This is a genomic window from Aquificaceae bacterium (genome assembly GCA_037481935.1).
GTDB lineage: Bacteria > Aquificota > Aquificia > Aquificales > Aquificaceae > Pampinifervens.
Genome location: JBBFKQ010000005.1, coordinates 1 through 55,507, shown reverse-complemented (window position 1 = coordinate 55,507; position 55,507 = coordinate 1). Strand labels below are relative to the sequence as shown.

Genomic DNA, 55,507 nt, shown 5'->3' with positions numbered 1-55,507 from the left:
CTGAGACTTCTCACAAAGGGCTTAAGTCTGAGCTTCAGGGAAAAGAGCGTGAGATTTGAAGACCTTCTGGGAAAGAGCCCAGGTGAGGTAGTTAACGGCTTCTGCCTTCTTGCCCCTGCTCTTGAGGACATAATACTTCTTGGCTTTCAGAGAAAAACTCAGATAGTGTATCCCAAGGACAGCTTTTACATAGCCTTCAGGCTAGGACTCTCAGAGGAGAAGAGACTTCTTGAGTTTGGCGTGGGAAGTGGTGCATCTACTGCGGTCTTTTCTCAGCTTGCCGGTGAGGTATGGGCTTATGAGGTAAGGGAGGACTTTTACAGGCTTGCAAGGAAAAACTGGGAAAGGTTTGGTCTCTGTAAAAATGTGAGGATTGAAAACCTTGACTTTATGCTTGCAGAGCTTGAAGAAGAGTTTTTTGACGCAGTCTTTGTGGATGTTAAAGACCCAGTTCAGTACGTGCAGAAGGTCTGGAAGGTTCTCAAGCCAGGTGCCCCCCTTGCAGCCATTCTGCCTACAGCCAATCAGGTAGGTGCTCTCCTGAGAGTCATGCAAAGCTTATTCTGCAATCTTGAGGTCTTAGAAATACTTCACAGACCTTACAAAGCAAATCCCGAAAGGCTGAGACCTCAGGATACCATGGTTGCACACACTGGCTATCTCCTCTTTGCAAGAAAAAGGATATAGCTTTTAATATCTGGAAGCTCTATTCTGCAGTGCTCATACCCATGAGCAGGCTCCGCCCCTCTCATCACCATAATGTATTTCCTGGATAGCCTTTCCAGAAGGGGCATTATATTCTCCAGTTTACCAAAAGCCCTGCATACAACAAGGTCAAAACTTTCCTGTAGTTTCTGAGCCTCCCTGCAGAACACTCTGTATTCAAGACCAAGCCTTGTCTTCAGATACTCCAGAAAGGAGCACTTCTTTGCCACAGCCTCCACAAGGGTAAGCTCTATTCTGTCTCCATAGTATATCTTCAGTGGAACTCCTGGAAAGCCGGCACCACTGCCCACATCACACACAGAAAGGCCGTCAACCTCTATGCCTTTCTCTTCAAAGCACAGGCTCAGTGTAAGGGAATCCAAAAAGTGCCTGAGGACTATCTCTCTGTCTTCTCTTATGGCGGTAAGGTTATGAACCCTGTTCCACCTCTTTAGCTCTTTCAGGTAAATCCTGAAGCTTTCAACCTGCCCCTCGGACAGCTCAAAGCCATTTCTGGCAAAGGTTTCCCTTATGAGCTCCTCAGCAGGAATCTTATGTCCTCCGCCATCTTCTCAGGCTCCTGTTTTGCCGGTGTGTAAAGAAGCTTTATCTTCATATCAGGGGTAACGAGGTATATGGTTGCCGTATGGTCCACAAGGTATCCACCAGCAGATTCGCCCTCTACCTTTTTGTAATAGACCTTGTATTCCTTTGCAGTCTTTCTGATTTCTTCTTCAGTTCCCGTTAACCCTATGAAAGTGAGGTTAAAGTAGGGAACATAGCTTCTTAGGACCTCTGGAGTATCTCTTTCTGGGTCCACGCTTATGAAGAGAACCTGAACTCTATTTGCCTCTTCAGGTTTAAGGTTTTTCATAACCTTCGCCATGGTTTCAAGTGCCATCGGGCATACATCCGGGCAGTGGGTATATCCAAAGAAGAGTAGGACTATCTTTTTCTGCCCTGTAAAGTCCGAAAGTTTTACTCTCTTCCCGTTCTGATCCATAAGCTCAAAGTTGTAAGCAGGCTGGTCAAAGATATGGCCGTAGAACTCGTGCTGCTTTTTGCAGGAAAAGACAAAGGTGAGCAGAAGAACTATAAAAGTTGTTAATTTCCTCATAATTTAAAATTATAGCACAGGCTCACCCTTGTGCCAACCCCCTTCTTGCTCTCCACCCTCATGTCCATGCCGCTCCTCTGAGCGATGAGTTTAACTATGGAAAGCCCCAGCCCTGAACCCTCTCTGTCCGTTGCCTCTCTGTAGAAAAGCTCTCCCGCCCTTTCGGGATGTTCCATGCCCATGCCCTTGTCCTCAACAACCACGCAACCTTCGCTGAAGTAAAGCCTTATACTTCCACCTTCCTTTGTGTATCTGTATGCGTTCTCTATCAGGTTTCTGAGGGCCATCTTGAAGTATTCCTTATCCACATGAAGAACTCTGTCCTCATCAAGGTATTCTACTCTGAAGTTCCTTTCGGTCTTGATAAACTCATACTCCTCCTCAAGCTCTGCAAAGAGCTGGTTTACGCTGACCTCTTCTACCCTGAGCGGAACCTGAGACTCAAGCCTCATTATGGTGGTGAGCTGTGTTATGAGCTTTGCCATCTTTTCAGACTGGAGCTGTATATTGCGGTATACTTCTCTGAGCTCTTCCTCTTTGTATGCACCCATCTGCAACAGCTCTGCCTGTCCCTTTATGTAGGTAAGAGGTGTTTTTAGGGCATGGGCAATGTTTCTTATGAACTCCCTCTGCCAGAGAATTATGTTTTTTAGCCTCTCCACCATGCTGGCATAGGCTTCCTCAAGCAGACCAAATTCGTCCCTCCTGTTGCTTCTTTTTATCTCCAGTTCCAGCTCTCCTCTTGAGAGGCGTCTTGAGACCTCCGTAAGATAAGACAGAGGCTTCAGAAGCCTGTTTATAAAATAAACGGCAAGGAGGGAGGCAGGCAAGGAAACCATGAGAAGTAGCACTGTGGTAAAAAGGAGGATACGCTTTTCCACTTCCCTTATACTGTCCAGCTTTCCAAGAAGGATTAGGTGGTAATCCCCAACCTTCTTTACTATAAAGGCGTAGCCCTTTCCTATCCCTCTTTTTGACCCTAACATGTCCTCTATCTCTCTTCTGTCCACCTCTGGCACTTCACCTTCAAGGAAACCCTCTATGTTTACCACTCTACCCTTCTTATCCACAAGAAGGCTGGCTATCTCCCTTGAGACCACATCCTCAGAAAGAAGCTTTGCGTAGTAATCTGGGTTTTTGTAGTAGTTTCTGTAAAACTCTATAAGGGGGTTTATCTGATACTCCATGTAGTGAAGTATGTATCTGTAGAGGGTTGACCTCACCACCATAAGGCTGAAAAAGGAAAGCAGGACAACGCTTCCAAGGTAGAGGCTGAAGAAAAGTAGTAGAGCCTTAAGCCTTACTGACATCCTCTGAGGTAAGCATGTAGCCGTATCCCCTCACCGTCCTTATGAGTCTGTGTTCCCTGTCCTTTAGCTTGTTCCTTATGTTTTTTATGTAAACATCCACTACGTTTGACCCCTCTCCGTAGGAGTAGCCCCAGATTTTTGAATATATCTCCTCCCTGCTTACCGCCCTGTCTGCTCTTTCCGCAAGAAGCTTTAGAAGCCTGAACTCCCTCTGGGTGGTAGGTATTTTCTCCCCTCTGTAGTAGACCTCAAAGGATTTTAGCCTTAGCTCCAGCTCACCCACCTTTAAAAGGTCAGGCCCCTCTCTTCTATACCTTCTGAGAACTGCACCGATTCTTGCCAGAAGCTCCTTGAAGGAAAAGGGCTTTGTTATGTAGTCATCCGCACCTGCGGAAAGTCCCTCCACCTTATCCTCAAGCTGACCCTTTGCCGTCAGCATTATTATGGGAATATCTCTTATTTCCCTTATCCTTTTGCATACTCTGAGCCCATCCATCTTTGGAAGCATGATGTCAAGAAGCACCAGGTCGTAGTCCTTTTCAAGTATGCTGTTTATGGCCGAATAGCCGTCCTTTACCCAGTCCACATAAAACCCTTCGTGGCTCAAGCCCTCCACAAGCATGGTGCCAATATGCTGGTCATCCTCAACAAGCAGAACCCTCATACTTCAGGTAGCACCAAATGCTCCTCTACCTTCAGAATTTTCAATATATCCCTGTAAGGCTCAAGAGCTATTTCCAGCTCCCTTTCTAACCTTTCATTACCCAGCATGTTGTAGCTGAGGTCCAGTAGAAACTGCAGAAAACCAAAAACTTCCTCTTCGCTTCTTGGCATTCTTCTGTAGAGTATAACACCCTCATGGTATTTTAAAACATCCGAAGATGCTAACTGTGCCAGTATTAGATGGTTCAGATGTCCTGCGTGCTTTAAAATTATGCCGTATATGGCATTGAGCAGAAATTGATGGATAACATTTCTTATGTTGTCCATGGGCTGGTAAAAGGCAATATCTACCCATTCTATCCTTTCAACTGGCAGACTTTTGACCAATCTCAAGCCTTCACTGCCATCTTCCACAATACCCATAAGCAATCCATCCCTGTAAATGATATGAGTTCTGGAGCCTTCCGAATATACGGTTATCATACCCGTCCTGCCCTCCATACCCATACCTATGAGTATCTTTCCTGTTTCTATGAAACATCCGGACAGCCCGCTTACCACCTTTTCCTCAGAATGTTTCAGCATAAGCAGGTCAAGAGTGCTTCCGCTTATGCTTATCACATTCAGAAGGGAATTACTTCTCGGCGTCAGGAAAAAGTCAAAGACTTCTGAATTATAAGGATATACAGCAGATAATCTGCCCTTCTTGTAATAGAGTTCAAACTCAAAATCACCGCCCATTATCTGAACAATACCGCTGAACTTGCTGAAATGAAAGCTCTCCAGAAGTGTTATGATGTTTACTCTATCAGCATCAACGCCTTTCATGAGGTATTCTATTTTTATTTCCTCTTTCAGAAGCTCAGGGTTGTAAAACTGGTTTATATCCAGATAACCACCTGAAAAGAGAGATTTTAGCTTTCTTATTTCCTCAACCAGGTTGTTCTTTGAACTGGCAAGTATCTGATAGATGTTTTTGCCATCGTAGAAACCTGCCTCCTCAAAATTTTTTACTATCCTGACAACGGCCATGGGGGTTATTACTCTTTCCATAAGGGATTTAAGTTCACCATGAACCAGCTGAAGCTGAAGCACAAGCTCCTCCACCGATACAGGGTCTTCAAGCTGGAGGATGTTTTCTCTCTTACCCTCCCTGAAGGTGAAAAAGGCTTCAGGATTTTCCATAAATTCAGAAAGGTGATAAAGAAGCATGGACCTCTTATTCTCAGCAGTTGCCTCATCTCCATCACTTAGTTTGAAACCTTTTATTAGCCCCCTATCCGTGTATAGGGATACTACCTTTACACCGAGGAAAAGGTCAAGTGTGCCGACCCTGTTAAAGAGGCATCCGTTTAGAAGGTCTACAAGGTCCTGCCCTGACCTCAGGTATCCGGATATCATAGGAGCATCCTTTCTACCCTTGATATGAGATAATCTTCAAGAATCTTGAAGGTTTCCAACACTCCTTCTCCCTTTATGGCACTTGCACAGACAGATGGATAGTTTTCTATGTTTATCGTCTTCTCCATTTCCCTGTAGTCCATGGCTTCTGGCAGGTCAAGCTTGTTATACTGGACTACTACGGGGACACTTGAAGGGTCCTTACCCATACGGAGAAGGTCTGCCTTCAGCAGGCTGTAGAAGTTTATGTTCTCATTGAGCCTTTCCTTCTGGGAGTCCACCACGAACACCACTCCATCAACGCCCCTCAGAACTGTCAGCCTTATATCCTTGTATATATCCTGACCCGGGACTGTATAGAGGGCAAAGGAAAGGGTTAGGTCTCCAACCTTTACCTTCTTTGTGGCAAAATCAAAGACAAGTGTCTTCTCCTCCTGCGTATCTATCTTCATAAGGCTAAGTCCCTCTCTTTCTGAAAGCTTTTCAAGGTTTGTGGTCTTACCGGACTGTGCCACCCCGTAGTATACTACTTTGAGTCTTATCAGTCTCTTTTCAAGGTCCACCAGCATCCAGTTCCCTCCTGAACTTTATCTCTCCCCATTTCATACACCCGGCACACAAAGGTCTGTAAGTATTATAAGCCCTTCCGCAAGAACATACAAAGGGTCTTAAAAGTTCTTTCAGGCTATGCAGGCAATACCTGTCCTGTTCCCTGTGAGACTGAGAGCTGTAAAGGAGGGCCTTTAATGGAGCTTTGAGCCTGTCCTCCAGACTCCTTGCCTTGCTGAAGAGGTTGAGCCTAATGTAAACCATGGAGAGAATGTTGGGGTCTATGGATTCTGCCTTTGCTTCCACCACAGGTAGCAATTTTGTGAGTCCTTCTTCATCTTCAAGGAGGTTCCAGAGCACTTCTTCCTGATATCCCAGAGAAAAAACCTTTTCCCAGCTTTTTCTGGCATCCTTTAGCCTGTCCTGAGACAGAAGGTGTCTTATGTAAACCGAGTAGACAAAAGGTGAGGGGTTAAGGTCAAGGGCCTTTTCTATGAGCCTTTCCTCCCCCTTTTTAAGGTAGAGCATGGTCATAATCTCAGCCCTGACACCTTTCTGTTTTTCCCTTTCCCATCGCTCGCACAGGTCAAATACCTTTTCTTCATATTCAAGGGCCCCTTCCCAGTCCTCTTTTAAGGCATTAACATCTCTGAGCCCCTTAAGAACCCTGAGGTTTTCAGCATCCCTGGAAAGTGCCTGAAGAAACCTTTCTTCGGCTTCCTGCAGTCTTCCCTCCTTAAGCATAATCTCCCCTACGCTGGCGGAGGATGCACCATTAAAGCTTCTGAGTTCCTCAAGCCTTCCTTGCTCACCCATAATCTCTGCCACAAGCCACCTTACTGCCTCAAGGGATTTTCCGGCGGAAAGGAGCAGTCTCTCCGCCCTGCCAAGATAGCCCCTTGATAGCTCTTTCAGGCCCTCTTCCAGTCCATGAAGCCGCCTTTTTATCACCGCTTCCCTCAGAAGAAAGTAGAGGGAAGGGAACAGGAAGCCAAGGGCAAAGCTGGAAAGCAGAAGCACAAACATTGGTATGCTGTAGGTTATATAAAAAAAACGGACCTCCACATAGGCAGCGTTCTGAGCTATGAAGAGGAGGAAGATTATCAGAAGGGCTATAAGTATGAGCAGTTTTACAACACTCATAGGTTTACCCTCTCCGCACTGGAGTAGAGCCATTCAAGGTCATAGTATTCCCTCCACTCCCTTAAAAACACATGAACTATTATATCAATAAGGTCCAGAAGTATCCAGTTTGCATCTTCAGCACCTTCCACATGGTCCGGTCTGATACCCATCTTTTCAAGCTCTTCGGTAAGATGTTTTAGAAGAGCTTTTGCATGCACAGCAGAGTTTGCTGTGGCTATCACAAAGTAGTCTGCTATGTTCGTTTGTTTTGAAACATCAAGAATTACTACATCCTCAGCCTTTTTTTCCTCTAACAGATTTTTCAACCTTTTTAAGAGCTCCCTACTGTCCTGCATACTTTTTAAGTTCTCTATAGTAAAGGTTCTCTCCATATACCTGTCTGTATGTTTCCAGTTGTTTTAGCCCTTCCTGACGGCTTGTATCCGCCAGGTTTTTCCACCTTTCTATCTCCCCTGTCAGGAAATCAATTCTCTTCTGTATTGCCCTTCTGTCATCCTCGGACCTGGTGGAGCTGAGCTCCTTTTTTGCAGATTCTATCCATTTTCTGTATTTTAACTCCTGTCTTTTTGCCTGCTCTCTCGTAAGGAGAAGGGACTTTATATACCTGTAGAGAACCTCTGCTTCGGAGACCTGCTGTGGAAAGTTCACAAGAAGGTTTCTGTATCTGAGTGAGGCAGAATAGTAGTAGCCAAAGTCTTCATAGAACCTGCCTATAAGGTATTCGTGCCTTGCTATTTTTGTCTGTGCATTGTCTATGAGCTCCATGACCCTGTCTCCGTAAGGGCTGTTTGGATACTTGCTGAGAAACTCCTTCGCCTTGTCTATGGCTTTGAGGGTGTAGCTCTGGTCTCTGTATGCATCGGGTGCTACCTTCATGTAGCTCTCCACCACCATAAAGTATACCTTCTCCGCTTCCGGACTTTCTGGATAGTAGAAGAGAAAATCCTCAAGGTAAACTATGGCATTTATGTAATCCTTTCGGAGGTAATAACTCTCCCCTATGGCATACTTTGCAGACTTTATCTGCTCTGGTGTCAGGTTTTCTAAATATTTGAGGGCTTCCGAGAGCTTGCTTATGGCTTCTCTGTAATCCTTTCTTGCGTAGGCAGACATACCCTGAGAATAGCTCTCTACTGCAAGCCTTGCCCTCTTTTCCTCCGTCATCTTGGCACAGCCAACCAGCAAGAGTAGAAGAAGAACCAGAAGTTTACGCATGGCTTATGCTGTATGTGTTTATACCAGTTTCCTGGTTTTTACTCAGCCGCACGTGCATGAGTCCTTTTGCCTGCAGGGCTTTACTCACGCCTTCGTATCTGAGGGGATGCACCTGCAGCTCAATGGTTCTCTGATGGTGCGGGGGAAGCTCCTTTTGAAGCTCAAGCAGGAAAAGAGATGAACTTTTTATGTAGCCTCTGCCGGAACAGACAGGACACTGTTCTGAAAGGGTCTTTGTTACACTTCTGCCTGTTTTTCTCCTTGATAGCTCCAGAATACCCAGCTTAGTAAAGCCATATATGGTGATACCGCATGCCTCCTCTCCAAAGGCTGAAAGCATACTGTTTATGACAAGGTTCCTGTTCTCCTGTTTTTTCATGTCTATAAAGTCAACAAGAATTATACCACCTATATCTCTGAGTATTATCTGTCTTGCTATTTCCTTTACCGCTTCAAGGTTTGTCTTCAGTGCGTTCTCTTCATGGCATGAACCGGCGGGTTCTCCACTGTTCACGTCTATTATGGTAAAGGCTTCTGTTTCTTCTATCACTATGTATCCACCACCCCTGAGCCATACCACCTTGTTAAATATACCTTTAAGAGTATCGTAAAGCCTGTATTTGTGCACATAGACTGTAGGGTCCTTGAGGTAAAGGTTCTTCTTGAGCAACTCCGGTTCAAATTCTTCAAGAAAGGAGGCTATGTTGTTCCATACCACTGTGTTGTCTGAGACAATTTCTTCTATCTCCTGCCAGTAGTCCCTTATGAGCTTTATGTAGCTGGGGTATTCTTCAAGGATTATCTGGGGTTTTTTGAGGGCTTTTGCCTTCTTCTGGACCCACTGCCACTGCTCCCTGAGCTTATGTAATTCCCCCCTTATGCTTTCCGGGTCTGCCTTCAGGGCAGAGCTTCTTATTATGACGCCCTCCTCTTTAAGCTCGCTTTCCATCAGGCTGCAGAGGCCTTCCTTTTCCTCCTCCTGTAATTTGCTGGAGCACTTTATATCCCTGCCTCTGGGAAAGTAAATGAGATATTTTCCCACCAGCTTTATGTTTGTAGTGAGCTTTGCTCCCTTTTCACCTTCAACTTCCCTCACCATCTGCACTATCAGGCTGTCCCCCACCCTGTAGCTCTCGCCTCTGAGTGGTAAAAAGGCATCCTTACCCATGCCTATGTCCACAAAGACGCCGTCCATACCCCTTGCGAGCCTCTTTACCCTGCCTTTGAATATGCTCTCTAAGAGCCTCTGCCCTCCCCTTGGTTCAGCGCTTATCCTGTAAGTGGTGTCTCCATCTATTAAAAAGGAAATAAACAGCTCCTCTGAGGACAGAACTATCAGCCTCTTTGCCATTAACTCTATTATACTCTTTCCACTATGCTTTTTATTATTTCCTTTTCAAGGGGTGAGCCAACCTTTGGCAGTATTGTTTCCAGCACGAGGCTTTTTACATTCTCATACCTGTTAAGCCTTCTGGCACATCTTATAGTGTCCCTTATGGAAAACACAAAGTCAACGGGCTCTTCAGACTGCTGTGTCTGGTAGCTTCTGTAGGCACTTCTTATTGCATTGGCTATCTTCAGAAGCTCGAAGATTTTCCAGATGTGTCTTTCCAGTTCCTCCTGTCCTTCAACAGGCATGACTCTGAGCCCGTTTACAACCCAGTGCCAGAGGTATAGAAACTCTTCAAGGCTGAGCCGTGAAAGCTCAGGCACCTGGTCCTTGAGTATTATTGCCTCGTCAGGATGGAAAATACCCCTCTCATCTTCAAAAGGTGGATAGTCTATGAAGATAATGTCCGCCCTTGACTTTATATCCTGCGGGAGCTCTGAAACTCCAAGATAGTGCTGAGGGTTCATACCTCCTACGAGCACCACCTCTCTCTGTGCCTTTATGACTTCGCCGGTGGGAAGGGTGAGGTATCTTCTGTAATCAAAAAGGGGGTTGAAGAGCTTTACCATGCCTGCAGGAAGGGTGTTTATCTCGTCAAAGTATATTACCGCACCCGGAGTCTGAAGCGCCTTCACAAGGTCTGAGTATGCCCTCTTTGTCCCCCTTCTGGGGTCAAACTCGTAAACAAAGGTTATGTCTTCCTTTTCCATTTTTGAATTGCAGGGTATGATGTAGAGAGGTCTATTGGTAAGAGCAGAGAAGACCTCCACAAGGAAGTTCTTACCGACGCCGGCGTCTCCTTCAAGTATAAGAATACCTTCAGAATACATGAGCTGTTCCTTTAAAAGAGAGGCAAACCTTTCCAGGTTCCTTACAAACCATGGAGTTTCCTCATAGGAGACAAAGAGTGGAAGCCTGTAGGGCTCATAAGAAAAAAGCCCGTTAAGGTGGGACAGGTATCTTCTTGTCCACAGTGGAAGAGTCTTCAGCTCCTCCTGAGGAATAAGGTTAGGGTATCTTTTGGGTTCAACCAGCACACCATCCTCTCTTTCAAAGGCTACCCTTGCGTAAACCCTTTCCTGAAGTATAACTCTGTCCTCCACCTTTATTCTCCACCTGAGCCTCCTTTTTTCCCCGGAAAACCTGGGAAAGTCCTCAGAACCAAATATCACCCTTGAATCTTCAATCCTTATTCTGTATCTGTTTAACCTGTCCTGAAGTATCTTTTCCTGAAAAATCTTGAGGAGCTGAGATTGTCCCTGCTGGCTGAAAGCACCCGGTAGTCTATTTATAAACTCCCTTGCCTTTCTTACCTCTTCAAGGGCTTCAAAGTCCCTCACATCATCGCTATGAAGATTGCTTATTGCTTCTCTTACCCTCTGCAGGTGTTCCTGCATGGCTTTCTGGAAGTAGTTCTCAAGGCTTTCTTTGAGTGCTTTCAGCCTCTTGGCTCTTTCTTCTTCCTCCAGTTTTAGCCTTGCCTCCACCTCCCTCAGGTCTTCCGCACTCACACTGCCTTGCCTTATTCTTTCCTCCACATCCCTAACAAAGGCTTCAAAATTTGCCTCCTCCACCATTTGCTGTGCCTGAAGTATCAGCTCCCTTAACTTTCTTATGGGTGCATCCATGGAGATTAGCCTTCTGTATTCCTCAAGCTCCTTGAAGTCTACTTGCCTGTTTGATTTTCTAAGCCTGTTTTTCAGGCTTTTCAGTTCATCTTCTGCCCTCTTTACCATTTGAGACTGCCTGTCTCTATCGTAAAGATAGTCTGTAAGGTTTGTGCTTATACTTCTCAGGCTGTAAAGCCTTCTATCCTCTTCATCCCTGTATTCACAGGTGTATATGGTCCCGTCAGGAGACACTCTCACAACCGAGTAACCAAAGCCATCAAAAGTGTGGATAAACTCAAAACCTGGCATATAAACAAGCCCCATCCTGTTCTCCTCTGCATCTGCAAGGAAGATAAAGTCTCCATCTGGAGACATATCCACATGGGCTATGTTTATGGGCGTGCTCAGGCTCTGAAGGGGCCCCTCAAGCTGTGTATCATAAAGGAAAAGGCTCCTGTTCTCTGAGAGGAGAACTCTGTCCCTGAGAGGGAGAACTGCCCTGCCTGAGGCATGCTCAAGCCTTCTTAGCAACTTTCCCCCAAGGTCATAAAGGGCAACCCCTTTTGTGCCAGACAGAAGCAGTCTATTCCCGCCTATAAACCTCAGAAGCCTGAGCTCCCCTATCTGCGCATCTGAGTAAGAAAAGGCGCTCTTGAAGTCAAGACCCTCCGAACCGAAGCCTCCGGATATGTCTATAACATAGATTCTCTCGCCCACAACGCCATAGGCCAGCAGATTTCCCTGAAGGTCAAGTCCTGCGGATGCTCTCAGCCCTTCCTGGGTGGTTCTGAAGCTTTTCCATGTCTGCGGGTTCCTCGTATCCTCAAGGAGGTAAACAACCAGATAAGGTGGCGTTATGAGTGCAAGATATCTGCCTCTAAAGAGTATGTCTGTCACGACCTGAGCTGGTGGTCTTGAGGGCAGTCTGTGAATCCTGCCCCTCCAGTCATAGAGTTGCAGGAGTCCGTGCCTCCTCCCCACAAGGAGCCAGTATCCATCTTCGGAAACATCCATGGCATCCACCCAGAACTCCTCTATGCGTGCGTCCGGGTCCTTCTCAAGAAAGTCTTCAGGGTAGAGGGTCAGCTCACCCTTTGGACTTGTGACCTTTAGCAGCTTTTCTTCTTCCCTTTCCTTTCTGCGAAGAAGCTTTTGAACAAAACGCATAACTTTAAAATATTAACCGTGGAAAGGTCCAAAACCTATGATTTATCTTATGTTGAAGCCCTGAGAGGAAGGGAGAACATGGAGAAAGACTGGGAAAATCTGTTGATGGCTGAAAAAACAGGAAGCCCAGCTTTTAGACTTTACAGATGGGCTGAGCCTACCCTGAGCGTAGGGTATTCTCAGGAAGAACCCCAACTTCCAATCCCGGTGGTAAAAAGACCCACGGGTGGTGGTGCTCTACTTCATGGCTGGGATATCTCCTTTTCTTACGCAGGGCTTAGGGAGAGCTGGGGTGGCAGTTTTACAAAGATATACAAAAACTTTATGAATCTTATTCTCCAGGCACTGAGAGAAATAAATCCGGGATTTGAGATGAGCAGATACAGGGGTGCATATGAAGATTTTTTCTGCTACTTTTATCCTACCCTTGGAGAGATTACCTTCGGGGGCAGGAAGGTTCTTGCCTGTGCCATGAGAATGCTCAATAGAGCCTTTCTCGTACATGGAAGTCTTTTTGTTGACTTTGAATACAGGGAGTTTGAGAAAATTACCGGCATTGATGCCCGCCTGCTCAGGGAAAGGGTCATAACCTTCAGAGAGTTGAATGTGCCAGAAGGCTATCTGCTACACACCATGGATAGGGTAAAAAATCTGCTATAAAATAAGTGCATGCCTCTCCTTATAACCCTTTTCAGGCTTTTTCTTCTCATTCCCACCCTTTACCTGCTTGAGGAAGACAGAAGAAGCCTTGCTGGAGTTCTTGTAGTAGTTGCTGGCATATCCGACTGGCTGGATGGTGGGCTCGCAAGGAGAAACAATCAGGCGAGTAAGGTTGGGATGCTTCTTGACCCACTAGTAGACAAAATCTTCGTCCTTGGTGTGCTTTCTTACTTTCTCTATAGCCACGAGATTGGGCTTTTGCCCTTCCTTCTACTCCTTGTGAGGGAGCTCTCTGTATCCTTTCTCAGAAGCCTTTCGGTGGAAAAGGGTTATGCCATGCCTGCATCTTACATTGGAAAGGCAAAGGCCTTCTTTGAGTTTCTAACGCTAATAGCCCTCTGCTTTGGCTACGGCTATGCAAACTTCCTGCTCTGGATTTCCCTTCTGCTGGCATACCTTTCCATGTATGACTATACGGTCAGGTATATCACCTTTGAGAGAAGGGCTTAAAGGTTTGGACTTTCCTTGGCTATTATGTCTGCAACCGCTGCCAGCTCCTTACCAAGCAGGAAAAGCACATCATCCAGTGAAAAGAAGCCTGTCAGCTTCCCCTCTGAGTTTACCACTGGATACCTCCTTACGCCCTCGTCCTTCATGAACCTGAGGGCTTCAAAGAGTCCCATATCTTCATCAAGAACGGAAAGCCCCCTTGTCATAACTCTCTCAAGGGGAGTGGTTTTTACATCAAGTCCATCATAAACCACTCTTATAACCACATCTCTGTCCGTTATTATACCCACCGGCTTGTTATCCTCGTCTACTATGACCACACTTCCCACATTTTTCTCCTTCATGAGCCTGACCGCATCATAAACCATGTTATCAGGCCTGAGTGTAATCACCTCTTTTCTTGCGAAGCTTTTAAGGCTCATTTCTATACCTCCTTTCTTTTAAAAAATATGTATACTTTACAATAGATGCAAGCCCTTCACCTTCTGGGTTATAATACTCCACCATGTTAAAAGAATACAACCCCTATCTTGAATACAGAAAGGAAGGGCTTTACCTTGAGGGTGTATCTCTTAAGGCACTTGCAGAAGAGTTTGGAACACCACTTTATGTCTACAGTGGCACATACATTAGAGACAGGATAAGGGCATACAGGGATGCCTTCCCTCAGGCTCTTATCTGCTATGCGGTAAAGGCAAATTTCAATCCTCACATTATCTCCATTGCAAAGGAAGAGGGTGCAGGTGCTGACATAGTGTCGGGTGGTGAGCTTTATGCAAGCCTCAGGGCTGGAGTTGAACCTTCAAAAATTGTGTATGCAGGTGTGGGTAAGACTGTATGCGAACTGGAGGATGCCATAAAGGCTGACATACTCATGTTCAACGTGGAGTCCTTTATGGAGCTGGATGTGCTCAACGAAATTGCAGGAAGGCTGGGCAAAAAGGCACGCATCGCCATAAGGGTTAATCCAGATGTGGACCCCAAGACCCATCCTTACATATCAACGGGCATGAAAAAGAGCAAGTTCGGTGTGGACATAAAGACTGCAAAGGCAGAGTATGAATATGCAGCCAGACTGAAAAACCTTCAGGTGGTTGGTGTCCACTGCCACATAGGTTCTCAGATACTGGACACCTCTCCTTACATTGAAGCCTCTCAAAGAGTGGTAGAGCTCTACTACGACCTTCTAAAGGCAGGCTTTGAGATAGAGTATCTGGACCTTGGGGGAGGACTGGGCATAAAATACAAGCCTGAGCAGTCAAACCCTGAGCCTTCAGACCTTGCAGAGGCAATATTGCCGGTGCTGAAGGATGTAAAGGCGAGGCTCATACTGGAGCCCGGCAGGTCTGTGGTGGGCAATGCGGGCGTGCTTCTGACTCAGGTCCAATTTATAAAGGACAAGGGACACAAGCACTTTGTTATCGTGGATGCAGGCATGAACGACCTTGTGAGACCTGCCATGTATGAAGCGTATCATCACATAGTGCCAGTAGAGAAAAAAGACAGACCATACATAAAAACAGATGTGGTGGGACCCATCTGCGAGACGGGAGACTTTCTTGCCCTTGACAGGGAAATACCTTCTGTGGAGAGGGGTGAGTATCTGGCGGTGCTCTCAGCAGGTGCTTATGGCTTTGCCATGTCTTCCCATTACAACGTAAGGCCAAGGGCATGCGAGGTGCTTGTGGAAAAAGGCTCCTACAGGGTTATAAGGGAAAGAGAAGACTACTCCTACATACTCAGGCAATAAGCCCCCTCTGGTGGAAGCTCCTTCCATTAAGCAGCGTGTAGCGAAGAATCTTTGAGAGGTTTCTTATACCTCTGAGGTCTGCAGGCGTGCTTATCTTCTTTTCTCCTCTTCTCTTTATTATCTCTTTCGCAGTCGCCTTACCAATCCCGGGGACTCTTATAAGAGTTTCATAATCTGCAGTGTTTATTTCAACGGGGAAAAGGTGAGTGTTGGCTTCAGCCCATGCGGTCTTCGGGTCCTTTTCAAGGGGGAGGTTTCCATCCCTGAGAATTTTTCTCAAATCCTCCAGCCTGAAGCCGTATTCTCTTATGAGAAAGTCCACCTGATATAGCCTGTGCTCCCTGAGTGGGTTTTCTGGAGTTCTGTTTTCAAGGGGCGTTCCCCTAACAGGGAAAAAGGCACTGAAGTATACTCTGCTTAGCCTGAATCGTCTGTTAAGGTATTCAACAGCCCTTATTATCTCTTCGTCTTTTTCATTACCAACACCCACCATCATCTGGGTAATCTGGCTCTTTCCTCTGTTTTCTCTTATGAGCCTGTCCACATACTCTATCTTGGGTAACATGTCCCTGAGGATGCTCTTGCCCTTTGCTATGCTCATAAGACGCTCTTCCTTTGGAGTCTCCAGGTTTATGGAGACCCTGTCTGCCACCCTTACAGCCTCCTCTACCGTCTGCAGAGAGACTCCTGGCATCAGCTTGAGGTGTATGTATCCTCTAAAGCCATGTTTTTCTCTGAGTATTTTTGCTGTGTCTATCATTCTCTCCATGGTGAACTCTGGGTTTCCAAAGATGCCCGAAGAGAGAAACAAGCCCCTTGCCTTTCCTGCCCTGTGAAGCTCCATAAAGCCCTTTGCCACCTCTTCAGGTTTGAGTGCTATTCTGACAGTTTCCTCCCTGTCTCTTCTGAAGGCGCAGTATACGCAGTTCTTATCACACATGGTGGTCTGCATGAGCTTCAGGATTGGAACCTTCCCCCTGGGAGTGGAAGCATGAAAAATACAGCTTTCAAAGTGATAGTCCCCATCCCTCTCAAAGCTGGCAAGCCTTGACATAAGCCTTATTCTCTGCTGCAGGTCCATTACTTTATAGCATATGCATTAGCTGTTTTTTCGCCATAGCTTCAGGAGGTGTTAAAATCTTAATTCCATGAGGGCACTCATTTCTGTTTACTACAAAGAGGGGCTTGAGAATTTGCTTGAAGCTCTCCATGAGAAAGACTACGAGATAATCTCCACAGGGGGCACTGCAAGGTTTATCCAGAGCCTTGGCTACAGGGTGAAACCTGTGGAAGAGCTCACCAACTTTCCAGAAATACTGGATGGCAGGGTCAAAACCCTCCATCCTGCGGTGCATGGAGGAATACTCTACAGAGACTGGGTGGAAAAGGACATGGAAGAGATAAGGAATCTGGGCATACAGCCCATAGACCTCGTGGTGGTAAACCTATATCCCTTTGAAGAAAAGCTGAGAGAAGACCTCACGGAGCAGGAGCTTATGGAGTTTATAGATATAGGGGGACCAACCCTCATAAGGGCCTCCGCAAAAAACTTCTACAGGGTTGCTGTGGTGGTAGACCCCTCAGATTATGGGTGGGTGGCACAGAAGATAAAAGAGGGAAAGCTCACACTGGAAGATAGAAAAATGCTTGCAGTGAAGGCTTTTTCGCTTACTGCTTATTACGATGCCCTCATATCCCGGGCTCTGGCGGATATCTTTGAGATAGACTCTGTGCCTGTGTATTCAGCCCTGCCCTCGAAGCTTGTAAAGAACCTGAGATATGGAGAAAACCCCCATCAGAGGGGATGGCTCTTTGAAAACCCCCTTGAAGAGCTTGGTATAGTGCGTTCAAGAATTCTTCAGGGTAAGGAAATGTCCTTCAACAACTATCTTGATGCAGACTCAGCCCTCAGACTTGTGAGCGAGTTTTCAAAGCCTGCCTGCGTTATAGTCAAACACAACAATCCCTGCGCAGTAGCACTTGGCAAAAACCTGCATGAAGCCTACGAAAAAGCCTTTTCCTCAGACCCAGAGTCTTCCTTTGGAGGCATTGTGGCCTTCAACGACAGGGTGGAAAAGGAGCTGGCAGAAAGGCTCAGTGAAGTTTTCCTTGAGGTGGTTATAGCCCCTGAGTTCTCGGAATATGCCCTTGAGTTGCTCTCAAAGAAGAAAAATCTCAGGCTCATTCAGGCTCTTGGCTTTTCAAGGTCTTTTGATGTAAAGAAGATAAGCGGAGGCTATTTACTGCAAGAAGAAGACGGTTTTGATTATGAGAGGCTTGAGATAGTTTCAGAAAGACATCCTACAGAAGAGGAAATGGAAGACCTCCTTTTTGCCTGGAAGGTATGTAAGTATGTGAAGTCCAACGCTATGGTGATAGCAAAGGGTGGCAGAACTCTTGGTATAGGTTCGGGGAATACCTCAAGAGTGGACAGCCTAAGGTGTGCTATAGCAAAGGCTCAGAGGTTCTGTTTTGACATGGAGGGTGGTGTGCTTGCCTCTGAGGCTTTTCTGCCCTTCAGAGACAGCGTGGACATAGCCCACTCTGCGGGTATAAAAGCCATAATTCAGCCAGGTGGGTCTATAAGGGACAGGGAAGTCATTCAGGCAGTGAACGAATACAGTATGGCAATGGTCCTTACTGGCACAAGGCACTTCAGACACTAAATTTATAATCATGCAGGTGAAGGAAAAATCTTACACTTACGAAGACCTTGTAAAGGGCAGACTTCCAGAGGGGCTCTATGAAATCGTCAAGGGCGAGGTGGTGGAAATGGCACCTACGGGCTTTGAACATGGAGACTATGAGGGCAGGTTTTACTGGCTTTTTAACCTCAAGCTAAAGACAAAGGGCTACTATGCAGTGGGTGATGTGGGGCTTGTGATAAGAAAGAACCCCCTCACCATAAGGGCGGTGGATGTGCTATACATAAGCAAAGAAAGGCTCAAGGAAAAACCCAAAGGTATGCTTGAAGTGCCTCCCGATTTAGTGATAGAGATCCTATCTCCCTCCAACACCTACACGGAGATGGAAGAAAAGGTGCAGGAGCTTCTGGACTTTGGAGTGGACAGGGTTTTGCTGGTAGACCCGAGGCTCAGAAAGGCTTTCCTTCACAAAAAGGGTATTGTGGAGGTTTATTCCTTTGAGGAAGAGTTTGAGCTCCTTCCAGAGCTGAAAATAAAACTCTCCGAGGTGCTGGAAGAATGAAGACGGCAGAGAGGCTCTACACCTATCAGGACCTGGTCCAGGGAAACCTCCCGGATGGTCTTTACGAAATCGTCAAGGGTGAGGTGGTGGAAATGGCACCTACAGGTGGATGGCATGGTGAGTATGAAGCGAGCATGGTATATTATCTCAAGCAAAAAGCTAAGAGAAAAGCTCATGTAGTCTGCGGTGAAGTGGGATTAGTCCTGAAAAGAGAGCCTCTTACTTTGCGAGGTGTGGACATAGCCTACATAAGCAGGGACAGGCTAAGAGAATTGCCAGAGGGTGTTCTTGAAACTCCACCTGAGCTCGTGATAGAGATCCTATCTCCCTCCAACACCTACACGGAGATGGAGGAAAAAGTGCAGGAGCTTCTGGACTTTGGAGTGGACAGAGTTTTGCTTGTGGACCCAAGGCTCAAAAAGGCTTTTCTTCACAAAAAGGGCATTGTGGAGGTCTACTCCTTTGATGAAGAGTTTGAGCTCCTTCCAGAGCTGAAAATAAAACTCTCCGAGGTGCTGGAAGAATGAAACTTCTTTACTTTGCTATAGTGAGGGAGAGGCTCAAAAGGTCTGAGGAGGATATTGACTTCACGGGAACGGTGGCGGAGCTCAGAAAAGTGCTGATTGAGAAATACCCGGAGCTTGAACCCATCCTCCAGAGGGTAAAGTTTGCGGTCAACGAGGAATATGTGGAGGATGAATACATGCTGAGGGGAGAAGAGAGGGTAGCCATAATACCTCCGGTCAGCGGTGGATAAAAAGGCTCTTGTTGTCAGGCTTTCTTCCTTGGGCGATGTGGTGCTTGCATCCTGCGTAATAGACCCGCTTCTGGAACTTGGCTATAAACCTTACCTGCTCACCTTTAGACCATACGGGGATATCTTTGCAGAAGACCCAAGGCTTGAAGTTATTCAGGTAAGTAGAGAAGCCCTTTTCAGCAAGGAGCTGCTCCACAAACTCAGAGGCTTTGACCTGTATGTGGACCTTCACAGAAACCTGAGGACTTTCCTTCTCAGGCTCAGGCTGGGCGGAAGATGGGAGGTTTACCGCAAGGAGTCCATAAGGAGAAGGCTGGCAGTCTACTCTGGATTTTTCAGGAAACCTTACAGCGTAGTAAAGGCTTACGCGGAGGCTATCGGGGCAAAGGATGCAAAACCCAGGATTGTCCTTTCTGAAGAGAGGCTCAGAAGCTGGGAGAGTAAACTGGGTAAGGACTATGTGTGCATAGGTCCGGGTGCAAGATACGAAAAGAAAAGGTATCCTTACTTCAGGGAGCTTGCCGGTCTTTTCCTGAAGGCAGGCTACAGGGTGGTGTTAGTGGGTGATGCAAGGGACAGAAGGCTGACAGAGGGCTGGGAGGGTATAAATCTGTGCGGTGAGCTTTCTCTGCTGGATGTTTCTGCGGTAATAAAGAAGGCATCGGTCTTTATAGGCAACGACTCAGGGCTTTTACACATAGCAAGGGCCGTGGGCACACCTGCGGTGCAGGTATACGGAGGGACACACCCTACCCTTGGCTTTGCGGTCAGTGAGGGAGAGGGGACATACCTTCTGAAGGGTCTATACTGCCAGCCCTGCGACCTTCACGGAAAGGGAGGATGCAGGCTCGGGGATTATCCCTACCCCTGCCTGCGTATAGACCCACATCTTGTTTTTGAAACTGCCCTCAGGCTATTACCAGGTTAGAACTCTGCCTGCCATTCCTAGGGTTGGGAGTGCCTGAGTGGGAGTCAGCACCGGGAAGTTGTAGGCAAGGTCCTCTTCCTTCATGCCGTTGAGGTCAAGGGATTGCTTGCAGGCAACCATCTGCACTCCGTTGTCAAGTGCCAGCTTGATAAAGTAAGAGAGTGGCTGTCCACCCTCCATTGGGTAGATACTGTCCGCCATGCCCTTCTTGAGAAGCTCTGTGGCAGGACCGGTAAAGTAGACCACCACATTCATGTCCTCGGCGGCGGCTGTGGAGGCAAGGAAAAAGGCAGAGGGAAGCCTTTTTGCATTCTCCTTACCCGTGAGCAGGATTATCACAAGGTCTGGTGCCTTCTGCTCCATGACTGAACCTCCTTTTAAGCTTATTCTTATAGCATTATAAACCTTCAGAAGAGCCAAGTTTATAAGTTTTTATTATGGGGGGTTAAGGATAACACGGGAGGGTGAGAATTTATTTAAAATTCTCATCATGAAACTACTAAAAGCCAGGGAGATGCAGGACATGGACACAAAAGCCATACAGGAGCTGGGGATTCCCTCCCTTCTTCTTATGGAAAAGGCAGGACTCTCGGTTGTGGAGGTCATAAGAAGGGAATTTCCGCAGGCGAGGAGAGTGCTGGTGGTGGCAGGAAAGGGAAACAACGGAGGCGACGGGCTTGTGGTGGCAAGACATCTGCACATGCTTGGCTACAGGGTTGGCTACTTTCTGGCACTGGGTGAAGAACTCAGAGGCGATGCACAGCTTCAGCTCAAGATACTCAGAAACCTCGGGCTTGAGCCTATGAAAGGGCTGGACTTTGAGGACTTTGACCTGCTGGTGGATGCCCTCTTTGGCACGGGCTTTGAGCCACCGGTAAAGGGTCAGGCGGTGGAGGTCATAAGGGCCATAGACCAGAGCGGGCTTCCTGTAATCTCGGTAGATATTCCTTCTGGTCTATCTGCGGACAGCGGAAGGGAGTTTGAGCCTTCAGTAAAGGCTCGGGTGACAGTTACCTTCCAGTTTCCCAAGCTATGCCATCTTCTGCACCCAGCCAGCAAAAGGTGTGGGAAACTCTACGTGGCAAACATAGGTATACCCCACCGGCTTGCAGAAGGAATAAACAGGGAGGTCCTCACAGAAGCGGAGCTTCCAGAGAGAGAGCCTGACGTGCACAAGGGCAGGATGGGTCATGTGCTTTTAATGGGTGGGAGCGTGGGAAAGACGGGTGCGGTCATCATGTCCGCAAAGTCCGCCACTTCGGCGGGTGCTGGGCTCGTAAGTGTGGGAGTGCCAGAGGGTCTGAACCATATCCTTGAGATAGCTCTCACAGAGGAGATGAGCCTCCCACTCAGGGGAGAACGAAGGCTCTCAAAGGAGTGCCTTCCTCAGGTGCTGGAATTGCAGGAAAAGTGCTCTGCCGTAGGCGTGGGGATGGGAATGGACCGATACGAAGAGGGGAGACACATAATAAAGGGACTCATTGAAGGTATAGAAAAGCCATTGCTCATAGATGCGGACGGGCTCAACAACCTTGCGGACCTTGGGGTAGAGGTTCTCAGAGAACGGAAGGGCATTACTGTGCTTACACCTCATGTGGGAGAGTTTGAGAGGCTCTCAGGTCTTGAAAAGAGCTACATTGTGGAAAACCTTGTGGATGTGGCTGTGGACTTTTCGGTGCGGTATGGCTGTTATGTGGTTCTCAAGTCCTCAAGGACTGCCATAGCAACGCCGGAAGGGAAAGTATACCTCTCTGTGAGGGGCACACCCGCCATGGCAAAGGGGGGAGTGGGAGACGTGCTTGCGGGCATACTGACCGCCCTTATAGGAAGGGGCATGCCTGTGGAGTGGGCTCTAAAGCTTGGAGTTTTCCTTCACGGGCTTGCGGGGGAGCTGGCAGAGAAGAGAAAGCACAGAGAAACTTTAAAAGCCCTTGATCTCGTGGAGAGCTTACCGTCCGCTTTCAGGCTCATAGAAAGCAGAGCCTACAGTCAGGCTTTTGAGTATCTGCTGTAGCGTCAGAAATTCACAGAGTCAGGAGTTTAAATCTTAAGAATGGCAGTGGAGAGCATCTTAAGGAATAGAGGAGAGCGGACATGAAAATGAACATTCCTGAAAAGACACAGCAAACAGACATGAGGAAAAAGATTAAGAGAAATAAGCAGACAAATTTTTGGCAACAGGCAACCGCCGGTTGTTATAGCGGGGCACCTTTGCGACTTTAACTATCCAGTGGTTTGTACTGAGGGAGGCGTTGCCTGCGTATAAACTTATGCACGCCTTCAAGGGAGAGAGAAGAGGGGAGCAGGGTAGGTCTTATAATCATACCTAATGAGACTTCTTGCCCTTCTTCTACTTTTTCTCAGCGGCTGTGGTATAGTCCACATAGAGGTCAGAGACCGCACGCCTCAGAAGACAGTCAGTAAAAGGATGGAGGGTAAAAGCTCATCGCAGAAGACCACAGAGCCCATTCAGAAAGCAGAAACACAGCCAAGAGGGGACATGCCACAGAAAAGGGAAGAGCCGCCAAAGCTTGCAGAAGTCCTGAGGGTTCAGGCACCGGTGAAGGGCAGAGCGATACGCACACAGAGGGGATACTTTATAGCCACATCCTGCGGTGAGTTCTTCAGGTCTGTGGGAGATGGCAGGGTGCTGTATGCAGGGGATGATATAAAAAACTACTCCTGGGTTGTTATGGTGGATGGTGGTGATGGGCTTGTTTACGTATACGGATATGCAGAGAGCCTGCTTGTGAAAAGGGGTGAGAATGTAAAAAGGGGTCAACCTCTTGGCAGGGTAGGAAAGGCTTCTGATGATTGTGGGCTTCTTTTTGAGGTGAGAGACGCAGAAGGGAAACCAATCAACTTTGAGCTTGTGCTATAATAAGAGCCATGATAGATATAGCCTTTGCCCAGCAACCGGGACATGGTGGAAGCCCTGTGGGAGCTCTTCTCTTTCAGCTACTCTTCTTTATTGCCCTTTTTGCTCTCTTTTACTTTCTCCTCATAAGGCCACAGAGCAAGGCAAGGAAGAGGCATCAGGAGTTTCTCGCAAACCTCAAGAAGGGAGACAGGGTTGTAACCACGGGAGGAGTGTGGGGCACTGTGGTGGAGATAGGGGATGATACGGTAACGCTTAAGGTGGATGCCAACACGAGGATAACCTTTACAAAAGAGGCCATATCCCACTATCAGCCAGGCTTCAAGAAAGAAGACAGGGAAAAGGAAGAATAAATTTTTCCCTATGAAGCTGTTGCCGGAGGAGGGGGTTGTTCTCCCTGAACTACATGACCACAGAAAAACTGCCCTTGTGAAGGGTGGGCAGAGTATAAGTTACAGAGAACTTATAGAAAACATATCCAGCTTTGCAACCCTTGTGGACATACTGCCCGGTGAGAGGGTGGTCATATGCTCTGAAAATAGGCCTGAGTGGGTCTATGCCCTCTATGGAACATGGCAGAGGGGTGGAATAGCAGTTCCCGTGGACTTCATGTCCAGCCCGGAGGAGATTCTCTACATATTGAGGGAAACAGAGCCAGCAGTTGTTTTCTGTTCAGAGCAAACAGAAAAGGCTGTCAAAGAAGCTCTTGAAAAGTCTGTAGCCGGTGCAACCCTTTACAACTTTGACAGTCTTATAATTCCCAGGCCCCATGACAGGTCTATGAGTAGGGAGCTCAGGGAAACCGCCCTCATACTTTACACCTCTGGCACAACAGGACAGCCCAAGGGCGTCATGCTTAGCTTTAAGAACCTGCTTTCCAACATAAGGGCAATTGAAAAAGTAGGCGTTGCAGGAAGGGAGGATAAAACTCTTGCCCTTCTTCCTTTTCATCACTCCTACCCCCTTATGGTCACCCTCCTTGTGCCTCTCTATCTGGGTGCCACGGTGGTCTTTCTGGAAAGGCTGAGTTCTGAAGAGCTCCTGAGGGTAATGAGAGAGCATCGTATAACCATTCTTGTTGGTGTGCCAAGACTCTACCAGCTTCTGCATCAGAGAATAATGGAAGGCGTGAGAGCAAATCCCTTAGCCAGGCTACTCTTCATGCTCTCGCCCTACATGAACAAGAAACTCAGAAGATTCATCTTTGGTAGAGTTCACAATGCCTTCGGCGGAAGAATAAGATATCTGGTAAGTGGAGGTGCAAAGCTTCAACTCGATGTTGCCCTTGACCTTGACAGGCTTGGCTTTACAATTCTTGAGGGTTATGGGCTTACAGAAACCTCACCCATAGTGTCTTTTAACCCACCAGACAGACCAAAGCTGGGTTCTGTGGGACTGCCCATAGAGGAGGTCTACGTGAAAATTGACGAAGAGGGTGAGGTGCTGGTGCGTGGTGTCAATGTGATGCAGGGCTACTACAAAAAGCCAGAGGAGACACAGAAGGCTTTTAAAGATGGCTGGCTTTTGACGGGAGACCTGGGATATCTTGACGAAGAGGGCTATCTTTACATAACGGGCAGGAAGAAGGAAATCCTTGTGCTCTCAGGTGGGAAGAAGGTAAACCCTGAAGAGCTTGAAAGCCTGATACTTACGGAAGGCAGGGGCGTAAAGGAGGTGGCAGTGCTTGAGGTGGATGGAGCTGTGAAAGCCCTCCTTCTGCCAGATTTTGAAAGCCTGAAGAAACAGGGCATCGTTAACATAGAGGAGTTTGTAAGATGGCAGGTAATAGACAGGGTAAATCAGAGGCTTCCAGAATGGAAAAGGATAACAGGCTTCAGGGTCATAAAGGAAGAACTCCCGAAGACAAGGTTAGGAAAAATAAGAAGGTTTCTGCTTCCCCAGATATACCAGTCTGCAGAGGTCTACGGAGAAAAGAGAGAAGAAGAGGCTATTATGAGCACTCAGGAGGGCCAGACCATAAGAGCCTTTCTCCAGAGGCTTACACAGAGGGAAGTGAAAGGCTACCATCACCTTGAACTTGACCTGGGCCTTGATTCCCTTGGAAAGTTGGAGTTTCTGAGCTTTCTTGAGACCGCCTTTGGAGTGGCTCTTACGGAGGAGGACCTTGCAAGCAATCCCACGGTGCAGGACATGGCAAGGCTCGTGCTGGAGAGAAAGGAGAAGTTTGAAAGCACACAGCTCCAGTGGAGGGAGATACTCCTGGGGGGAGTGCCTTACTCTCCAGAAGAGCATAATCTTGCCTTCGGCGCTGGAAGGCTAATCTTGAGGCTCTTTTTCAGCCTTTACAACCGTCTGCAGGTAGAAGGTCTGGAAAACCTTCCTGAGCCACCCTTTATACTCGCCCCCAACCATGCCAGCTATTTAGATGGCTTTGTATTAGCCAGCGCCTTGCCCTCCAGAATAGCACTGAAAACCTACTTTCTGGGTGCAGAGGAATACTTCAGAAATCCCCTCACATCCCTCTTTGGCAGACTTGCCCATGTGATAACGGTAAATCTGGACAGAAAGCTAAAAGAATCTCTCCAGAAAACCGCATGGGTTCTCAGACTGGGCAGAGTGGTTGTCATATTCCCTGAGGGCGCAAGAACAAGAGACGGAAATCTTCTCCCCTTCAGAAAGGGCTTTGCCATACTCAGCAAAGAGCTCGGTGTGCCCGTTTTGCCAGTGGCTCTGATAGGAACATACGAGTCCATGTCCATATACAACCGCTTCCCCAGACCCAGAAAGATAAGGGTGGTCTTTGGAAAGCCCGTAAGCCCTGAAGGTAAGAGCTATGAGGAGATAGTTACTGAGACGAGGAACACCATTGAATATAATCTAAGGAGAGGGTTGTAGATGCACCAAGAAGTGCAAATTCCCGTAGATGGGGAATTTATAAGGGGAGATTTGAGCGTACCACCGGGTTCTGCGGCAATAGTAATCTTCGTTCACGGCAGTGGAAGCAGCAGATTCAGCCCAAGAAACAGGTTTGTGGCAGGTTATCTCAACAGAAACGGCCTCGCTACCCTTCTCTTTGACCTTCTTACAGAAAGGGAAGAAAGAGTGGACCTCAGGACTGCCCAATACAGGTTTAACATATGCCAGAAGAAAAAAAGAGGTTTACGCCGTGGTTTCAAGAGGAGGCAGGCCAGACCTTGCTTTTGAATACCTTCCTCAAGTAAGCTCTCCCGTCTTGCTAATAGTTGGGGGCCTAGACTACCCTGTTATAGAGCTAAACAGGCGTGCCTACGAACTTCTTACATGTGAGAAGAGGCTTGAGATAGTTGAGGGGGCCAGTCATCTTTTTGAAGAGGAGGGGAAGCTTGAGGAGGTTGCGAGGCTTGCCACAGAATGGTTTCTCATGTGGCTGAGCAAATGAAGGCTTTTAAAATTTACTCCCTGCTATAATTTTATTCTCATGTCTGGTCATGAAATTCGGGAGCTTTTTCTGAGTTTTTTTGAGAAAAGGGGTCATACAAGGGTAAAGTCTGCAAGTCTTGTGCCTGAAAAGGACCCGACCCTGCTCTTTGTGAATGCAGGTATGGTACCCTTCAAGGATGTGTTTCTTGGCGTTGAAAAAAGACCATACACGAGGGCGGTTTCCTGTCAGAAGTGTCTTAGAGTCTCTGGTAAGCACAACGACCTTGAGAGTGTTGGCTTTACCTCGAGGCATCACACCTTTTTTGAGATGCTTGGAAACTTCTCCTTTGGGGACTACTTCAAAAAAGAAGCCATAGAGTATGCCTGGGAGTTTGTCACCCAGCATCTTGGAATACCACAGGAGAAGATATATGTGAGCGTATTCAGGGAGGATGAAGAGGCCTTCGGCATATGGAGAGACCATATAGGGCTGTCTGAAGAACGCATATGGAGGATGGGCGAAGAAGACAACTTCTGGCAGATGGGGGACACAGGCCCCTGCGGCCCATCTTCTGAAATATACGTGGACAGAGGTCCTGATTATGAACCTGAAAGGTATCTTGAGATATGGAACCTGGTCTTTATGCAGTATTACAGAGACGAAAGAGGTAAACTCACACCACTACCAAAACCCAACATAGATACGGGTATGGGTCTTGAGAGGGTGGCTAGCATCCTTCAGGGCACAAGGACAAACTTTGAAATAGACCTTATCCGGCCTCTCATAGGCTTTGGGGAGGAGCTGTCTGGAAGGTCTTACGGCGGAGATTTTGAAACAGATGGTGCTCTCAGAGTAATAGCAGACCACCTGAGGGCTCTTACCTTTGCCATCGGGGACGGCGTTCTTCCCTCCAGTGCAGGAAGAGGCTATGTGATAAGGAGAATACTCAGGCGTGCCATGAGATACGGCTACAAGCTTGGCATCCTTGAGCCTTTTCTTTACAGGGGGGTTGACCTGGTGGTGGACATCATGAAAGAGCCCTATCCTGAGCTCCTTCAGGTAAAGTCCTTTGTAAAGTCCGTCATAAGGGCCGAGGAGGAGAGGTTTGTAAACACTCTTAGGAAGGGCATGCCCTATGCGGAGGAAATCCTCCAGAAGGCAGAGGAAGGTGTGGTGCCCGGAAACCTTCTCTTCAACCTCTATGATACTTATGGCTTCCCCATTGACCTTTTTGAAGATATGGCAAGGGAAAAGGGTCTTAGGCTTGATATGGAAAGCTTCCAGAGGGAAATGGAGGAGCAGAGAGAGAGGGCAAGGAAACACTTCAGGATAGAGGTAAAGGGGGCAGAACCTGTTTATCAACATCTGAAGGAACTGGGGAAAATCTCACGCTTTCTGGGATATGAAGAAAGGAGCCTTCAAACGGAAGTTTTAGCCATCGTAAAGGGGGGTGAGCTTGTCTCTGAGCTTAGAGAGGGTGAAAAGGGTGAGGTGTTTCTCAAGGAAACACCCTTCTATGCAGAAAGAGGCGGTCAGATAGGTGACAGGGGCGTGATAGAGTCTACAGAGGGTATGTTTTTCGTGGAGGATACACAGTCTCCTGTGGATGGAGTGATAGCCCACAGAGGCTATGTGTCAAAGGGTTCCATAAGGGTAGGGGACAGGGTCTTTGCCCACATAGAAGAGGAAAGAAGGGAGGATATAAAGAGGAACCACACTGCCACGCACCTTCTCCATGCAGCTCTGAGAGAGGTTCTGGGTGAGCATGTGCGTCAGGCGGGGTCCCTTGTGGCAGACCAGTATCTGCGTTTTGACTTTACACACTTTCAGGCTCTCACGGAAGAAGAGCTCAAAAAGGTGGAAGAGCTTGTAAACCTGCAGGTTATGAAAAACCAGCCCGTGCTGGTGGAGGAGATGGACTATCAGTCTGCCATAAGAAGCGGAGCCATCGCCATCTTTGAGGAGAAGTATGGTGAGAGGGTAAGAGTCCTTAGCGTTGGAGACTTTTCCAGAGAATTGTGCGGTGGAACGCATGTGAGCAGAACAGGGGACATAGGCTACTTCAGGATAGTATCTGAGTCTTCTGTGGGTGCAGGAATCAGGCGTATAGTGGCAAAGACAGGCAGATGGGCTGTTGAGCATGCCTTTGAAGAGAGGAGAAGGCTTATGGAGCTTTCACGCCTGCTCGGTGTCTCTGCAGAGGATACCACTGTGGCTGTCCAGAGGCTTATGGAGGAGATAAGGGAGAAGGAAAGGGAGATAAACAGGTTAAGGGAAAAGCTTCTTGCCGGTGATGGTCTTTCTGGGGTCAGGAGGGAGAACCTTGGTGAGGTGGAGCTTCATGTGGGCGTGCTTGAGGACATAGAGCCAAAGGAGATGCTTGCCCTTGCAGACAGGATAAGGAACAGCACACATAATGCGGTGGTTTTCCTGCTGAGTAAGAGGGGGGAGAAGGTCTCCTGTCTGATAGCACTTTCAAGAGAGCTGACGGACAGACTTTCAGCAAAAGAACTTATTAAAGTGGTCTCTGAGCATCTGGGCGGTGGGGGAGGAGGAAGAGATGACCTTGTTCAGGGTGGGGTAAACAGTCTTGACGGGTTGCAATCTGCTGTAGAAAGTCTAAAATCTGTTATAATAGAGCGTTTTATGGAGGTAAGAGGATGAAGAAGGGTATACATCCAGAGCTCAAACCCACGCATTTTGTCTGTGGCTGTGGAAACAGCTTTACCCTGCTCTCCACAAAGGGGGGAACGGTTTACCTTGAGACCTGCAATGCATGTCACCCCTTCTACACGGGCAAACTGAGGGTAAAACCAGCCTTCCTGGAGCTGACCGGTAAGGGATAATGCTCAGCCCTGAGCTTGAAGAGAGGCTAAAAGCTATAGAACAGAGGTATTTAGAGCTGCAGTATCAGCTCAGCAGTCCAGAGGTGGTCTCAGACAGAGAAAAGCTCACAAGGCTTGGAAAAGAGCTCAAGGACCTTGAAGAGGTCTACACTGCATACAGGAATTACAAAAAGCTACTCTCAGACCTTGAGCAGGCGAGGGAGCTATTGAAGAGCGAGGATCTGAGGGAGCTTGCAAGGGAAGAGGTTGAGAGGCTCACAGAGGAGCTGGAAAAGGTGGAAAAGAACATAAGGATACTTCTCCTTCCAAAGGACCCGAGAGATAGCAGGAACGTGATATTAGAGATAAGGGCTGGAGTTGGTGGTGAGGAGGCAGCCCTCTTTGTGGCAGACCTTCTGAACATGTATCAGAAGTATGCGGAGGAAAAGGGCTGGAAGTTCAGCATACTCTCCACCAACAGGACAGGTCTTGGTGGCTACAAGGAGGTGGTTGCCCTGATAGAGGGTGAAGGTGCCTACTCAAGGCTCAAGTTTGAAAGCGGGGTTCACAGGGTTCAGAGGGTGCCCGTCACAGAAGCGGGTGGAAGAATACACACATCCACTGCCACCGTGGCAGTCCTCCCGGAAACAGATGAAACGGAAGTTCAGATAGACCCGAAAGACTTGAGGATTGAAACCTTCAGGGCAAGTGGTGCTGGCGGTCAGTATGTGAACACCACCGAGAGTGCAGTAAGGGTTACTCACCTTCCTACCGGTATCACCGTCTCCTGCCAGGATGAGAGGTCCCAGTTTCAGAACAGGCAGAAGGCACTTAAAATCTTGTATGCAAGGCTCAGGGACTTTTACGAAAGGCAGAAGGAGGAAGAACTTGCAAAGGAAAGAAGACAGCAGGTAGGCATGGGGGAAAGGAGCGAAAAGATCAGGACTTACAACTTTCCACAGAACAGGGTTACGGACCACAGGATAAACCTTACCCTCTACAGGCTGGGGGATGTGCTCCAGGGAAAGCTTGATGAACTTATAGAGGCTCTTATGGAGCATGACATAGAGGAGAAACTCAGGGCGATTGCATGAGTCTGTAAGGCCTTAAGGTGTTTTTCTCAATCAGACCCACACCAAGAAAGCTGCTGTCCTCGTAAAGTCTGACAAAGGTTCTTTCAAGGCTTTCCCTGAGCCTTACGGCAGAACCGTGCCTTATCCTTCTTGCCAGCTCACCACTAAGGTTAACCCTGGGCATAAAAGCGAGGGCTTCCCCCACTGGGATTAACAGCCCGGCTATATCCTCTAGAAGGAGAAGCCTCTGATAGACTACTGCCATATCCACGCTGAAGCTTCCAGCTTTTAATCTTCTGAGCTCAAGCACATGAGCTCCGCAGGAAAGCTCCCTTCCTATGTCATGAACGAGGCTTCTTATGTATGTGCCGGAGGATACTTCAAAGAGGAACTCAACTAAGGGTAACTGGCATCTGAGAAGCTCAGCCTTGTATACGAGAACCTCCACAGGTTTCATCTCCACACTCACTCCCTTCCTTGCAAGCTCATAGGCTCGCTTCCCTCCAAGACGCTTTGCCGAGTAAGGTGGAGGCTTCTGGAGCAGGCTTCCAGTGAATTTTTCCAGAATTTTCTCAATATCATTACAGGATACTTCTACAGGTCTTGTCTCAATGACCTCACCCTCAGCATCGTAGGTGTTGGTAACCTCCCCGAGCTTTGCGGTGGTTATGTAGGTTTTGTCAAGTCCGATAAAAAACTGAGAGAACTTGGTAGCTTCCCCCACAAGCACCAGGAGAAGTCCTGTGGCTATCGGGTCAAGGGTGCCTGCATGTCCGGCCTTGACTTTAAAGCGCTTCTTAATTGATTCAACCACATCCATAGAGGTAATTCCTCTTGGCTTGTCTACAAGAAGAAGACCTGAGAGCATCAGCTGAGAAAATCCTTGAGATGTCTCTTCATTGCCATGTTTCTCAGCTTTCTGAGTGCCCTTGTTTCAAGCTGACGCACCCTCTCCCTTGAAATCTGCAGTATATCCCCAATCTCCCTCAGAGTCCTTGGCTCCTCACCCCTAAGACCAAAGCGTAGCTCTATGACTCTCCTTTCCTTTTCAGGGAGCCTGTCCAGAAGGTCATCTATTTCCTTCTCCAGCACCTCACTTATTATCCTCTCCTCCACATCTGCAGTGCCATGCTGGCTCAGAAAGTCTACAAAGAAGGTGTCCTCGTTCTCCCCCACTGGCGCATCCAAGGACAGGGGGACCCTGCATAGCTGAAGACATTTGTCCACATCTTCTGGGCTTATCCTGTAACCTTCTTTCTTAATTCTTTTTTCTATCTCATCCTCAGTAGGTTCACGACCAAGCTCCTTCTCAAGCTCCTTCTGAAGCACTTCCTTTGTGTATTCGTGGGCGATTTCTTCAGATGTGGGCTCTCTCTCAAGCTCTCTGTATAGCCTGCTGTATATACTGCTTATGCGATTTATCAAATGGGACTGCTTTATGGGTATTCTCACTGCACCGGTCTGCTGAGAGAGCGCCTGCATTATTGCCTGCCTTATCCACCATACGGCGTAGGATATGAACTTTACACCCCTGTCGGGGTCAAACCTCTTTGCAGCTTCAAGCAGACCATGGTTGCCCGCAGCTATGAGCTCAGAGAGTGGTAGTCCATAACCCAGATACTGCTTTGCTATGCTTATAACAAATCTGAGGTTGGATTCCACGAGCCTTCTGAAAGCCTGCTGGTCTCCCTCCTTTGCCCTCTTTGCCACCTCCTTTTCCTCCTCAGGCGTGAGAAGAGGTATTTTGGAGACCTTTTTGAGATACTGGTTTATTATCTCCTGCTCAGTATCGGGTATCATGTCCCTACCTCAGCCTCAGCACAAGAAAGAGGTTGTTGCCCCTTCTCCTTACGAGCAGAAGAGCATTTTCTCTTCCTGCCTGTCTGAGGGCCTCTATGCTCTGCTGGAATTCTCTTACGCTTGAAACTGGTCTGTTTCCTACCTGAAGGATGATATCACCCGGAACTATGCCGCTCTGCATGGCAAGGCTGTTCTGTGTAACTCTTACCACCAGAACACCTTTAACTCCAAGCCTTCTTTCCTCTTCAGGGGTAAGGTCTCTGAGAACAAGCCCCAGCTCCGCCTGACCGAGCTCCTCCTCTGCCACCCGTCTTTCTTCAGGCATCTCCTCCACCCGTATCTTCAGGCTTACTTCTTTCCCCTCCCTTATCACCTTCAAATTTATCTCCTTGCCGGGCTCTGTTCTCATTATCTTGAACTGAAGCTCCCTTACTTCGCTCACCTTCTGACCGTCTACTTCAACCACCACATCACCCACTCTCAAACCACCTTTTTCTGCTGGACTCCCGGGCATTATCTGGGCAATTATTACACCTTCCCTGACTCCAAGGCTTTCAGCCATCTCAGGGGTTATATCCTGAATGACCACGCCAAGCCAGCCTCTTATAACCTTTCCCTTTGCGATGAGCTGGTCAGACACCCATTTTGCCAGGTTTATGGGAATGGCAAAGCCAAGCCCCTGACCCTCTGCCAGTATGGCGGTGTTTATGCCTATAACCTCACCCCTTATGTTTACGAGCGGTCCACCAGAGTTTCCCGGATTTATGGCGGCATCCGTCTGTATGAAGCTCTCATACTGGGTTATACCTATCGCCCTTCTAAGGGCGGATATGACGCCCACCGTCACAGTCCTTTCAAGCCCGTAGGGGTTTCCTATGGCTATCACCAGCTGTCCAACCTTCAGCTTATCTGAATCACCGAGCTTTGCCACCCTGCCCTCAGGATTGGGTATATCCTTGTCGTCCACCTCTATCACAGCCACGTCCGTCTTTGGGTCTATGCCCACAATCTTTGCTCTTTTTTCTGTGTGCCTGTCAAACCTCACCCTTATGGCCCTTGCATTCTGCACTACGTGGCTGTTGGTGAGTATGTAGAACTTTCCCTTTCTGTAGTCTATTATCACGCCAGAGCCAAGAGACCTTCTTTCCTGAGGGGGAACCTGAAAGGGGAAGGGAAAGGGAGTTTCAATGCCTGTGACTTCCTGAGTAGCAAATATGGTCACAACTGAGGGGGAAACAGCCTCTACTATACCTGTCAGCTCCTGTTCAAACTGTGAAAGTGTGCCAGATGAGGGGATTACTCTCTCCTCTTTTGGGGTCGGGTTGGCACTCTGAACCTGCTGTGCCTTACAGCCAATAAGAAGGGAAAGGCACAGAAAAAAGGTCAGAAACATAACCATCTTTCTCCTCCTCATTCTCTGACCTCACAGGAAAAGAATAGAACTTTAAAGGCTGGTCTGTCAATCTCATAAATCATACTTTCAATCCTCTTCCTTGAGATTATACCACCTTTAAAAAGGGGATTGAAAGAGGAGCCCGTGTAGTGGAAGAACTTCACCAGGTCCCATCCGCTGAAGGGTATTTTCACCTCCTCAAGGAAAAAGCTCCTTATGTTAGCCCTGCCTTCAAGCAGGCTGAGAATGCTCTTTACTTCTGGGAAGGGGAAAAGGAGCTCAGGAAGGCTTCCTTCAACGGGAAGGGCGCAGAGAAACAGCCTCCTGCAAACCCTCAGGGCTTCAGGTATACTCCTTTTAAGGTCAGTCCAGTGAAGGGCAAAGTTGCTTATAACAAAGTCAAAACTCCTGTCCTTGAAAGGCAGGGCATGGGCATCGCCAATGACCACTCTGCCAAACCTTTCTCTGTATACCTTGGCCATACCAATGGCTATGTCTACGCCTACAACATCCTCAAGACCTTCGCTGAGAAGCCCTGTTCCGCAGCCGAGGTCAAGAACAGGTCCTCTTAAGTTTTCAAGTCTTTTGAGCCTCTGTGCAGAGTATCTCTGAGGAATCGCCCATTCCTCATAGCTACTGCAAGCCCTTGAGAACCTCAAAGATAAGATTTTCATACTCCGGGAAATGACCTCCTGGGAAGGTTATTAATTTAGACCTTTTCAGCATGTTGTAAAGGGTAAGTGCAGAGGAGAGGGGAACTATGGTGTCTTTCTCGCCGTGAAGGATTAAAACCCTCTGTCTTATGTATGGAAGGATATGTCTCAGGTCAGTATACATGTATTCCCTGAGAATTCTCTTTGCTCCTTCAATATCCACAGTGTCTTCAAAGCCTTTTGGGTAGGCAAGAGACCTGAACTCTCTTAAAAACCCTTCCCTCTCCCTCTCAAGTCTCAGCAGAAAGGCCCTCAAGTTTTTCTCTGACCATGCACAACCAAAGCATGGGGATGCACCTATCAGCAGAAGTCCCCTGAACTTTTCGGGAAAAAGGTAAGCCATCATGAGCGCAAGGCTTGCACCCATAGACCATCCAATCAGAACAGAACCACTTTCTGCCTTCAGAGCCAGAGACCTTGCCAGGGACCAGAGGTCTGAGTAAGAAAGCTGGCTTTTTCCATGATAGGGCAGGTCTACAGAGGGAATTCCACTGAGAACCTTTGAACTGAAACCCCATCCGTGAAGAAAAAAAAGCGGGCCCGGAGGGACTCGAACCCCCGACCTAGGGATTAGAAATCCCTTGCTCTGTCCAGCTGAGCTACGGGCCCTCGGGGTGGCAGGACTTGAACCTGCGGCCTTTGGCTCCCAAAGCCAACGCTCTGCCACCTGAGCTACACCCCGTAAATATAAAATTATAGCTCAGGTTTTAAGGCTTGGCTCCCTCTCAGCCACAAAAATGGTCAGGTCTCTGAGCCTGCAAGAATAGCCCCATTCGTTATCATACCACGCACCCACGTGCACCATGTCTTCTATAACCTGAGTTAGCCCTGCATCAAATATGGCAGAGTGTGGATTACCCACTATGTCCTGAGATACCACTGGGTCTTCTGTGTATTGCAGTATGCCCTTGAGGTGGTTTTCGGAGGCTTCTCTGAAAGCTCTGTTTACTTCCTCTACAGAAGCTGGAGCTTTCTCCACTATGACCGTAAGGTCTATTAGAGAACCATCCGCTACGGGAACTCTCCTTGCAGTGCCATCAAGCCTTCCTTTAAGCTCCGGTATGACCTCACCTATCGCCTTCGCAGCCCCTGTGGTGGTGGGTATGATGTTCACTGCTGCAGCCCTTGCGCGCCTCAGGTCTTTGTGGGGAAGGTCCAGAACCCTCTGGTCGTTGGTGTAGGCGTGGACTGTGACCATGTAGCCTTTCTTTACTCCAAACTTTTCATGTAAAACCTTCAGTGTCGGGGCAAGGCAGTTGGTGGTGCATGAGGCGTTGGAGATAATCCTGTGCCTTTCAGGGTCATACATGTGCTCGTTTACACCCAGCACAAGGGTTATGTCCGGGTTTTTGGCAGGTGCAGAGATTATGACCCTCTTTACCGTATCTCTGAGATGAAGTTCTGCCTTGTCTCTGCTTGTGAAGGCTCCTGTGGACTCAATGACCACATCCACCCCAAGGTCTCCCCATGGAATTTCAGCAGGGTCCTTTACTGAAAAGACCCTTATTCCCCTTCCATCCACTATAAGGCTTGAATCCTTTGCCTCCACATGGGCCTTAAACCTTCCATGAACAGAGTCGTATTTCAGAAGATGTGCCAGGGTCCTTGTATCGGTCAGGTCGTTTACCGCTACTATCTCAACCTCTTCATGTCCCTGACACGCCCTGAAAAAGGACCTTCCTATCCTGCCGAATCCGTTTATACCTACTCTTATACCCATAGTATTTTATTATTATAAGACCTAAATGACTGTGATGGTATATGACAGAGGCAGGAAGGTTTAAAATTTATACCAATGCCCGCAAGAAGGAAGGGGAAGAGGTATCGTGATTAGTTTTTCCGTTTGTCCTCACGACACGCAGAAGGGGCTGAAAAGATGGTCCGAGTTTACTAAAAAACTTGAGCATTTGCTCGGAGAGGGGGTAAACTTTGAAGTTCTGGGCGGGCATGAGGAAGAGTACATAAGGATAGAGAGGGGAGATTTTTTTGATGTTTACTATGCAGGACCCCTGGTCTCTCCAAGGCTTTACCAGATGGGTTACCTTCCTGTGGCAAAGTTCAGGGGTCAGAGGGACAGACTCTTTCTCGTAGTAAAAGACAGACTTCCAGAAGAGGGACCCATACTGGTTGCTATACCCTTCCTGAAGCCTGCAGGATATCCCATCATGGGTCTTGATGTAGAGCGGGTTAAACTTGTTTTCACGAAGAACTTTCCTGAGGTCTTTCAACTTCTGAAAGAAGGTCATGTTCATGCTGGTGTGATGTATAACGAAACATGGAATGAGATAGATGAAGAGGAAAAACAGGGTTTCTATATTATAGAGGACCATATCTTTGATACATCCCACATATTCATGGTAAGGTCTGGACTGTATGAGAGGCTCAGGTCTGCACTTCTCTCCTTTAAGGAGCTTGAGCCCTCTAACGAGGAAGACATAAGGAAAACCATAAAACTATACATGGATTTTGACAGGTTTTTAAAGCTCTGGTCAGGGGTAAGCCTCGCTCAGGCTCTTGAAAAGGCTACACATATAGGGTTTTTTGTTTATGGCGAGCAGGTGCTCTTCGCAAACAAGACCTTTCTAAAAATGGTTGATTATACTTCTGAAGAGTTGAAAGGCATGGATGTTTACCAGGCGGTGGATATGCTAATACATCCAGACTACAGGGGGTTTGTGAAGAAAGTGGTAAAGAGAAGGCTTTCAGGAGAAGAGCTAAATATAGATTATGGAGAGCTACCCCTTTTAAGAAGGGATGGAACTCTGGTATGGACCATAGTCAGCTCCTCAACCATACTCTATGAAGGTAGCTATGCGGGTGTAGTTTTTTTCGTGGACATAACAAAAAGGAAGAGACTTGAAAGATTGTATGGTCTTTTGAAGGAGGTCAATCAGATAATCACGCAGGTGCTTCTCGAGGAAGAGCTCCTTGAGAGAGTATGCCATAGTCTTGTGGGCAAGATGGGTATAAGATTTGTGTGGATAGGGGCGTCTGATAAAAAGGAGCATTTTAAACCCGTTACTTATTGTGGGGATGGTGAAAAATACCTTGAGAGTGTAGCCTCTTTTATTGAGGAGGAGCCAACTTACAGAGCTTACGTGGCGAACAGAATAATCGTAAACCCTGATACTACAGAGCTGGATGTGGCTGAGGCCCTGAAGAGGGAGATGCTCAGCAGGAGCTATCTTTCCTCCTGCGCCGTTCCACTTTCAAAGGAGGGTGAAACAGTCTACGTTCTTGGTATGTATGCAGAAGAGCCCTATTACTTTCAGGAGGAAACGAAGGATGTGCTTTATGAACTGAGGCATGACCTTGAGTTTGCCTTGAATAGACTGGAGGACCTGCAGAGAAATAAGCTCATCGCGTCCGCTCTTGAAAACTCCACATCATGGGTTGTCATAACAGAAAGAGATGGAACTATAACCTATGTGAATGATGCAGTCTGCCAGATTTCTGGCTATTCAAGACAGGACCTTATCGGGCAGAATCCAAGAATATTTAAATCCGGACACCACACGCAGGATTTTTACAGAAGTCTCTGGGAAACCATACTTTCTGGACAAGAATTTCATGCCACCTTTGCCAACAGAAGGAAGGATGGTGAGCTATTCTACCTTGAACAGACCATATACCCCATAGAACTGCCAAACCGCACTGTAAAGTTTATGAGCGTGGGCAGGGACATAACCAGAGAGGTTCATCTTTCTTCAGAAGTTGAAAAGCTGACCTTCTACGACCCCGCCACTGGAATTCTGAACCTTGACGGCATAAGGTTTAAAGCTGGGGAGCTTATAAATAAGAAGAAGATGTGTGCCCTCTTCCTTGTAGACCTTTACGGCATGTCTCTTATCAACAAAAACTATGGTATTCAGGTTGGTGACATGGTGCTCTCACTGATAGCTAAAAGGCTGCAGGATGAACTTGGAGAGAGTGGTGTGGTGGGGAGGGTAGCCAGCGATGAATTTGCCCTTTTTATGCCCATAGTCAAAGAGGAGGAATCCATCATACTTGCAGACAGGATAGAGGAAGTGATTGGCGAACCCATATACTTTGAAGGGGAAAGGTTGAAGTTATCTGTGAATATGGGTATAGCCCTCTACCCTATGGACGGCAGTAGCTTCAACCAGCTTCACGAAAAGGCAAGCATAGCCCTGTCTTCCGCAAAAAAAGCAGGTGAGGGCGAGAGAAGGTTCTTTGAATCAGCATTTGAGGAAAGGGTCAAGGAGGCGGCTCTGGCTATAGGCCTTGTGAGTAGAGCTGTGGAGGAAGACCTCTTCATCTTCTACTATCAGCCATACTTCAGAGGAGAGGATATTGGTCTGGCAGGATTTGAGGCGCTCGTGAGAATAAGAGACAAGGATGGGAAAATTTATGGACCAGCGCATTTTGTTGAATATCTGGAAAGCAGCAAATACCTTAGGAGTTTTGAAGGTTTTGCCCTTAGGGAGGCTCTGAGATTCTTTGAAAAGTTCAAGCTGCCGGTATCCATAAACATATCTGCCAGGAGCTTTAAGGATAGAGGCTTTATAGAAGTTATAGCAGAACAGTTAAAGGGATCCAGCGTAATAGTTGAGATAACCGAAAGAGTCTTTATAGATGAAAGGGAAAAGGCCATTGAACACATAACTATACTTAAAGAGTCGGGTGTAAAGATAGCCCTTGATGACTTTGGAACAGGCTATTCTTCACTTGGATATATTTCAAACCTGCCGGTGGATGAAATAAAAATTGACATATCCTTTGTAAGGGAGATAGTAAAAGACCCCAGAAAGAGGGCGGTTGTAGGTAATCTAATAAAGCTTGCCAGCGACCTTGGCATTGAGACCCTTGCAGAGGGTGTGGAAACCCAGGAACAGCTGAAGATTCTTCGGGATATGGGATGCACCTATGTGCAGGGCTATCTGCTTGGCAAGCCCATGCCCGAGGAAGAGGCTTTGAAATTGATTTCTATGGTATGATTTTTAGACCATGAGAATAGCCTTTCTGAGACAGGGAAAGGACCTTGGAATTAACAGACATATGCTGGCATTTATGGAGCTTTTCAGAGAGAGGGGTGCAGAGGTTCAGGACTTTGACCTTATGGAAGGAGAGCTTCAGGATGTGGTAAATAGGCTTCTGGAATTCTCCCCCCTCTTTACCCTTGACCTTAACGGTAGCTGTGTGGTCTTTGGAGAGAGAGAGGGTCAGAAGCTTCCGGTTTTTGACGCCTTTGGCTTTGTGCATGTGAGCCTCTTTACCGACGAACCTCTCTTTCACTTCCCTGTCCTTCTTGACCTGCGGCAGTCAAACAACTTCCTTCCTATAGTCACAGACCTCAAGTATGCGGACAGTCTAAGATTTCTGGGTCATGAAAGGGGCACCTATTACATAACCCCCTTTGTGGACCCTGGGCAGATGCCAGAGCCTTCTGAGGACAGGGACATAGAAGTCATATTCCTTGGGCCTGTAGTAGACCCAAACATAATCGCCCAGCAGGTTGTCCAGAACATCAAGGAGGGCTTTGTCCCTTATTTCTTTGAAGTGGGCGAGTTTCTCTTCAGGAACCCGGAGGCACACCTTCTGTATGCAGGCGAATACATCCTTTCTATGTTCAACCAGAGCTTTCAGGAAGAGTTTACAAAGTGGCGTCAGGAAAACCCTCAGGATTACATAAGGTTTCTCAACGATATAAGTTTCTATGCAACCGCAAGAAAGAGGTGGTATATTCTGAGCTTTCTCGAGGGCATAAACCTCAGGATAGTGGGTGCCTTTGAGGGTGAACTCAGGGAAGGTCATGAACACATCCCCATACAGAGCTGGGAAGAAGCTCTTGAGCTCATTGGAAGGTCGTCCATGACCATTCTCAGCTACCCTCATGCAGTTCCCACCGGCATAGGCTTTGTTCCCCTGGAGGTTGCCTTTATGGGTAGTGCACCCTTCATAGACTTCAGGGCAACCCTGCCAGGCTTCTTTACCCCCGGTCAGGAAGTCATAACCTATCTTCCCCTTGACAGGGCTGATATAGAGGAAAAGGTGGTCTATTATCTGGAGAACCCTCAGGAGGCAAGAGAAATAGGCAGAAGGGCAAGAGAAAGGGTTATTCAGAACTACACCCCCGAAGAGAGGGCTGAGTTTCTGTATAACATGTTCCAGGATATACTTTCCCAGGCTCAGCAGAGTGGCGCTGGCTGATGTTCCCCACCTTTGGAACCCTTGTGAACGCAGGGCTTGTGCTCGCCGGCAGTCTCGTTGGCATTAGCTTATCAAGAGCCATTCCTGAGAGGCTCAGAACATCTATAATGCAGGGTATAGGGCTTTTTACACTGCTTCTTGGGCTGAAGCTAATCTCAGAGAACAAACCAGAGCTCTTGAAGGTTTTCTTCCTTCTTGTGGTGGGCTCTCTTATAGGTAGCTTTCTCAGGCTTGAGGAAAGGCTCGAAGGGATTACACGGGGACCATCGGATATTGCCAGGGGCTTTGTTTCCGCTTCCCTGCTCTTTACCGTTGGACCCATGACTCTTATGGGCTGCATTCTTGAAGGAGCAAAGGGTGACAGCTCGCTGATACTTTCAAAGGCCTTTATGGATGGCTTCTCTTCCATAGTTCTTTCCTCTTCCCTTGGCAAAGGCGTTGCCCTTTCGGCTTTCTATGTTCTCCTCTTTCAGGGTTCTATAACCCTTCTCGCCTTTTTTTATGGTGAGTTTCTGAAGGAGCAAGCAATGGCAAACGCCCTTTTCACGGGAGGTGGTCTTATGGTTCTTACCTCTCTGAAAATTCTTGAGGTTTTAAAGCATGTAAGTGTTCTTAACCTTATGCCGGCTCTGGTGCTTGCGCTTTTCCTTTAGCTGCTCAGATAGATTATCTCAGTCATTTGGTGGATTTTCCCCACTATGGCAGGAGAAAGCCTTTCCTCCATGGCTCTTGCCACCTCATCCTCCCTTTGTCTGAGAAGTGGGTAGTTCGTGGTTATGAGGGTGCTCTTCAAAAAGTTATACCTGTGGCTGATTATGTGGGAAAGGGTTTCTATACGCCAGTCAGAAAGCCTTTCGCTCCCAAGGTCATCAAGCACAAGAAGGGGCGCATTCAGAAGAAGGTTCATAAAGCGGTGGTATTTGTCCGTGTTTGCATAGCTCTGAAGCCTGTAGAAAAGGTCCTTGGTATCAAAGAAAAAGCCCCTTATCCTCTTATTTCTGTAAACTGTTTTCAGAACCGCAACCACGAGATGTGTCTTTCCCATCTGTGGAGGTCCCACCAGCGTCAGACCCTTACCTTCCTCTGGCTCAAAGGTATAGGCGTAGTGCATACAGGCTTCAAGAGCCCTTTTTTGTGAAGGTGAAACCGGGACATAATTTTCAAACTCCGCCTCTGTGAACCTTGGCGGTATGTTCAGGTGCTTCTGAAGGTTTACCCCCTCATACCTGCAACTGCAGAGCTCAAGCACACCTCCCCTGTCCACAAAGCCCGTTCCACCACACTTTGGGCACTCCATTGGATAAAATATAGGCAATGCCAACCTTCCTGCTCACCAACGATGATGGCTATTTTTCAGAAGGCATCAGAGCCCTCAGAGAGGAGTTAAAAAACCTCGGAAGGGTGATAACCGTTGCTCCAGACAGAAATCTCAGCGGTGTTGGACACTCTCTTACCTTTACTCAGCCTCTGAGAATAAGAAGGGTGGATGAGGACTTCTGGACTGTTATAGGTGGCACTCCTGCGGACTGCGTTCATTTTGGCTATTATCTTTTCCTTGAGGGAAGAAAGCCAGACCTAGTATGTTCTGGCATAAACGAGGGACCAAACCTGGGAGAGGACATAACCTACTCGGGAACAGTGTCCGGTGCCATGGAGGGCAGGATTCTGGGCATTCCCTCTGTAGCTTTCTCCGCCTTTGGGAGGGATGAGGTGGACTTTTCTGAGGTGGCAAGGGTGGCAAGGGAGGTTGTCCTCAGGGTTCTTGAAAGGGGAATGCCAGAAGATACCTATCTTAACGTAAACATACCAAACCTCCCAAGTGAAGACATAAAGGGCTTTATGCTCACCCGCCAGGGCAGAAGGGCATACAAGGAAAAGGTGCTCAGGCTCTCGGACCCCTCTGGGAGACCCCTATACTGGATAACGGCGGAGGAATTTGGATGGCACTTAGAAGAAGGCACAGACTACTGGGCAGTATATCATGGCTATGTTTCCATAACACCCCTTCAGCTTGACCTCACAAACTACAGGGCAATGGAGTATTTGAAGGAAAGGTTCAGGTTATAATAGCTCCTATGCTTGCAAGAAGAGTATCCCACATAAAGCCGGCTCCCACCCTTGCCCTCACCGCCAAAGTAAACCAGCTCAAAGCTCAGGGTGTGGACATAATAGGCTTTGGTGCCGGAGAACCGGACTTTGATACACCAGAGTTTGTTAAGGAAGCCTGTATAAGGGCACTGAAGGAAGGTAAAACCAAGTATGCACCTTCTGCGGGAATTCCCCAGCTGAGAGAGGCTCTTGCAGAAAAGCTCCACAGGGAAAATGGCGTTGAATACAAACCTTCTGAGATTGTGGTCACCGCCGGAGCAAAGATGGCACTTTTTCTGGTTATGCTTGCAGTTCTTGAAGAGGGTGATGAGGTCCTCCTCCCATCTCCCTACTGGGTAACCTATCCGGAGCAGATCATGCTCTGCGATGCAAAGGTGGTGGAAGTGCCACTAAGGGAAGAAGAAGGCTTTGTTCTCAGGGCTGAGGTCCTGAAAGAACACATCACTCCAAAAACCAGAATGCTTATACTCAATTCACCCTCAAACCCTACGGGTGCAGTTGTTCCGGAGGAAGAACAGAGAAAAATAGCACAGCTCTGCCTTGAAAATGGTATACTCATAGTCTCAGACGAATGTTATGAGGCCTTCCTATACGATGGGGAAAAATTCGTAAGTCCTGCAAGTTTTTCAGAGGATATAAGAGACATAACCTTCACCGTCAACGCCTTCTCAAAAACTTACTCCATGACAGGCTGGAGGATTGGCTATGTTGCCTGCCCTGAGAGATACGCAAAGGTTATAGCAGACCTCAACAGCCAGAGCATATCCAACGCCACCACCTTTGCCCAGTATGGAGCCCTTGAAGCCCTCAGAAACCCACACTCTAAAGCCTTTGTAGATAACATGAAAAGAGCCTTTGAGAGGAGGAGAGACCTTGCATACGAGCTCCTGAAAAAAATTCCAGACATAAGCGTAGTAAAGCCAAAGGGAGCCTTCTACATATTTCCCAACCTGAGGCACTATTCTGAAAAGCTTGGCTCTGACATAAAACTTGCAGACTATCTCATAGAAAAGGGAAGGGTTGCTGGGGTTCCCGGCTCAGCCTTTGGTGCAGAGGGATACATGAGGCTATCTTACTGCATTTCTGAAAACATAATTGAGGAAGGTATAGGGAGGCTCAGCAAGGCACTTGAAAGCCTGAAGGGCATGCTATAATTAACCCTTATGGAAGAGAAGCAGCAACAGGAAGAAGTATTGCAGGAGCAGTCAGAAGAACAGAAGGACAAGAGAATAAAGGAGCTTGAGGAAAAATTGCTCAGGCTTGAAAACACTGCAAGGGTTATAAATCAGAGGTATGTGGACCTGCAGAGGGAGGCAGATTATCTGAAGGAAAGATACAGAAGGGACCTTGAAGAGGCAAGGAAATACGGACATGAGAATCTTGCCCTTGACCTGCTGGAGGTGGTTGACAACTTTGAGAGGGCTTTCCAGTATGAAGGTGGGGACGCAGAGGGTTTGAAAAAGGGTTTTGAACTTATATACAAAGAGCTTCTGAGGATACTGGAAAAGCACGGCATAAGAGAGATAGAGGTGCTGGGCAAAGAGTTTGACCCATACCTTTCAGAGGCGGTAGACAGAGAATACACGCAAGATATGGCGCCGAACATGGTTCTCCGGGTGGAAAAGAAGGGCTACTGGCTACACGACAGAGTGCTCAGACCTGCAAAGGTGGTGGTCTCCTACTGGGAAGAGGAGATTACTTGATGGAAATTCGTTTCAAAGACTTCCACCGCAAGATGACCCCTTTTAAAGACGAGAGCATGGAGCAGCTCCTTGAGGAGCAGGTAAACCAGTGGATTAAGCTCAACAAACCAAAAATCATAAGCGTGGAAACCATCTGGGAGAGAAATTCTCATGTCTCCGCAGGTATAAGGGTATGGTATATCCAAGAATGAAAAGAAGGGCCTGCATATTCATAGATGGGGCAAATTTTTACTTTGTCCAGAAAGACATACTGCATCAGAGGATTGACCTTGTAAAGCTGGTTAATTATTTTAAGGTGGAGTTTGACATTTACAACACCTTTTTCTACCTCGCCTACAGAGAAGGAGACGAAAAACAGGAGAATTTCATAAAACTGCTTGCCTTCAGCGGAATAACGGTGGTGAAAAAACCTGTAAAACAGCTAAAAGACGGCACATACAAGGGCGACCTGGATGTTAACCTTACCATAGATGCGCTTCTCACCAAGGATAACTATCACACTGCAATCCTCTGCACCGGAGATGGAGATTTTGAAAAGCTGGTCTGGACCCTGAGAAACTTTGGAAAGGAAATAATCTGCGTATCTGCAAGAGAAGCAACTGCGGTAGAGCTTGTAAACGCCTGCGACAGGTATATAGACCTGAGGGACCTTTTACCTCTTATAAGACTGGAGGAAAAGGAATGAGGTTTCTGGTTGTGGGAGTTGGTGCTCTTGGGAGCACATACCTCGCCTTTCTGAGCAGGGCAGGTCATAGTGCTGTGGGACTTTTAAAAAAGGGTAGAAGGCTTGAAAGCATAAAGGTGGAAGGCATATGGGGAGAGTTTGAGCAGGAAGTTCTGGCTGTGGACTCTCTTGAAGCCCTTGACTTTGAACCTGACATAGTCATACTCACAGTAAAGAGCTACGATACACAGGAGGCTCTCAGGAGTTTAGAACCTCTAAGAAGCGGCAAAAGTCTTTTAATGGTAGCACAGAACGGCTACGGAAACTATGAGAAGGCGGTAGATACCTTTGGCAGGGGTAAAGTAATTCTTGCAAGAGTTATATTCGGTGCAGAGCTGTTAGAGTGGGGAAGAGTCAGGATAACCGTCTGTGGCGATGACGTGGTTATAGGGGACCCTGCAGGTTTTCTGGAGGAGGCTTTTCTGAGAGAACTGGCTGGCATTTTCAGCCATGCAGGCATACCCACAAGATATGAAAGGGATGTATACAAGTATTTATGGGATAAGATTCTCTACAACTGTGCCCTGAACCCACTGGGAGCCCTTTTTGAAACCACATACGGCAAACTTGCCAGCAACCCCCATACGAGGGAGATAATGGACAGGATATTAGAGGAAGCCTTTGAGGCTATAAAAGCAAACTCCATTCCCACCTTCTGGAATAGTGCGGAAGAATATAAAAAGCACTTTTACGAGAAACTAATCCCGCCCACTGCAGAGCATTATCCTTCCATGCTCCATGATGTGAAGAAGGGAAGAACTGAGATTGAAGCCCTCAACGGTGCTCTGCTTGAGCTTGCGGGTGCAAAGGGAATAAAGCTTCCTGTCAACGAGTTTGTGGTAAAGCTCATAAAAGCCAAAGAGATTTTCAGCTCAGCTCTCTCCTGAGGTCTCTGTTCATGGCGGTCTCAAAGGTGTAAGGGCAATCTTCTGGTATAGGGAAGTCCTCTGGGTTATGGTCATTAAATATCAGCCATTTCTGTATTCTTCTTCTTGCGAACTTCCACGCCTTTTCTATCTCTAAGGGTAGTCTGTTTCTGAGGCTGGGGTATACATCGAGCATGGCAAGGATTTCTAATCTTGCACTTTCCACGCTTTTTATCCAACCCATTCCCGCCTTCTCTCCACCTGACAGCCTTCTGAAGTTATCCCATTTGTATAGGTGCTCCAGAATTCTTGCGAGCTGGCTTATACAGCTATCCAGATGTTTCTGTGCCATATCCTCTATCTCCTCCAGCAGGTTCTCCCAGTCCACAAGCTCATAAGCCTTTTCTTTTAGAAGCTGGTGGTTTATCTCTGCCCAGAGGGGGAAGTCTTCATGATAGAGCCTCTTGAGTTCTTCCACACTAATAGTTCTCATGTTTCTAATTATATGCCCGAGGTCTTTGACCTTCAATCAACCTTCAAAACTGTAAGGAAGGCTTCCTGAGGAAGCTCCACTTTCCCAAACTGTTTTAGCCTCTTTTTACCTTCCTTCTGCTTTTCAAGGAGCTTCTTCTTTCTGGTAATGTCTCCGCCGTAGCACTTGGCGGTCACGTTTGCCCTGAGAGGCGGAATTCTCTCTGAAGCTATTATCTTTGTCCCTATACCAGCCTGAACCTTGACCTCAAAGAGTTGTCTGGGTATGACATCTCTGAGCTTTTCCACAAGCTGACGGGCTCTTCTGTAGGCTTTGTCCCTGTGGACTATGAAGGAAAGAGCATCAACCGGGTCATTGTTTATAAAGATATTGAGCCTCACCAGGTCCTCTTCTCTGAAGCCAAGAAACTCATAGTCGTAGGAGGCATAGCCTTTTGAAACACCCTTTATCTTGTCGTGGAAGTCCATTATGACCTCACTCAGAGGCATCTCATACTCAAGCATGACCGTGTTGGGGTCAAGGTAGAGGAACTTTTTCTGAATTCCTCTCTTCTCCTGACAGAGGTTCATTATACTGCCAACGTAGTCCTTTGGCGTGATTATGGTAAGGAGCACAAAGGGCTCTTCAAGAGCCTCTATTACGCCCCAGTTTTCGGGAAGCTCTGAGGGATTTCTTATTTCCTTTACCTCTCCATTTTTAAACCTTACTCTGTAGACCACACTGGGTGCAGTGGTCACTATGCTCACTCCGTATTCTCTCTCAAGCCTTTCCTGCACTATTTCCATGTGCAAAAGTCCAAGAAACCCCACCCTGAAGCCAAGTCCAAGGGCTGGTGAGGTTTCTGGTTCAAACTGCACCGCTGCGTCGTTTATGGCGTATTTCTCAAGAGCATCTCTTAGCTCTTCGTAGGTGTAGCCCTCTGAGGGATATATGCCGGCGTATACCATAGGCTTTGCGGGTCTGAAGCCGGGGACAGGTTCTCCTGTTGGATTTTTTGCATCCGTTATGGTATCCCCAACCCTTATATCCCTCACGTCCTTTATGGAGGCTGCCAGGTATCCCACATCTCCTGCAGATAGCCTTTCAAACTTTGTCATTTTAGGAGTCTGTGCACCCACCTCTGTGACTTCAAATTCTTTGCCTGTGGAAAATAGCCTTATTCTCGTGCCAGGCCTGACCTCACCGTCAAAGACCCTCACAAAGGCAACCGCACCCCTGTATGGGTCGTAGTAGGAGTCAAAAATAAGCGCCTTGAGAGGCTTCTGAGGGTTTCCCTCGGGTGGTGGTATTCTCTTTACGATTGCCTCCAGTATCTCCTCAATACCTATGCCTTCTTTTGCAGAAGCAAGTATTACCTCTTCTGAAGGAAGACCAAGTATATCCTCTATCTGTCTTTTTACCCTTTCCGGGTCTGCGGCCGGTAGGTCTATTTTGTTTATAACGGGAATTATGGTAAGGTCCTGCTCCACTGCCTTCCAGAAGTTGGCAACCGTTTGAGCCTCTATGCCCTGCGTGGCATCCACAAGGAGCAGAGCTCCTTCACAGGCAGCGAGAGCCCTTGAGACCTCGTAGGAAAAGTCCACATGCCCGGGAGTGTCTATGAGGTGTAGCGTATAGAGGTTTCCGTCCTTTGCCCTGTAGAACATCCTTACCGCCTGTAGTTTTATGGTTATGCCCCTCTCCCTCTCAATCTCAAGGGTATCAAGCATTTGCTCCTTCATCTCCCTCCTTGAGACAGAGCCGGTGAACTCTAAGAGCCTGTCCGCAAGGGTAGACTTTCCGTGGTCCACATGGGCTATTATGGAGAAGTTTCTTACTCTTTCCATAAGACTTATATTTTATGCCTGTTAGTGACTTTTACAGTTTTAATTATCCTCTTATATAAGACATGCTTATACCTGTCATAAAAAATTTCTATTGCTAAGCATTCTCAAAGCCCTTATATTAAACACATAGTATGTGGAAGGTGCTAATAAGCTTGATTTTAGCGGTATCTACAAGCTTTGCGGTCTGGTTTAACAAGGCAAAGGAAGGTCTTGAATATGCCCAGCAACAGGATAAGCTTGTTGCCTTCTATTTCTACAGCAACTATTGTCCCTACTGTGCCCAGATGGAGGAGTTTGTCCTCAATCAGGAGGATGTGCAGAAGAAACTGGAAAACTTTGTTGTAATATCCCTCAACATCTCCTCCGACGAGGGGAGCAGGTGGGCGAGAAAGCTCGGAGCCCCCGGCGTTCCTACTATAGTCTTCTATGACCCCAAGCAGGATAAGACTCTTGGTGCTCTGTTCGGAAACAGGCCCAGGGGTGATATACTGAATTTTATTCAGGGAATATGCAAAAGACACAATATAAAGGCATGTTAATAATTTCTAAGGAGGTATAAACTATGGACAGGAGAAAGTTTCTTGCACTGTCAGCAGTGGCAGTCATGGGGCTGACCTTGGTCCCAGCAGTTCAGCCAGCCTTTGCTTCTACTCCAAAGCTGGAGGAGGAGCTTCAGAAGAGGCTGGGAGTCAAACTTGCCCAGATTAAGGAAGTGGCGGATATCAAGCTGACCGCTCCCACCATAGCAGAGTCTGGAGCCAATGTGCCCATAACCGTTGAGTCCACCATACCTGTGGACAGGGTTGAGAGGCTATGGGTGTTTGTGGACAAAAACCCCGTTCCATGGATAGCAGACGTGACCTTTACACCCATGAACGGTCAGGTCTTTTTCTCCACCAGGATAAAGATGGGAGAGACCTCCAACGTAAGAGCAATACTCAAGCTGAAGGATGGCTCCTATGTAATGGCAACCAAGGAGGTAAAGGTTACCGCTGGCGGATGCGGATAATCCCTTAGATTTTCAATACCAAAATCCCATACAGGAGGTGCAATATGGCAATAGGAGCGGGCATACTGCGTGTGCCGAAGGAGGCAAAGAAGGGAGAAATCGTAAGGGTGCAGATGGTGATAACCCATCCCATGTCCCCACCAAGGAAAGACCCACAAACAGGTCAGGAGATTCCTCCCCATACCCTTACAAAGCTTGACCTTCTCTTCAACGACAAGCTGGTAAGCACCATCAACATGGGTGCAGGTGTGTCTGCCAATCCCTTTATAGCCCTGACTCTAAAAGCGGATGAGAGCGGGGTAGTCAAGATAGTCTACGAAGATAACAAGGGCGGGAAGTGGGAAAGAACCGCAGACATAAAGGTCTCTTAAGGGAGGTTATAACATGAGAAAAAAGCTGCTTCTGGCGATTTTTACCGCCGGTGCTGTCGCCGGTGGCCTTTTGTCTACAAAGGCTTTTGCTCAAGTTGAAGGAGAGCTCTCTCCAGAGGAAGAGATGAGACTTGTTCAGGAATTCAACCGCATGTTGGCAGAGGGCATAAACCCAGGCGAGGTATGGTATGAAGTAGGCAAGGATGCCATAAAGAAATATAACCTTGACAAATGCGACCTTGGACTGGGTCCGGGTGTTTTTAAGGGAGCCGCTGCACAGCTGCCCAGATACTTTGCAGATGCTGGCAAGGTTATGGACCTTGAAACGAGGGTTGGCTGGTGTCTTCAGAAGCATGCAGGTATGACACAGGAGCAGGTTCTAAAGTTTGTTCGCCAGTGCTGGGGCAAAACGGGTAACTGCGTGAGTGAATATGACGGCATAATCATGTATCTAACCATGGAGTCCAATGGACAGAAGATAAACGTTAACCTCAAAGACCCGAGGGTTAAAAAGATGTATGATATAGGCAAGCAGGTATACTATGCAAGACTTGGACCCTGGGACTTTAACTGTGCTACCTGTCATGCCGGTAAGCAGGAGGTGAGAATAAGGGCCACAAGGCTCTGGAGTGCAGACAGGCCTGGAGAGGCTGGTCAGGCAGTTTCCATATTCCCCAAATATCTCGTGAGATGGGGTCTTCCCATGACCATGCACTACAGGTATGCAGAATGCATCCGCCAGATGAGGTGGCCCGAGTTCATACCCCATTCAGACCTTGCGGTGGCGCTCTCCACATACCTTTACGGCACAGCAAACGGCACAGAGATAAAAGCACCAGGCATAGGGAGGTAATAGAGATGAAAAAAGCGCTTCTTATAGCAGGTGTTTCCGCTCTTTTGACAGGTGCGGTGGTTGAAGCTCAGCAGAGGAAGGCACAGCCTCAGAAACAGCAACAGCCTGCAGTCAAACAGGAAGAAGTGATTCAGGTGCTTAAGTCCGGACTTTCCACAGACCCTAGGTTTGCATGGAAAGTGGAACAGGACGAAGCTCAGAAGATATGCTCACAATACCCAAGTAGGGAAGCCATGCCAGGTCCCGCAATACAGAAGGTTATACAGGTGAGTCAGAACGAGATAAGGTATCCTCAGTGGGGTCTGTTCTGGGGGGACTGGAAAGAGGGTAAGAAGATAGTGGACAACCCCAGGGGTGGAAGGTTTGCCAGCTATGGTTTCTCTGATAGCCCTACCGATAGAGGTGGAAACTGCTATGCCTGCCACCTGATAGAGAAGGGTGTTCCCGGTGGAACCATGGGTCCAAACCTGTATCAGTATGGTAAGAGGTGGAACATAACCAAAGAGAACATGAACAGTCCGGAAGCAATTCAGAACCTGAAAATCGTTTACAACATAGTCTATGACTCCTGGTCCGCCTTCCCCTGTTCCTCTATGCCAAGGTTTGGACGCAACGGCGCACTATCACCAGAAGATGTTATGAACATAGTGACCTTCTTGCTTCACCCCGACTCCCCGGTTAACAAGTAACTTCAGAGGGGGCTCTGCCCCCGTATAATATTTCCTGAAGAAGGAGGTTTGATAATGAGCCTTAGTAGGAGGGAATTCCTTGGATACTCCGCCTTAGCTCTTTCTGCACTGGCTTTTTCCCCAGAAGCTTTTGCAAAAAGACCTGTGAGCTTTGAAAAGCTGATGGAGTTCAAGCCATATGGAAATCTTACACTTGTCTTCATATCTGACTTTCATGGCCACCTCAAGCCCATGTATTTTGCCGAGCCTATGAACCTGCTTGCTCCAGAAGCCCTTAAGGGGACTCCCGGATATCTTGCTGGCACGGACTTTTTGAAGTTCTACAACATAAAGCCGGGTTCTGTGGAAGCCTACATGGGTTCATGTGTGAGTTTTATAAGACTGGCAAAGCTATACGGCATGACCGGTGGTGGACCGCAAGTTGCCACAGTTATAAAAACCATAGTTAACGAAAGGGGCAAGGACAGGTGTCTGGTGCTTGATGGAGGTGATACATGGGCGACCTCTGGTATTGCGGTCAAAACTGATGGGATGGCCGTGGTTGACTGGCTTAACTATGTGGGCTTTGACTATATGGTGGCCCACTGGGATGTGACCGTTGGAAAGGAAAAGTTTCTTGACATAGTCAAAAACAAGCTCAAGGCAAAGTTTATCTCCTACAACATAACAGAAGAGCCCTTTGGAGACCTTGTCTTTCCCCCTTACGATGTGGTGGAAAAGGGTGGCGTTAAGATTGGCATAATAGGAAGCTCCTTCCCCTTCACACCCCTTGCAAACCCGAGGGTATACACAGAGGGCTGGAGCTTTGGCGTCAGGCCCGACGAGCTTCAGAAGTATGTGAATGAGCTCAGGGAAAAACACAAGGTTGACCTTGTTATACTGCTTTCCCACGATGGTCTTCCCCTTGACATAGCCCTGATGAAAATCGTAAAGGGTATTGATATAGTTATATCCGGCCATACCCACGATATAACACCCACTCCAGTTAAGGTAGGAGATACACTTATAATCTCACCCGGTTCACATGGTAAGTTTGTGGGAAGGATGGACCTTGATGTGAGAAATGGTAAACTTCATGGCTACAGGCTCAAGCTCATACCAGTTCTTTCTGATGTGGTGCCGGAGGATAAGGGAGCAAAGGAGCTGGTTAGAAAATGGTATGCTTCTTATGAAAAGGAGTTCAACACCGTCATAGGAACTGCCAACACCTTGCTCTATAAGAGAGATACGGTTTTCAGCACATGGGACAGGCTTATAGGCGAAGCTCTTGCAGACTACTACCACGGCGTGGATGCGGTTATGTCCCTTGATGTGGGCACATCTCCAGGCTTCAGATGGGGGACAACTGTCCTCCCCGGTCAGAAGATAACGGTGGAACATGTCTACGATGTGCTGGGTATGACCTACCCAGAAGTATTTATAATGAAAAGAAAGGGTAGAGACCTTCTTGTGCTCTGGGAAGATGTGGCGGACAACGTGTTTAACCCCAACCCCCTGTATCAGCAGGGTGGAGACATGTCGAGGATATACGGAGTGGAATATGAGCTGAAAATTAACGCAAAGCAGGGCGAAAGGATAAGGAACGTAAAGATTAAGGGCAAGCCCATAGAGATGGACAAAGAGTATGTGGTTGCAGTCTACGGTGGCCCACCTCCCATGGGAGTCCAGCCAGAGAAGAAGAACATAAGGGACATAGTTGTAGACTACATAAGGAAGAAGAAGAACATTGAAGTGGACAGAAGGCCCAATGTAAAAGTCCTTGACCACCCCTACAACACAGACTGCTACTGGAGGTAAGGCATGTTAAGGCTTTTTTTACTTCTCCTCCTGCCACTTTTTACCTTTGCCATGGACCCCCTCAGGGTTATGTATATCACTTACAACCTCAGGGAAAAGGATTTTAAGGCTGGTGTTGAGTCGGTAAGGAAGAGTATGGAAGCTCAGGGTCTGAAAGTGCTCAGGACCCTCACCATATCCGACGCCATAAGGGCAAGGGGAAACGAAGTCTTCAGAAACTACTATGTTGTCTTTGGATGTGAGTTTGAGGGCATGGGGGACATTCTTTTAAAGGCCCCAGCCCTGAGCAACATAGTCCCCTGCAGTGTGGCAGTATACGAGGAGAAAGGTAGGGTAAAAGCCACAGTTGTGAACCATCAGGTCTTCTTAACCCGCTACAGAAACCATCTAACTCTTTCCGAGAGAAGAAATATAAGCCAGCTCTACCGCAGGCTTCATTCTGCACTTGCTTCAATAAGCACCAACAGGCCTACCATTCCTCAAGTGCCTGCTATGAAGGAAAACCTGGTTCATGAGGATGTAATTGAGGGCATTGACTTTGACACCTTCAAGACACTTTACAAGACTGCCCTTGACGGCGTTAACATGAACATACTGGACATAATGGATATCAGACAGCAGAGCCCAAAGTTCTCCATCTTCCTTGCCTGCAACCTGAGCTATGGTGAGGCAATACTAAAGGACATACCCCAGTTTGGAACCCTTGCTCCCTGCAGGGTATACCTCTACGAAAAGGATGGCAAAGTGGTAACGGGCTATATAAACATACCCTTCCTGCTGAAAACCTACGGAAGGCACCTCAGCAGAGAAAATGCGGAAATATTCCGCAAGGCGGACCAGGACATAAAGCAGGCTCTCAAAGAGGCAAAGGGTGAATAGGTTAATTGCCTTTCTACTCCTTGCCCTTCCTCTCCTTTCCCTTTCCTATCCACGGCATGTTAGGGAGACTCTACGGGAGCTTGCCCCCGGTGTATATGGAGTCTTCGGAACCTATGAACAGGTAAGCAGGCAGAACAGAGGTTTTATATCCAACGCCTACTTTGTAATAACAAGGGATGGTGTGTTTGTAGTAGATGCCTTAAGCACATACACACTTGGCAGAGAGCTGGTGGAGACCATAAGGACAAAAACAAAGCTTCCTGTAAGATACGCTCTTATCACACACTACCATACGGACCATTTTTATGGAGTGCGAGCCTTAAAGGAGGCAGGGGCAGTCATAATAGCCCATCCCTGGTCTGATGAATATCTTGCGGATGATGCCTCCAAAAGAATGCATACTGCAAGGCTTGAGATTCTTGGAGAAAGACTTCTTAGAGGCACAAAACTTATAGGACCGGACATAACCACCTCCAGCAGCATGACAATAAAAATGGGTGGTGAAATTTTTGAAATACATCACTGGTGCAGGGCTCACACGGATGGAGACCTTGTAGTCTGGATGCCCAAGAGGAAAATACTCTTTGCCGGCGACCTTGTTTTTGGAGGGCGTGTCCCCTTTCTGGGCTCTGGCAACTCCCGCACATGGCTTCTCTGTCTTGAAAAAATAAAGGAGCTTTCACCTGAGATCCTTCTCCCAGGACATGGCGAGCCTCTATACGGCAGAGAGAACATAGTCAGACAGGTGGAGTGGACCAGGGATTACATAAGGGATATAAGGTCTGTGGTAAGAAGGTTATACGAGGAAGGTTACAGTGTTGAGGAGGTAAGAAACAGGGCTAACGAGGATATGCTAAGACTAAACCCGGAATATTCTCAACTTTCTGTTTTCTTTGAGGTCAACCCGGTAAACGCCTATTATGTTTACTTCGAAATAGAAAAAGAAATTTTAGAGGAGCAGAGATAGTTCCCACGCCCTGTAGGAGCTTCTCACCTTTGCACCACTCGCCACCTTCTTAAAGCCCATGCTGTATGCTATCTTCTCAAGCTCCCTGAATTCTTCCTCCGCGTAGTATTTTATGACTGGGTGGTGGCTCCTTGATGGCTGATAATACTGACCTATGGTAAGAAGTTCACAGCCTGCAGAGAACAGGTCTTTCATAACCTGAATGATTTCCTCCCACTCCTCTCCAAAGCCAAGCACAAGGGCTGACTTGGTCGGCACTTGGGGGGCTATTTCCTTTGCCCTTTTCAGAATCTCCAAACTTCTCTCATACTTTGAGCCAGTCCTAACCTTTTCATACAGTCTCGGGACTGTTTCTACGTTGTGGGCAAGCACATGGGGTTTTGCAGAAAGGACAGCCACAAGAGAATTCATGTTTCCCTTAAAATCCGGCACGAGAGCCTCCACCCTTATATCAGGAATGCCTTCCTTGAGCATTCTTATACATTTATAAAAATGCGAGGCGCCACCATCTGACAGGTCATCTCTGGTGGGTGAAGTTAAAACCACATACTTGAGCCCCAGCTCCCTTACAGCCTGAAGAAGATGGTATGGCTCCTGTGGGTCAGGGGGCAGAGGTTTTCCCCTCTGGAGGTTGCAGAAGGTGCAGGAGCGTGTGCATGTATCCCCCATTATCATAAAGGTTGCAGTGCCAGAGCCAAAGCATTCTCCTATGTTGGGGCATCTTGATTCTTCACAGACCGTGTTGAGCTTTAGACTTCTCAGAAGCTTTTTGACCTGATGGGTGCTGGAAAGGTTCAGCGTAGGCTTCATCCTAAATATAATATCTGCAGACCTTGCCAGAAGGCTTATAATAACCCGAGTTGCAAGTTATAAGAAATTATGGTAAAAAAAAGCTCCCCATGGAAAACCCATAGGGAGGATT

The 55,507-nt window shown here is 47.6% G+C and carries 59 protein-coding genes and 2 tRNA genes (1 of these 61 cut by a window edge); 35 read left to right on the top strand and 26 right to left on the bottom strand.

Annotation, left to right across the window (positions count from 1 at the left end):
- Window positions 1-687: the 3' portion of a tRNA (adenine-N1)-methyltransferase gene (locus WHS43_05715; protein ID MEJ5339133.1), read on the top strand. 54 nt of this gene lie to the left of the window's left edge; the window shows 687 of its 741 coding nt (coding positions 55-741); the start codon falls outside the window, past its left edge; it ends in the stop codon at window positions 685-687.
- On the opposite strand, the gene rsmG is transcribed toward WHS43_05715, so the two are convergent.
- From rsmG to WHS43_05660, 11 genes are read right to left on the bottom strand one after another with little or no spacing between them, the layout of a single operon-like run.
- Window positions 657-1,205 (bottom strand): 16S rRNA (guanine(527)-N(7))-methyltransferase RsmG, encoded by a 549-nt coding sequence (gene rsmG / locus WHS43_05710; GenBank protein ID MEJ5339132.1) that lies wholly within the window; start codon window positions 1,203-1,205, stop codon window positions 657-659. The two genes, WHS43_05715 and rsmG, sit on opposite strands and share 31 nt — an antisense overlap.
- Window positions 1,206-1,234: 29 nt before the next feature.
- A complete protein-coding gene (locus WHS43_05705) occupies window positions 1,235-1,822 on the bottom strand; it encodes an SCO family protein (protein MEJ5339131.1) in 588 nt (195 codons plus the stop codon).
- Window positions 1,819-3,132 carry a HAMP domain-containing sensor histidine kinase gene (locus WHS43_05700; protein ID MEJ5339130.1) on the bottom strand — a complete coding sequence of 438 codons (1,314 nt, stop codon included), beginning with the start codon at window positions 3,130-3,132 and terminating at the stop codon, window positions 1,819-1,821. The genes WHS43_05705 and WHS43_05700 overlap by 4 nt, the downstream gene beginning before the upstream one ends.
- Window positions 3,116-3,796, bottom strand: coding sequence for a response regulator transcription factor (locus WHS43_05695; GenBank protein MEJ5339129.1), 681 nt, complete (start codon window positions 3,794-3,796; stop codon window positions 3,116-3,118). The genes WHS43_05700 and WHS43_05695 overlap by 17 nt, the downstream gene beginning before the upstream one ends.
- Window positions 3,793-5,196, bottom strand: coding sequence for a hypothetical protein (locus WHS43_05690; protein MEJ5339128.1), 1,404 nt, complete (start codon window positions 5,194-5,196; stop codon window positions 3,793-3,795). The genes WHS43_05695 and WHS43_05690 overlap by 4 nt, the downstream gene beginning before the upstream one ends.
- Window positions 5,193-5,765: an ADP-ribosylation factor-like protein gene (locus WHS43_05685; protein MEJ5339127.1), complete on the bottom strand. Its 573-nt coding sequence runs from the start codon at window positions 5,763-5,765 to the stop codon at window positions 5,193-5,195. Before WHS43_05685 ends, WHS43_05690 begins: the two co-directional genes overlap by 4 nt.
- Window positions 5,749-6,888: a lipopolysaccharide assembly protein LapA domain-containing protein gene (locus tag WHS43_05680; GenBank protein MEJ5339126.1), complete on the bottom strand. Its 1,140-nt coding sequence runs from the start codon at window positions 6,886-6,888 to the stop codon at window positions 5,749-5,751. The genes WHS43_05685 and WHS43_05680 overlap by 17 nt, the downstream gene beginning before the upstream one ends.
- On the bottom strand, window positions 6,885-7,226 hold the full coding sequence (gene rsfS / locus WHS43_05675; GenBank protein MEJ5339125.1) for a ribosome silencing factor: 342 nt from the start codon (window positions 7,224-7,226) through the stop codon (window positions 6,885-6,887). The genes WHS43_05680 and rsfS overlap by 4 nt, the downstream gene beginning before the upstream one ends.
- Window positions 7,213-8,106: an outer membrane protein assembly factor BamD gene (gene bamD, locus WHS43_05670; protein MEJ5339124.1), complete on the bottom strand. Its 894-nt coding sequence runs from the start codon at window positions 8,104-8,106 to the stop codon at window positions 7,213-7,215. Before bamD ends, rsfS begins: the two co-directional genes overlap by 14 nt.
- Window positions 8,099-9,457, bottom strand: a complete 1,359-nt coding sequence (locus WHS43_05665) for a ribonuclease E/G (protein MEJ5339123.1) — start codon at window positions 9,455-9,457, stop codon at window positions 8,099-8,101. The genes bamD and WHS43_05665 overlap by 8 nt, the downstream gene beginning before the upstream one ends.
- An 8-nt stretch (window positions 9,458-9,465) precedes the next feature.
- On the bottom strand, window positions 9,466-12,273 hold the full coding sequence (locus tag WHS43_05660) for an AAA family ATPase (protein MEJ5339122.1): 2,808 nt from the start codon (window positions 12,271-12,273) through the stop codon (window positions 9,466-9,468).
- A 78-nt stretch (window positions 12,274-12,351) separates the two neighbouring features.
- Here WHS43_05660 and WHS43_05655 point away from each other — a divergent pair, with 78 nt between their 5' ends.
- Together WHS43_05655 and WHS43_05650 are read left to right on the top strand one after the other, a co-directional pair.
- Window positions 12,352-12,933: a lipoate--protein ligase gene (locus tag WHS43_05655; protein ID MEJ5339121.1), complete on the top strand. Its 582-nt coding sequence runs from the start codon at window positions 12,352-12,354 to the stop codon at window positions 12,931-12,933.
- Window positions 12,934-12,942: 9 nt separating this feature from the next.
- A complete protein-coding gene (locus tag WHS43_05650) occupies window positions 12,943-13,443 on the top strand; it encodes a CDP-alcohol phosphatidyltransferase family protein (protein ID MEJ5339120.1) in 501 nt (166 codons plus the stop codon).
- On the opposite strand, the gene WHS43_05645 is transcribed toward WHS43_05650, so the two are convergent.
- Entirely contained in the window at window positions 13,440-13,865 is a 426-nt protein-coding gene (locus tag WHS43_05645; protein MEJ5339119.1) for a CBS domain-containing protein, read from the bottom strand. The genes WHS43_05650 and WHS43_05645 overlap by 4 nt on opposite strands.
- 83 nt (window positions 13,866-13,948) lie before the next feature.
- Between WHS43_05645 and lysA the strand changes: the two genes are divergently transcribed.
- On the top strand, window positions 13,949-15,193 hold the full coding sequence (gene lysA / locus WHS43_05640; protein ID MEJ5339118.1) for a diaminopimelate decarboxylase: 1,245 nt from the start codon (window positions 13,949-13,951) through the stop codon (window positions 15,191-15,193).
- On the opposite strand, the gene WHS43_05635 is transcribed toward lysA, so the two are convergent.
- Window positions 15,183-16,274: a radical SAM protein gene (locus WHS43_05635; protein ID MEJ5339117.1), complete on the bottom strand. Its 1,092-nt coding sequence runs from the start codon at window positions 16,272-16,274 to the stop codon at window positions 15,183-15,185. The two genes, lysA and WHS43_05635, sit on opposite strands and share 11 nt — an antisense overlap.
- A gap of 67 nt (window positions 16,275-16,341) precedes the next feature.
- Here WHS43_05635 and purH point away from each other — a divergent pair, with 67 nt between their 5' ends.
- From purH to WHS43_05610, 5 genes are read left to right on the top strand one after another with little or no spacing between them, the layout of a single operon-like run.
- Window positions 16,342-17,859 carry a bifunctional phosphoribosylaminoimidazolecarboxamide formyltransferase/IMP cyclohydrolase gene (purH, locus tag WHS43_05630; GenBank protein ID MEJ5339116.1) on the top strand — a complete coding sequence of 506 codons (1,518 nt, stop codon included), beginning with the start codon at window positions 16,342-16,344 and terminating at the stop codon, window positions 17,857-17,859.
- Between the two features lie 10 nt (window positions 17,860-17,869).
- Window positions 17,870-18,400 carry a Uma2 family endonuclease gene (locus WHS43_05625; protein MEJ5339115.1) on the top strand — a complete coding sequence of 177 codons (531 nt, stop codon included), beginning with the start codon at window positions 17,870-17,872 and terminating at the stop codon, window positions 18,398-18,400.
- Complete coding sequence (locus WHS43_05620) at window positions 18,397-18,927, top strand: Uma2 family endonuclease (GenBank protein MEJ5339114.1); 531 nt, start codon at window positions 18,397-18,399, stop codon at window positions 18,925-18,927. The genes WHS43_05625 and WHS43_05620 overlap by 4 nt, the downstream gene beginning before the upstream one ends.
- Window positions 18,924-19,157: a molybdopterin converting factor subunit 1 gene (gene moaD, locus WHS43_05615; GenBank protein MEJ5339113.1), complete on the top strand. Its 234-nt coding sequence runs from the start codon at window positions 18,924-18,926 to the stop codon at window positions 19,155-19,157. The genes WHS43_05620 and moaD overlap by 4 nt, the downstream gene beginning before the upstream one ends.
- A complete protein-coding gene (locus WHS43_05610; protein MEJ5339112.1) occupies window positions 19,150-20,085 on the top strand; it encodes a glycosyltransferase family 9 protein in 936 nt (311 codons plus the stop codon). Before moaD ends, WHS43_05610 begins: the two co-directional genes overlap by 8 nt.
- Here the strand turns inward: WHS43_05610 and WHS43_05605 are convergent.
- Window positions 20,074-20,448: a DsrE/DsrF/DrsH-like family protein gene (locus WHS43_05605; protein ID MEJ5339111.1), complete on the bottom strand. Its 375-nt coding sequence runs from the start codon at window positions 20,446-20,448 to the stop codon at window positions 20,074-20,076. The two genes, WHS43_05610 and WHS43_05605, sit on opposite strands and share 12 nt — an antisense overlap.
- Before the next feature lie 127 nt (window positions 20,449-20,575).
- Here WHS43_05605 and WHS43_05600 point away from each other — a divergent pair, with 127 nt between their 5' ends.
- The 9 genes from WHS43_05600 (at window position 20,576) to prfA (ending at window position 30,243) form a co-directional block, all read left to right on the top strand.
- Complete coding sequence (locus tag WHS43_05600) at window positions 20,576-22,099, top strand: NAD(P)H-hydrate dehydratase (protein ID MEJ5339110.1); 1,524 nt, start codon at window positions 20,576-20,578, stop codon at window positions 22,097-22,099.
- Between the two features lie 315 nt (window positions 22,100-22,414).
- Window positions 22,415-22,966: a M23 family metallopeptidase gene (locus tag WHS43_05595; GenBank protein ID MEJ5339109.1), complete on the top strand. Its 552-nt coding sequence runs from the start codon at window positions 22,415-22,417 to the stop codon at window positions 22,964-22,966.
- Window positions 22,967-22,974: 8 nt separating this feature from the next.
- A complete protein-coding gene (gene yajC / locus WHS43_05590) occupies window positions 22,975-23,316 on the top strand; it encodes a preprotein translocase subunit YajC (protein MEJ5339108.1) in 342 nt (113 codons plus the stop codon).
- 10 nt (window positions 23,317-23,326) lie between these two features.
- Window positions 23,327-25,819, top strand: coding sequence for an AMP-binding protein (locus WHS43_05585; protein ID MEJ5339107.1), 2,493 nt, complete (start codon window positions 23,327-23,329; stop codon window positions 25,817-25,819).
- A complete protein-coding gene (locus WHS43_05580; GenBank protein MEJ5339106.1) occupies window positions 25,820-26,128 on the top strand; it encodes a hypothetical protein in 309 nt (102 codons plus the stop codon).
- Entirely contained in the window at window positions 26,091-26,342 is a 252-nt protein-coding gene (locus WHS43_05575) for an alpha/beta hydrolase (GenBank protein MEJ5339105.1), read from the top strand. Before WHS43_05580 ends, WHS43_05575 begins: the two co-directional genes overlap by 38 nt.
- Before the next feature lie 39 nt (window positions 26,343-26,381).
- Entirely contained in the window at window positions 26,382-28,988 is a 2,607-nt protein-coding gene (gene alaS / locus WHS43_05570; protein MEJ5339104.1) for an alanine--tRNA ligase, read from the top strand.
- Complete coding sequence (gene rpmE, locus WHS43_05565) at window positions 28,985-29,170, top strand: 50S ribosomal protein L31 (protein MEJ5339103.1); 186 nt, start codon at window positions 28,985-28,987, stop codon at window positions 29,168-29,170. The genes alaS and rpmE overlap by 4 nt, the downstream gene beginning before the upstream one ends.
- On the top strand, window positions 29,170-30,243 hold the full coding sequence (prfA, locus tag WHS43_05560) for a peptide chain release factor 1 (protein ID MEJ5339102.1): 1,074 nt from the start codon (window positions 29,170-29,172) through the stop codon (window positions 30,241-30,243). Before rpmE ends, prfA begins: the two co-directional genes overlap by 1 nt.
- Here prfA and truB read toward each other — a convergent pair.
- From truB to gap, 8 genes are all read right to left on the bottom strand, one after another.
- Entirely contained in the window at window positions 30,227-31,090 is an 864-nt protein-coding gene (gene truB, locus WHS43_05555; protein MEJ5339101.1) for a tRNA pseudouridine(55) synthase TruB, read from the bottom strand. The two genes, prfA and truB, sit on opposite strands and share 17 nt — an antisense overlap.
- Window positions 31,090-32,022 (bottom strand): RNA polymerase sigma factor RpoD/SigA, encoded by a 933-nt coding sequence (locus WHS43_05550; GenBank protein ID MEJ5339100.1) that lies wholly within the window; start codon window positions 32,020-32,022, stop codon window positions 31,090-31,092. The genes truB and WHS43_05550 overlap by 1 nt, the downstream gene beginning before the upstream one ends.
- 4 nt (window positions 32,023-32,026) lie before the next feature.
- On the bottom strand, window positions 32,027-33,436 hold the full coding sequence (locus WHS43_05545; protein MEJ5339099.1) for a Do family serine endopeptidase: 1,410 nt from the start codon (window positions 33,434-33,436) through the stop codon (window positions 32,027-32,029).
- Window positions 33,433-34,089, bottom strand: a complete 657-nt coding sequence (locus WHS43_05540; protein ID MEJ5339098.1) for a methyltransferase domain-containing protein — start codon at window positions 34,087-34,089, stop codon at window positions 33,433-33,435. The genes WHS43_05545 and WHS43_05540 overlap by 4 nt, the downstream gene beginning before the upstream one ends.
- Complete coding sequence (locus WHS43_05535; GenBank protein MEJ5339097.1) at window positions 34,049-34,615, bottom strand: alpha/beta fold hydrolase; 567 nt, start codon at window positions 34,613-34,615, stop codon at window positions 34,049-34,051. Before WHS43_05535 ends, WHS43_05540 begins: the two co-directional genes overlap by 41 nt.
- A 48-nt stretch (window positions 34,616-34,663) precedes the next feature.
- Window positions 34,664-34,737: transfer RNA gene (locus tag WHS43_05530), tRNA-Arg, on the bottom strand.
- Window positions 34,738-34,810 (bottom strand) — tRNA-Pro (locus WHS43_05525).
- A gap of 18 nt (window positions 34,811-34,828) precedes the next feature.
- Window positions 34,829-35,848 (bottom strand): type I glyceraldehyde-3-phosphate dehydrogenase, encoded by a 1,020-nt coding sequence (gap, locus tag WHS43_05520; protein MEJ5339096.1) that lies wholly within the window; start codon window positions 35,846-35,848, stop codon window positions 34,829-34,831.
- A 106-nt stretch (window positions 35,849-35,954) separates the two neighbouring features.
- On the opposite strand from gap, the gene WHS43_05515 reads away from it, so the two are divergent.
- From WHS43_05515 to WHS43_05505, 3 genes are read left to right on the top strand one after another with little or no spacing between them, the layout of a single operon-like run.
- Complete coding sequence (locus WHS43_05515; GenBank protein ID MEJ5339095.1) at window positions 35,955-39,086, top strand: EAL domain-containing protein; 3,132 nt, start codon at window positions 35,955-35,957, stop codon at window positions 39,084-39,086.
- 10 nt (window positions 39,087-39,096) lie between these two features.
- Complete coding sequence (locus WHS43_05510; protein ID MEJ5339094.1) at window positions 39,097-40,299, top strand: glycosyltransferase; 1,203 nt, start codon at window positions 39,097-39,099, stop codon at window positions 40,297-40,299.
- Complete coding sequence (locus WHS43_05505) at window positions 40,299-40,952, top strand: DUF554 domain-containing protein (protein ID MEJ5339093.1); 654 nt, start codon at window positions 40,299-40,301, stop codon at window positions 40,950-40,952. The genes WHS43_05510 and WHS43_05505 overlap by 1 nt, the downstream gene beginning before the upstream one ends.
- Here WHS43_05505 and WHS43_05500 read toward each other — a convergent pair.
- Window positions 40,949-41,596, bottom strand: coding sequence for an ATP-binding protein (locus WHS43_05500; protein ID MEJ5339092.1), 648 nt, complete (start codon window positions 41,594-41,596; stop codon window positions 40,949-40,951). The two genes, WHS43_05505 and WHS43_05500, sit on opposite strands and share 4 nt — an antisense overlap.
- A 17-nt stretch (window positions 41,597-41,613) precedes the next feature.
- Here WHS43_05500 and surE point away from each other — a divergent pair, with 17 nt between their 5' ends.
- From surE to WHS43_05470, 6 genes are read left to right on the top strand one after another with little or no spacing between them, the layout of a single operon-like run.
- The gene (gene surE / locus WHS43_05495; protein ID MEJ5339091.1) at window positions 41,614-42,366 is read left to right on the top strand and encodes a 5'/3'-nucleotidase SurE; all 753 of its coding nucleotides are present in this window, start codon (window positions 41,614-41,616) and stop codon (window positions 42,364-42,366) included.
- An 8-nt stretch (window positions 42,367-42,374) separates the two neighbouring features.
- Window positions 42,375-43,562: a pyridoxal phosphate-dependent aminotransferase gene (locus WHS43_05490; protein ID MEJ5339090.1), complete on the top strand. Its 1,188-nt coding sequence runs from the start codon at window positions 42,375-42,377 to the stop codon at window positions 43,560-43,562.
- Between the two features lie 9 nt (window positions 43,563-43,571).
- On the top strand, window positions 43,572-44,111 hold the full coding sequence (locus WHS43_05485) for a nucleotide exchange factor GrpE (protein MEJ5339089.1): 540 nt from the start codon (window positions 43,572-43,574) through the stop codon (window positions 44,109-44,111).
- The gene (locus tag WHS43_05480) at window positions 44,111-44,302 is read left to right on the top strand and encodes a hypothetical protein (GenBank protein MEJ5339088.1); all 192 of its coding nucleotides are present in this window, start codon (window positions 44,111-44,113) and stop codon (window positions 44,300-44,302) included. Before WHS43_05485 ends, WHS43_05480 begins: the two co-directional genes overlap by 1 nt.
- Window positions 44,299-44,796: an NYN domain-containing protein gene (locus tag WHS43_05475; protein ID MEJ5339087.1), complete on the top strand. Its 498-nt coding sequence runs from the start codon at window positions 44,299-44,301 to the stop codon at window positions 44,794-44,796. Before WHS43_05480 ends, WHS43_05475 begins: the two co-directional genes overlap by 4 nt.
- Entirely contained in the window at window positions 44,793-45,722 is a 930-nt protein-coding gene (locus tag WHS43_05470; GenBank protein MEJ5339086.1) for a 2-dehydropantoate 2-reductase, read from the top strand. Before WHS43_05475 ends, WHS43_05470 begins: the two co-directional genes overlap by 4 nt.
- On the opposite strand, the gene WHS43_05465 is transcribed toward WHS43_05470, so the two are convergent.
- Together WHS43_05465 and lepA are read right to left on the bottom strand one after the other, a co-directional pair.
- Window positions 45,703-46,194 carry a DUF29 domain-containing protein gene (locus WHS43_05465; GenBank protein ID MEJ5339085.1) on the bottom strand — a complete coding sequence of 164 codons (492 nt, stop codon included), beginning with the start codon at window positions 46,192-46,194 and terminating at the stop codon, window positions 45,703-45,705. The genes WHS43_05470 and WHS43_05465 overlap by 20 nt on opposite strands.
- A 32-nt stretch (window positions 46,195-46,226) precedes the next feature.
- A complete protein-coding gene (lepA, locus tag WHS43_05460; GenBank protein MEJ5339084.1) occupies window positions 46,227-48,020 on the bottom strand; it encodes a translation elongation factor 4 in 1,794 nt (597 codons plus the stop codon).
- A 152-nt stretch (window positions 48,021-48,172) separates the two neighbouring features.
- Here lepA and WHS43_05455 point away from each other — a divergent pair, with 152 nt between their 5' ends.
- The 8 genes from WHS43_05455 to WHS43_05420 are packed head-to-tail and all read left to right on the top strand — an operon-like array spanning window position 48,173 to window position 54,585.
- On the top strand, window positions 48,173-48,559 hold the full coding sequence (locus tag WHS43_05455; GenBank protein ID MEJ5339083.1) for a thioredoxin fold domain-containing protein: 387 nt from the start codon (window positions 48,173-48,175) through the stop codon (window positions 48,557-48,559).
- A gap of 23 nt (window positions 48,560-48,582) precedes the next feature.
- On the top strand, window positions 48,583-49,029 hold the full coding sequence (gene soxY, locus WHS43_05450; protein MEJ5339082.1) for a thiosulfate oxidation carrier protein SoxY: 447 nt from the start codon (window positions 48,583-48,585) through the stop codon (window positions 49,027-49,029).
- 44 nt (window positions 49,030-49,073) lie between these two features.
- Complete coding sequence (gene soxZ / locus WHS43_05445; GenBank protein ID MEJ5339081.1) at window positions 49,074-49,400, top strand: thiosulfate oxidation carrier complex protein SoxZ; 327 nt, start codon at window positions 49,074-49,076, stop codon at window positions 49,398-49,400.
- Between the two features lie 13 nt (window positions 49,401-49,413).
- Entirely contained in the window at window positions 49,414-50,253 is an 840-nt protein-coding gene (soxA, locus tag WHS43_05440; GenBank protein MEJ5339080.1) for a sulfur oxidation c-type cytochrome SoxA, read from the top strand.
- A 5-nt stretch (window positions 50,254-50,258) separates the two neighbouring features.
- Window positions 50,259-50,942 (top strand): sulfur oxidation c-type cytochrome SoxX, encoded by a 684-nt coding sequence (gene soxX, locus WHS43_05435; GenBank protein ID MEJ5339079.1) that lies wholly within the window; start codon window positions 50,259-50,261, stop codon window positions 50,940-50,942.
- A gap of 54 nt (window positions 50,943-50,996) precedes the next feature.
- Window positions 50,997-52,739, top strand: coding sequence for a thiosulfohydrolase SoxB (soxB, locus tag WHS43_05430; GenBank protein ID MEJ5339078.1), 1,743 nt, complete (start codon window positions 50,997-50,999; stop codon window positions 52,737-52,739).
- Between the two features lie 3 nt (window positions 52,740-52,742).
- The gene (locus tag WHS43_05425; GenBank protein ID MEJ5339077.1) at window positions 52,743-53,618 is read left to right on the top strand and encodes a DUF302 domain-containing protein; all 876 of its coding nucleotides are present in this window, start codon (window positions 52,743-52,745) and stop codon (window positions 53,616-53,618) included.
- The gene (locus WHS43_05420; GenBank protein MEJ5339076.1) at window positions 53,611-54,585 is read left to right on the top strand and encodes an MBL fold metallo-hydrolase; all 975 of its coding nucleotides are present in this window, start codon (window positions 53,611-53,613) and stop codon (window positions 54,583-54,585) included. The genes WHS43_05425 and WHS43_05420 overlap by 8 nt, the downstream gene beginning before the upstream one ends.
- Here WHS43_05420 and lipA read toward each other — a convergent pair.
- Complete coding sequence (gene lipA, locus WHS43_05415; protein ID MEJ5339075.1) at window positions 54,568-55,395, bottom strand: lipoyl synthase; 828 nt, start codon at window positions 55,393-55,395, stop codon at window positions 54,568-54,570. The genes WHS43_05420 and lipA overlap by 18 nt on opposite strands.
- Window positions 55,396-55,507 lie beyond the last annotated feature (112 nt).

Bases quoted from the DNA above. Each gene is read 5' to 3' on its own strand.
- soxA (MEJ5339080.1), top strand. From the start codon at position 49,414: ATGAGAAAAAAGCTGCTTCTGGCGATTTTTACCGCCGGTGCTGTCGCC.
- WHS43_05625 (MEJ5339115.1), top strand. From the start codon at position 17,870: ATGCAGGTGAAGGAAAAATCTTACACTTACGAAGACCTTGTAAAGGGC.
- WHS43_05585 (MEJ5339107.1), top strand. From the start codon at position 23,327: ATGAAGCTGTTGCCGGAGGAGGGGGTTGTTCTCCCTGAACTACATGAC.
- WHS43_05500 (MEJ5339092.1), bottom strand. From the start codon at position 41,596: ATGGAGTGCCCAAAGTGTGGTGGAACGGGCTTTGTGGACAGGGGAGGT.
- surE (MEJ5339091.1), top strand. From the start codon at position 41,614: ATGCCAACCTTCCTGCTCACCAACGATGATGGCTATTTTTCAGAAGGC.
- WHS43_05695 (MEJ5339129.1), bottom strand. From the start codon at position 3,796: ATGAGGGTTCTGCTTGTTGAGGATGACCAGCATATTGGCACCATGCTT.
- rsfS (MEJ5339125.1), bottom strand. From the start codon at position 7,226: ATGCAGGACAGTAGGGAGCTCTTAAAAAGGTTGAAAAATCTGTTAGAG.
- purH (MEJ5339116.1), top strand. From the start codon at position 16,342: ATGAGGGCACTCATTTCTGTTTACTACAAAGAGGGGCTTGAGAATTTG.
- WHS43_05480 (MEJ5339088.1), top strand. From the start codon at position 44,111: ATGGAAATTCGTTTCAAAGACTTCCACCGCAAGATGACCCCTTTTAAA.
- WHS43_05645 (MEJ5339119.1), bottom strand. From the start codon at position 13,865: ATGAGCCTTAAAAGCTTCGCAAGAAAAGAGGTGATTACACTCAGGCCT.
- WHS43_05465 (MEJ5339085.1), bottom strand. From the start codon at position 46,194: ATGAGAACTATTAGTGTGGAAGAACTCAAGAGGCTCTATCATGAAGAC.
- WHS43_05600 (MEJ5339110.1), top strand. From the start codon at position 20,576: ATGAAACTACTAAAAGCCAGGGAGATGCAGGACATGGACACAAAAGCC.
- yajC (MEJ5339108.1), top strand. From the start codon at position 22,975: ATGATAGATATAGCCTTTGCCCAGCAACCGGGACATGGTGGAAGCCCT.
- WHS43_05475 (MEJ5339087.1), top strand. From the start codon at position 44,299: ATGAAAAGAAGGGCCTGCATATTCATAGATGGGGCAAATTTTTACTTT.
- WHS43_05605 (MEJ5339111.1), bottom strand. From the start codon at position 20,448: ATGGAGCAGAAGGCACCAGACCTTGTGATAATCCTGCTCACGGGTAAG.
- WHS43_05485 (MEJ5339089.1), top strand. From the start codon at position 43,572: ATGGAAGAGAAGCAGCAACAGGAAGAAGTATTGCAGGAGCAGTCAGAA.
- gap (MEJ5339096.1), bottom strand. From the start codon at position 35,848: ATGGGTATAAGAGTAGGTATAAACGGATTCGGCAGGATAGGAAGGTCC.
- WHS43_05550 (MEJ5339100.1), bottom strand. From the start codon at position 32,022: ATGATACCCGATACTGAGCAGGAGATAATAAACCAGTATCTCAAAAAG.
- WHS43_05655 (MEJ5339121.1), top strand. From the start codon at position 12,352: ATGGAGAAAGACTGGGAAAATCTGTTGATGGCTGAAAAAACAGGAAGC.
- WHS43_05470 (MEJ5339086.1), top strand. From the start codon at position 44,793: ATGAGGTTTCTGGTTGTGGGAGTTGGTGCTCTTGGGAGCACATACCTC.
- WHS43_05635 (MEJ5339117.1), bottom strand. From the start codon at position 16,274: ATGGACCTGCAGCAGAGAATAAGGCTTATGTCAAGGCTTGCCAGCTTT.
- WHS43_05580 (MEJ5339106.1), top strand. From the start codon at position 25,820: ATGCACCAAGAAGTGCAAATTCCCGTAGATGGGGAATTTATAAGGGGA.
- WHS43_05425 (MEJ5339077.1), top strand. From the start codon at position 52,743: ATGTTAAGGCTTTTTTTACTTCTCCTCCTGCCACTTTTTACCTTTGCC.
- rpmE (MEJ5339103.1), top strand. From the start codon at position 28,985: ATGAAGAAGGGTATACATCCAGAGCTCAAACCCACGCATTTTGTCTGT.
- truB (MEJ5339101.1), bottom strand. From the start codon at position 31,090: ATGCTCTCAGGTCTTCTTCTTGTAGACAAGCCAAGAGGAATTACCTCT.
- WHS43_05545 (MEJ5339099.1), bottom strand. From the start codon at position 33,436: ATGAGGAGGAGAAAGATGGTTATGTTTCTGACCTTTTTTCTGTGCCTT.
- WHS43_05680 (MEJ5339126.1), bottom strand. From the start codon at position 6,888: ATGAGTGTTGTAAAACTGCTCATACTTATAGCCCTTCTGATAATCTTC.
- lepA (MEJ5339084.1), bottom strand. From the start codon at position 48,020: ATGGAAAGAGTAAGAAACTTCTCCATAATAGCCCATGTGGACCACGGA.
- bamD (MEJ5339124.1), bottom strand. From the start codon at position 8,106: ATGCGTAAACTTCTGGTTCTTCTTCTACTCTTGCTGGTTGGCTGTGCC.
- lysA (MEJ5339118.1), top strand. From the start codon at position 13,949: ATGTTAAAAGAATACAACCCCTATCTTGAATACAGAAAGGAAGGGCTT.
- WHS43_05505 (MEJ5339093.1), top strand. From the start codon at position 40,299: ATGTTCCCCACCTTTGGAACCCTTGTGAACGCAGGGCTTGTGCTCGCC.
- WHS43_05540 (MEJ5339098.1), bottom strand. From the start codon at position 34,089: ATGAAAATCTTATCTTTGAGGTTCTCAAGGGCTTGCAGTAGCTATGAG.
- WHS43_05620 (MEJ5339114.1), top strand. From the start codon at position 18,397: ATGAAGACGGCAGAGAGGCTCTACACCTATCAGGACCTGGTCCAGGGA.
- WHS43_05595 (MEJ5339109.1), top strand. From the start codon at position 22,415: ATGAGACTTCTTGCCCTTCTTCTACTTTTTCTCAGCGGCTGTGGTATA.
- WHS43_05705 (MEJ5339131.1), bottom strand. From the start codon at position 1,822: ATGAGGAAATTAACAACTTTTATAGTTCTTCTGCTCACCTTTGTCTTT.
- moaD (MEJ5339113.1), top strand. From the start codon at position 18,924: ATGAAACTTCTTTACTTTGCTATAGTGAGGGAGAGGCTCAAAAGGTCT.
- alaS (MEJ5339104.1), top strand. From the start codon at position 26,382: ATGTCTGGTCATGAAATTCGGGAGCTTTTTCTGAGTTTTTTTGAGAAA.
- WHS43_05665 (MEJ5339123.1), bottom strand. From the start codon at position 9,457: ATGGCAAAGAGGCTGATAGTTCTGTCCTCAGAGGAGCTGTTTATTTCC.
- WHS43_05650 (MEJ5339120.1), top strand. From the start codon at position 12,943: ATGCCTCTCCTTATAACCCTTTTCAGGCTTTTTCTTCTCATTCCCACC.
- WHS43_05490 (MEJ5339090.1), top strand. From the start codon at position 42,375: ATGCTTGCAAGAAGAGTATCCCACATAAAGCCGGCTCCCACCCTTGCC.
- soxY (MEJ5339082.1), top strand. From the start codon at position 48,583: ATGGACAGGAGAAAGTTTCTTGCACTGTCAGCAGTGGCAGTCATGGGG.
- soxX (MEJ5339079.1), top strand. From the start codon at position 50,259: ATGAAAAAAGCGCTTCTTATAGCAGGTGTTTCCGCTCTTTTGACAGGT.
- prfA (MEJ5339102.1), top strand. From the start codon at position 29,170: ATGCTCAGCCCTGAGCTTGAAGAGAGGCTAAAAGCTATAGAACAGAGG.
- WHS43_05660 (MEJ5339122.1), bottom strand. From the start codon at position 12,273: ATGCGTTTTGTTCAAAAGCTTCTTCGCAGAAAGGAAAGGGAAGAAGAA.
- WHS43_05690 (MEJ5339128.1), bottom strand. From the start codon at position 5,196: ATGATATCCGGATACCTGAGGTCAGGGCAGGACCTTGTAGACCTTCTA.
- soxZ (MEJ5339081.1), top strand. From the start codon at position 49,074: ATGGCAATAGGAGCGGGCATACTGCGTGTGCCGAAGGAGGCAAAGAAG.
- WHS43_05685 (MEJ5339127.1), bottom strand. From the start codon at position 5,765: ATGCTGGTGGACCTTGAAAAGAGACTGATAAGACTCAAAGTAGTATAC.
- lipA (MEJ5339075.1), bottom strand. From the start codon at position 55,395: ATGAAGCCTACGCTGAACCTTTCCAGCACCCATCAGGTCAAAAAGCTT.
- soxB (MEJ5339078.1), top strand. From the start codon at position 50,997: ATGAGCCTTAGTAGGAGGGAATTCCTTGGATACTCCGCCTTAGCTCTT.
- WHS43_05700 (MEJ5339130.1), bottom strand. From the start codon at position 3,132: ATGTCAGTAAGGCTTAAGGCTCTACTACTTTTCTTCAGCCTCTACCTT.
- WHS43_05510 (MEJ5339094.1), top strand. From the start codon at position 39,097: ATGAGAATAGCCTTTCTGAGACAGGGAAAGGACCTTGGAATTAACAGA.